We start from the raw sequence: 56,605 nt of genomic DNA, 5'->3' as shown, positions 1-56,605 counted from the left end.
CACTGGCTCTTTGTTGCCGGGATTACAGAACGAGACATCTGATGTGGATTTTGTGGTATATGGAAAATACTGGTTCATAGCAAGGGATGCCATCGCCGAAGAAAAGAAAAGATCCGGACCAATAGAGGATATAAATATGGAGATGTGGCAAAGGATATATAAAAAGCGCATTCCTGAGATATCCTTTGAAGAGTTCGTAGTCCATGAGGAACGGAAAGGTAACAGAGGTATGGTGGAAGGCACATATTTCGATCTGCTTTTCGTGAGGGACTGGGAACAGATAAAAGAGCCTCCGGCAAGAGGAAAGGACACTGGGACCATGAGGATCGAGGCAACAGTGACAAATGCGGACCTTGCCTTTGACAGCCCTGCGGTATACAAAGTGCAGCACCCTGAAATAGACCACGTGTTATCCTATACTCATACTTACGCAGGACAGGCGTTACCCGGAGAGCTTATCGAAGCTCAGGGAGTGGTTGAAATAACAGGCGAGAAAAAAAGGCTCGTGGTAGGCACTTCACGTGAACCAAAGGGAGAATGGATCCGTTCACTTACATTGCTTGAAAAAGAAAATATGCTGTGACAGAAAATGTAACGAAATTAAAGGAGGAGATCATCCTCCGCCTGTCACCTGCCCGATATCAACGACCCTTTCCGGAGTTTGCTGTCTGACAAGGTCATCTTTATCGACTTCTCCTGCTTCACGTTCTTTTTTCACTTTGATGGCGCTTGCATCCGTTATCACAAGAGCCTGTACATTGTAGTACAGTCCGGTGGTGTCCAGCAGGGCCCACGTTGAATCTTCGTCCTGCTTAAGTTCGATAACCTGACCTGCAGTACCTGTATTGATATAGAGCACATATGAACCAATTGTGATAGGAGCCCCGTTTAGATCTTGGGCCATGATATGATCTGAACCTTCATCCATGTTACCACATTCTTTTAACTGATCAGACCGGTGATCGAAACTAACTGAAAAAGATTCAGTTAGTGATCTCTGTACGAAGTTCGCCTATGGTTGCAACCCTTTCAGCAAAGGCATTATGGCGGTGGATACTTTCCTCGTTTATCTGCTTAATGGTCACGATCGCATCATCCGGAAGGTCCCTGAACTCTTTAACAACATTATGAGCCATGGTACGCACACAGTCTTCCACGAACTTCGGATTCTTGTGGGCCGTCTGAACCACCATCGCTTCATCGGAACGCTTCAGCAATTCGAAGACACTTGAGCTCATCGATCTCTCGATGATGGTTATCACTTTTTCAAGGGAGATGAAATCATCACTTGCAACTTCAATGGAAATAATCCCTCTTCCTCTCTGGTTGTGGGTTGCCATGGGCACACGATGGAGGAATTCGGCGATCTTTCTGTTATCCACACCGATCTCTTCAAGCTGTTTGCGGGCATTGTCCGTCATGATCTCCTGTGCACACGGACAAGCGGTCATTCCTACCACTTCTGCACCGATGAGCTTAGTGATATTGATGTTCCCTGCTTCTTCCCTGCTGGCTTTCGCTTCAGCGAAAATCTCCACCACTTCCTGACATTCCATTTTAGTGGAAGGGGATTCCCTTTTGATAACGTATTCACTCTTGAGATGGACTTCTGCCCTTGTAGCATATTCATGCCTCACGAGCAAGTTGAGAGCAACATCACTGCATAGCTGCTCGATCTCATAAACAGGCATATTCACCGCTTTTTCCAGAACTTCATCTACTGCTTCGAAATTGCGGGAGAGGTTGGCCCCTTTCCTGTCAGAAGGCAGGTCAACAAAGATATCGAATGTCGATATAAGCATTACAGGGCGCTTGTCTTTTCTTTTGACGGCTACCAGTTTTTTAACGTTGGTCACACCTACGCGAGTCAGGTTGATAGGTATTTTTGGCTTATTGGCCTGTATATCCGGCAATATGACAGTAGAAAGTTCCATAACATTACCTCTGAGAACAGATCACATTCATGTAAAAGTGAGATGGGTCCGTTTTTATGTGTACTTGGTGAAGGAAATGAATTCATTGCATGTAAATGTTGTGTTACAGCAGGGATAAATTAAAATATTTAAACAGCAATATAATTTAAACAGGATTATGAGTACGCCCGATAATCCAACTGGTATAAACCAGAATCGAAAGGCAACATTAAAAGAAAAATATATATACTATATGTGCAGAATAGGTTTATCGAGTAAAAATCACATGCAAGCAATGAGGTGACATGATGGTTGAAACTAGGAACTTTGTACTGAGAGATAAGAACGGAAACGAACACGGTGTATTTACCGGAAAACAGCCACGTCAGGCAGCATTGAAGGTCGCTAACCGCGGCAAGGGAACAAAAGCAAAGCCAGAAACCATAAAGCTCCGCGAGAGGGGAACCAAGAAGATCCATGTCTTCAAGGGATGGAGAGAGAATGTTGATGCTCCAAAGAACAAGCCAGACTGGATGCCTGATAAGATCAGCAAGCCATTCGTGAAGAAAGTGGGCATTGAGAAGCTCGACAAGATTTAATAAAATCACTTTACATTTTCTGGCTACCAGAACTCTGGTACCATTCTCTTTTAACAGATCTTCTTTTTATGGTCCAATAAAGATAATATATTGGAACCTATATCAATACGGATACTTTTTATTGGTAATCAACTCACCAGTGAGGGTGGACTGTGACACTGAAAAGAGAGAACGTGTTGATAGAGGCTCTTCCATATATAAGGAAGTTCCATAATGCCATAATGGTCATCAAAGTAGGCGGCCATGCCATGGTTGATAAACAGATAATGAGCGATATCATTGAAGATGTAGTGCTGCTGAAGTTCGTGGGCATACATCCGATCATAGTGCATGGAGGGGGACCGGAGATCACCGAGAAGATGAACCGCATGGGAAAGAAACCCAAATTTGTGGGAGGATTACGCATCACAGATGATGAGACCCTTGAAATTGCACGCATGGTACTGGTAGGCAATATCAATACCGACATCGTATCCCTCATAGGCAAACATGGAGGAAAGGGAATTGGCCTTTCCGGCAAAGATGGTAAGCTTATCATTGCAAAGAAAATGGCTGCACAAAAGGTCATGATAGAGAACAAAGAGCAGGAAGTTGATCTGGGCTGGGTGGGGGAGACCGAGATCATCAACACGGAGATCCTGGAAATAGTCACAGAACATGGTTATATTCCTGTGATATCCCCCATTGCCATAGACTCCAGTGGGAGAGGGCTTAACATAAATGCAGATACAGTGGCCGGAGATATCGCTGCAGCTCTGAGGGCCCAGAAACTCATTCTCATGACAGACGTACCGGGCATCCTGAGGGATATCGAAGACAAGTCGTCCCGCATATCCAGAGTGAAACTTGAAGATGTGGAAAAACTGGTGAGGGAAGGGGTCATCTCAGGCGGCATGGTGCCAAAGCTGAGGGGTGCTGTGACCGCTGTTGAAAGTGGTGTGGAAAGAGTGCATATAATAGATGGGAGCGTATCTCACTCGGTCCTGCTGGAACTCTTCACTGATACGGGTATAGGGACAATGGTTTACAGAGGCGAGGATGAGGAGTGAGAAAATCACTCCAGGACAGGAGAGCCAAAAGTAACATCGTCCAGAACCAATACCTTTTCCCACAGATACCTGCAATCACATCCCAGCCCTTCAAGGTCATGCAGGTCCTGGCTCAATGAAAAGGCCCTGATGGCATCTGCAACCTGCCCGCTGCATTCCTTACAGTTGCGGGGCCCTCTTTTGGCTCCTGCACCTACCGGATCGGAAGTGATGACCAGATGTGGGAACTCCTGTTTTGTCCTTTTAAGGATATCCACAATGCTCCATAGCCATGGAGGACGGTATTCCCCACGTTCCCACAGATATTCTATAAGAGTGCCTTTCTGCACATTGCACAGATTGATAGAGATCACGCTGGAATATACTGACGCTTCCCTTACTGAGGCTACAATGTCCTGCAAAGCCTGTTTTTCTGAAATGAAAGGGGGTTTCAGCATAAGATACGTCTTTACTGCGACACCATTGGATTTTGCAACCTCGGCAGCCCTGACAAAATCCCTGAAAGTAAAACCTTTGTTGATAGAGTGTTTTCTGATGAGGTCCGAACTGGTCTCAAGACCTATGGCAACCTCGAACAAAGTATCTTTAAGATGAGCAAGGCAGAACTTCATGGATGCGTCGGTCAGGAACTCTGGCCTGGATTCCACCACTACCTTAAAGACCCGATCATCTTCTTCCAGAAGAGAAAGTATCTTTGAGAGAGCTTCGGCCGGCACTTCCTTTTCATCAAGGAAACTACCTGAGGTGAATATCTTGACCATGAACCTGTCAAACTTTGAAGCTTTAACCATTGCTTTCTGGAACTGGGAAACAAGATCTTCCGCAGAAGGAGAAGTATGCGCACTGTCGTACACGTAACCACACATGGTGCAGCCTCCGACCTTACCCCACCAGCACCCGGAAGTGCGGAAGATCATGGTAAGGGTATTCTCCACATTCCCATCCACATGGTCCTTGCCGGTCCACACTGCAGAGGGCATATCCAGAGGTGTCGGTTTGATCCGCTGCCTCTGACGTATCTCAAGAACTGTAGTATTCAGTGACATTTACTCGAACTCGATGGTTGCCGGGGGTTTCGGAGACAGATCATACACAACTCTTGCAACTGATGGGATCTCGCCTGTGATACGCGACTCAATACGCTTTAGCACATCCCAGGGCAGTTCCATGGCCTCCGCGGTCATACCGTCACGGGAACCGACAGCACGTACTGCAACTATCCAGCCATGCACTCTCTGGTCACCTTTGACACCAGTGCCTTTGCCCACTATGGCAGCGAACGTCTGCCAGGGATGGAACCTTTCCAGAAGTTCTTCCTCTACGATGGCATTGGCTTCCCTCACTGCCTCGACCTTTTCCTCAGTGACCTCGCCTACTATGCGTACAGAAAGTCCAGGCCCGGGGAAGGGCATACGCTCAGAGATCTCATGGGGCAGGCCAAGTGCCCTGGCAACTTCCCTCACCTCATCCTTATAAAGGTCCTCCAGAGGTTCTACAATGGACCTGAAATCCATTACAGAAGGCAGACCACCTACATTGTGATGGGATTTTATACCGCCCTCGGACTCTATCCTGTCGGGATAGATGGTTCCCTGAATGAGGAACTCTGCTTTAAGCAGCCTTGCCTCTTCCTCGAACACCCTGATGAACGTTTCACCGACTGCTTTGCGCTTCAGTTCCGGATCATCTATGCCTTTCAGAGCTTCCAGGAAACGCTCTCTGGCATCTACGATCTGTAAGTTCATGTCAGAGAATATCTCCTTTATTCTCTGAGTTTCTCCTTTACGCATGAGCCCGGTATCGATATAGATAGGGAACAATAACTCTCCTATTGCACGATGCGCAAGTACAGCACACACAGAGCTGTCAACACCACCTGAAAGAGCTATAATGGCAGGACCGGAGATCTGTTCCTTTATCTTCTCTATACTCTGAGGAATGAATCTGTCAACTTTAACCATAGGATTGCTCCATATATCACACATTGATAATCATAAAGAATGGATCAGTGATTGAGCGGATTATTACAGATATATGATTTAATGCTGTCGATGTGATATTTAAATTCTTGGGGAATGATCTTTAATTATAATCATGTCATCAACTATAGTTATATACAGCCAATGTTAACTGTAGAGCGATGCACCGGACATTAAGCAAGTACTTCGGATACGACACGTTCAGGCCCCTGCAGGAAGATATTATAAAAGATGTTCTGGAGGGAAAAGATGTTTTTGTGCTGATGCCCACCGGAGGAGGAAAATCCCTCTGTTATCAGTTACCTGCACTTCTGATGAATGGTGTCACTATAGTAGTGTCGCCCCTCATATCTCTTATGAAGGACCAGGTGGACACGCTCAGGGCCAATGGTGTAGAAGCCGCATACCTGAACAGTACGTTGAGCTATAAGGAAAGCAACCAGATAAAGCAGGATCTTGAAAAGAACCTTATCAAAATGCTGTACGTTGCTCCTGAAAGGCTTACCTTGTCCAGTACATTGGCATTGTTCGACAGAATAAAGGTCAACCTGTTCGCCATAGACGAAAGCCATTGCATCTCTGAGTGGGGACATGATTTCAGGCCCGAGTACAGGAAGCTGAGCATCCTTAAAAGAAAGTATCCGCACATCCCTATCATAGCACTTACAGCAACCGCCACTCCCAGGGTGCGGGAAGACACTATATCCCAGTTGCACATCCAGGGCTGCAAAACATACGTAGCCAGCTTTAACCGTAAAAATCTGCTGTATCAGGTCAGACCAAAGAAAGATACCTATGAACAGATAGTAGAATTCCTGCGGGACAGAAAAGACAAAAGCGGGATAATATACTGCCAGAGCCGCAAGACGGTAGATGAACTAACCGGAAAATTGCGTAAAAGCGGTTTCAATGCCCTGCCGTATCACGCAGGGCTTTCTGATGCTGCAAGGAGCAGGAACCAGGATATATTCATAAAGGATGATGTGGAGATCATCGTTGCTACCATTGCTTTTGGTATGGGGATAGACAAACCCAACGTACGTTTCGTGATACACTACGACCTTCCGCGCAATCTTGAAAGCTATTACCAGGAAACAGGAAGAGGTGGCAGGGATGGCCTTGAATGTGAATGCATACTCTTTTTCAGCCGTGGTGACAAGTACAAGATTGATTATTTCATTGATCAGATAGCGAAAAGCGAAGAGCGTGAAGCAGCCAGATCAAAACTCAAAGAGGTTATGGACTATTGCCAGAGCACAGTATGCCGAAGGAAAATGCTGCTGCGTTATTTTGGCGAAGAGCTGCAAGATGAGAACTGCGGGGGATGTGATGTATGCCTGCAGCCTGTGAAAATAACTGATGCTACGGAAGAAGCAAAGCTGCTCATCAAATGCGTGAAAGAAGTAGGCCAAAGGTATGGTATCACACATGTAACGGAGATACTTACCGGCTCAAACAGCAAAAAGATAAAAGAAAAAGGACATCATCGGCTGAGCAGTTATGAGATGGGCACCTATCTTCCAAAGGACAGGTGGGCAGATATCGCAAGAGAACTGGTCCATCAGGGGATATTAAGGCTCGAAGGTTCCAGATATCCGTTGCTCAAACTCGACAAAGATAGTGAACAGGTCATTGCAGGGAAAAGAACTGTAGAGATGATGCAATTAGCATCAAGCAACGATTCGCTCCTGGCTCCGGGTAAGCAAATAGCGACAGACCAACTGAAAAGATCCAACGTAAGTGATCATCCAAGCGATCTTGTGAGAGTTAAAGAGATAGAAACCGAATATATAACAAAGAAACAAACTGGAACTGTCAATAGAATTGATAATGAGCTGTTCTCAAGGTTAAAGGAACTGCGCAAAAAGATCGCAAGCAAAGAGGGAGTTCCGCCTTACATAGTATTTGCAGATACGAGCCTGAAACAGATGGCAACCCAGATACCCCTGAATGAAAAAGAACTGCTGGAGATCACAGGCGTGGGAGAATACAAGCTGCAGAAATATGGAGATATATTCCTGACCGAGATAAGGGACCATCTGAAAGGCATCTCAAAAGATGCTACTGAAGCAACTACACAGGAAGTTGGAACTGCAGATAATGAAAATGAATATGATAAGAAAGAAAACGTTATGCTGTGCATAATGGGCCTAAGGGAAGAATTCATCCGGCTCACAAAAGAAAAATTGGGAACTGAGATACCTGATAAATATATAGAAGAGATCTGGTCAGACATCCTGCCTTATAAAAAGTGAACTATTGTAAATGGGAAGAACTCATTCACATGTATCCAGAAGATGACGTTTTGCGTGCCCCCTTCTGTCACCAGGATGGATCGGACTGATCCTTGCGACCTCTTCCTTATCCTTGTCTTGCTTTTCCTGCTTGGTGTCATTTTCTCCCATTGATATGCCTCCATAGCAAGATATGTGGAGCCGGTTACTAAACCTTGCCGGTCAGACCAAAGGCATCAGATAATTGAAGGACAGGTAGAATATAAGATCACCGAATATAACGGCAGCTAAGAACCCCGCGGTTATGGGTATCATAAAAGGAAGACCAGGAGTGATCCACACATGTTCTCCTATTGAGCCTTTTCTGTGCAGTCCTTGCAGCTTAAGGATCATATCGCGATCAATGGAAGTGCCTGTGCGTGTAAATCTTGAAACTACGCCATTAGGCGTTTCCTCATGCTTTTCTATCAGTCTGAAATGACCTTCTTCCAGGTTGTCTATATGCTGCCTGTAACCTATGAGGGCATATAAGGGCTTTTTCATAAGTTCTTTAGGAGGAACTGTCAGCAGGTTGTAAAGCAACAGACCGAGGGGCACTATGATGGTCAGAAGCACCGAATTACCAAAAACACTGAATGTGAACAGATCAAGCAGAGGAACTCCCCACAAAGGAAGTTGCAGAGAACCCAGTGACAATTCAGGGAAAACAGGGAGGATGATAGAGATGACCATGAGCACTTTTGCATCTGCTCCCCCGAAAGCATGCAGCATGAAGAGGATGTACACAAAAACGAATATCACGACAAAAGAGATCACAGTCCTGAAAATATACGGTAAGCCGAAAGTGATCATCTCATAAAGTATAAAGGGTGAAGCTGCACCCAGCATGATCGGCCAGACCTTATTGGATACCCGGCGGGTCTTTATATCGGAATAACAGGAATACGCAAGGAAAGGCAGGCACACAAGGACTTTGAGGAGTTCTATCATATCAGCGTTTCTCCCATTTTTTAAGCTGCATCACTTCAGAAAGCGTTGCACCTCTTTTTAGTTCCTCAAAGAGACGCTTCTCGGTCTTTTCCACTTCTTTAGCCCTTCTTGCGATCTCATAGGCGTTCTCCTTTGGTATAACGACAACACCATTGTCATCGCCTACAATGTAATCTCCCGGCTTGACGGTCTGTGACCCGCAGGTGATCTCGGCATTGATCTCACCGAAACCTTTGGGTTCACCGGCATTGGGCACATAGCTGCTTGCGAACACAGGCAGGCTCATGGTGCTGATATCATCGATATCCCTTATAGCCCCGTCTATAACTACCCCGGCAATACCTTTGTTCAGACAACTGAGAGTTGCCAGACCGCCCCAGGGAGCTATATCTCTCCTGCCATTGTAGATAACAATGACATCGCCCTCTTTTGCCATATCTATGGCCTCAACTGGCTTTGCCCAATCGCCACCGAAGGTCTGTACAGTTACAGCAGTACCTACCATTTTTTTACCTTTCAGCATGGGACGGATATCCTTCATGACACCTTTACGGTGCATGGCATCTGAGATATTAGGAGTTGAAACTTCCATTAACAATTTGCGTATCTCAGAATCCTGAGAAAGCTTTGGAACTTGTACCACGGAAGGGGAATCCACACTTTGTCTTATCTTTCTGGCAGAAGCATATACATCTGCAGATCGGATTATGTTGCCACCTACAATGACAATGCTTGCACCTGCCTGCACTGCCCTGGCACAGCCCGCCGCATCGAGACCACCTGCAGCTGCAATGGGAGTGGAGACAACTTTTACGATCTCGGATATAATGTCCAGAGGATCTCTGCCCACCATCTGCTGGTCAATACCTGAATGCACATTGATATAATCCACACCCATTTTTTCAAGTTCCTTTGCCCTTGATGAGGGGTCTGCCACAGATATGAGGTCTGCCATTATCTTGACACCATATTTTTTTGCAGCTTTCACAGATTCAATGATAGTTGAATCATCAGCTCCTGCCAGGACCATTACCACATCTGCACCTGCCTTTGAAGCCATTTCAACCTCAATTGCACCTGTATCGGCCACCTTCATGTCGGCAAGTATTATCTTCTGAGGGAAAGTCTTTTTAAGAGTTCTGACTGCATCCATACCCTCGCTTTTTATCAAAGGGGTCCCGACCTCTATCCAGTCAACACCCCCCTCAATAGCTTCTTTTGCGATCTGTACGGCACGGTCTGTTTCAACCAGGTCAAGGGCTACCTGAATGATAGGTCTGATGTAATCACCTTCTGAATATAATTTATTACTACTAAACATACCTTAACACCTATAAACTTAATCGAGGGATTTAATATAGAATGTAGCCTAACCCAATATGGGGAGGAGCTTTTTGGGAAATGGGGACAGAATCACAGATAATGAAAGGAACAAGTTGCTGAACAGGCTGCGTAGGCCTCTCTTCTGGGTAGGTGAAAATATACCCGGAGAATTAGAGATAGAAGGCAAAAATGTCAAGCTACACGAGATAATCTGGGAGATCATCAATAAGACCCATTTTTCTGCAAAAGAGATTGAGAATATAGAGCTGTTTCTGGCTTTGCTAAAAGAAAAAGAACATGAATATGAAAAGAACCTAGAACAAAACGATATTAGTTATGAAGAAGCAAAAAATTTGTTCACCCAGACGGCAGGTATCATGAGAGCTATAATGGACCTCACTGAAATCGAAGAAGAAAATAAGAGAAAAAAGATCCCGGATACGAAACATATCTGCAAAGATGTTGAAGACAAAGAATGGGAACATTTTGTCAAAGACATCAGAAAGGGAAGAAATACGAAAAGATGAACAGTTGATCGGATCATGGAAGAAGCTGCCAGCAAATATTATATCTGATGTAGCACCTCTTACGATAAATGTACTTTAAAGACATGCATATCCTATCAATGAAAGATTTCTCAAAAGAGATGATAGACCATATACTGGAGACAGCGGAAAAACTTGAACCAATAGCTGTCATGAAGGAGCGGTCTGATATGCTTGCCGGTAAAGTGCTTGCTGTACTGTTCTTTGAACCCAGCACCAGGACACGCATGTCTTTTGAGACCGCTATGTTAAGGCTAGGAGGAGCAGTACTTAGCATGGGGTCCGTGGATGCAAGCTCTATAGCAAAAGGAGAGACATTGGCCGATACCATTCGTGTGGTGCAGAGCTATGCAGATACCATCGTATTACGACATCCGAAGGAAGGAGCTGCACGCATGGCTTCAGAGTTCTCCCAAGTGCCTGTGATCAATGCAGGAGATGGGGCGGGACATCACCCCACTCAGACATTGCTGGACCTTTACACGATCAAGCGTGAAAGTAAGCTGGAAGGGGTAAGGATAGCTCTGGCAGGAGACCTGAAATATGGAAGGACCGTACATTCCCTGTGCTATGCACTTGCTCATTACGGGGCTGACATAACCCTTGTTTCGCCGGATGGACTGCGCATGCCCTATGAGATAATAAAGGATCTGGAAGCCAGGGGTATGAAAGTGAGACAGACAGATTCTATCGATGAGGCCATCACTGAGGTGGATGTATTATATGTGACGAGGATACAGAAGGAACGGTTCCCTGATCCTGCAGAATACCTCCGAGTGGCCAGCAGCCTGCAGATCACACCGGAACTCCTCGAGAATGCTAAAAGCCATCTGAAGATCATGCATCCTCTGCCCAGAGTAAATGAGATTGACCCGCTTGTGGATAACACTTCACATGCCTGTTATTTCAAGCAGGCTTTTTACGGGGTGCCCGTAAGGATGGCACTTCTGGCCCTTGTGATGGGAGGGATGGAATGAATTCCGAGAATACGGACTTTGAACTGGAACCCGGACTAAGGGTCAGGCCGATCGAAAATGGCACGGTCATAGATCATATAAATGCAGGTCAGGCCCTTAATGTCCTGCATATACTAAAACTGCCTGGCCAGTTTGAAAGCGTGGTTAGTGTTCTCATTAATTCGCCCAGCAAGTACGGTAAGAAAGACGTGGTGAAGATCGAGAACAGGGAACTGAAGGTCAAAGAACTGGATAAGATATCTTTGATAGCGCCCAGTGCAACCATCAACATAATACGGGATTTCAAAGTCCTCAAAAAGAACAGGGTCAAGATCCCTGAATACGTGGAAGGGGTGGTGCAATGTGTCAACCCGAACTGCATATCGAATAGTTCTGAACCTATTACGTCTAAATTCCGCGTCTATGAGGAAGATAATATAATAAACCTGCGCTGTATCTACTGCGAGCGCATAATATCAGAGGACATAGCTGACCATCTATTAAGAGAATAGACTTACAGGCCAAGGATATCTTCCATGGTATACATGCCCGGACCGGCATTGCATACCCATGCTGCAGCCTTTACAGCACCTGAAGCAAAAGACTGTCTGGAATGTGCCTGGTGTTTTATCTCGATACGTTCACCGTCACCTGCGAACAGCACCGTATGATCACCTACGATGTCCCCGCCGCGCACTGCGTGGATGCCTATTTCCTTGCTGCGGGGAGCAAGACCCTGGCGACCATAAACATATTCTTTTCCACCCAGTGTGGCACTGATGACATCTGCGGCCTTTATGGCAGTGCCGCTGGGAGCATCTTTCTTCTTGTTATGATGAGCTTCGATGACCTCGATATCAAAGTCTCCCAAATATTTTGAGGCCTCTGCAAGTATCTTAAAAAATACATTTACGCCTACTGAGAAGTTAGGAGAGATGATCCCTGCCACAGCATGTTTAAAAACAGCTGTTTCAATGATATGTTTTTGCTCATCGGAAAGGCCGGTGGTTCCGATGACAAGGTTCACACCCGCTGAAGCTGCCCTGGGGGCATTCACAACTGTTGCATCGGCGATAGTAAAGTCGATCAGGACATCAGTAGCTGACCCCTTAAGGACCTTTTCCATGTCCTTTACATCGGATATAGCAACACCAAGATTACCTACCTGGGCAGTTTCCCCTGCATCTTTACCAATATTCACCAGGTCGAATGCTGCGGAAAGCTGCATTCCATCAAAAGCCACAATATTGGAAATGATGAGCTTGCCCATCCTTCCTGAAGCACCTGTAACTGCTGCTCTGATCATGATATGCACCCCAGATCCCTCATGATATCTTCAAGGACCCTTTCATGCTCTCTGCTTAAAGGAGCAAGAGGAAGCCTTAATCTGCCATTTGCCAGACCTAGCATATCCATTGCTCTCTTTACAGGAATGGGATTCGTTTCCAAAAAGAGAGCGCGTGTCAGCGGTGCAAGCTCATAATGAAGTGCCTGGGCTGTTTTAAGATCGTTGTTCCTAACAGCGGTCACAAGGTCAACCATTTTTTCGGGAACAACATTTGCAACCACTGAAATAACACCCACAGCTCCCATACACATAAGAGGCAATGTAAGGCCATCCTCACCTGAGATGACCACAAAGTCCTCATCCACTGTGTTTTCAATTATACGGGAAACCTTCACCGGATTTCCGCTTGCTTCCTTTATGCCCACGATGTTCTCTATCTTGGAAAGCTCAGTAATAACTTCCAGAGGCATGTCCTGCCCTGTGCGGGAAGGCACATTGTAGAGTATAACAGGGATATCCGCAGACCTGGCAATACTGGAAAAGTGTGCGATCAGACCGGCATTGTTGGGCTTATTGTAATACGGAGATATGATCAGCACCGCATTGGCGCCTGCATCGTATGCATGCCTTGTGAGCTCCACTGCTTCGGTGGTGTTGTTAGAACCGGTGCCTGCGATAACAGTGGTTTTGGCACAATCTACTGTAAGATCGATGAGGTCCATGTGCTCCTGGGTGGACATGGTCGCGGACTCACCGGTGGTTCCGCAAGCCACCATTCCTGCAACACCGCCTTTTTCCACATACTCGACAATGTTCCTGAAAGACGTGACATCTATTCTGTTATCGGCATTGAACGGTGTTATAAGAGCAGGAAATACCCCTTCGAACATGGTACCACTTCGACTGGAACTTATTCCATGCGCACGTGAGTCATCTTGCGTGTGACATAGCCGGCCACACGGTTCCTTATGACCTTGCTTTCAATTGTGGTATACTGTGTCACAAGGTGCTTGTTCGTATCAAAGTCCTTTGTGAAAGCGTCACCGTAAGCGTCTATAAGGCGAAGTGAAATGGTCTTGATATTGTTCTGTCTTATGTTTCCCATATATGATTCTCCATCTATTGCAAGTGTGTTATATTAATATGAATTCTCAAGAGTGGAATTTGTACCGCTTATAACTACTCATGCATTTATAACTTTTGGAATGAAAGATACATCTAACGAAATCCTGAATTCCACAAAAGCGGTGTACTGGACAAGAGTGTAGATCCACAGCATCATATATCTGTCTTTCCAAGCAGTCTTTCAAGAGCATTGGCCTGCCTGAAAACGACCTCCCTTTGGCCCTTGCGGTTGGTATAAAGACCAATGAATACGATCAAAAGACCTATTTCCGGGTTCAGGGTGGTCAGGATCACACCTATGAGCATTACAAAAGAAGATATAATGCCCTTTAAAGCTCCCTTTCTGTATGACACGATCCTTGTGCGCCTGAAGATACGGATGTCCCGCAATGTAAGGAACAACACAACAAAATAGGCCATGATCGAGATGTAGACGTACATTGAGTCCTCCTTCCCTGATAAATAAGCAGATGATGTTATTTCAATACACCGGAAAGATATCATTAGAATAGATTACTTTCACTGTGCATGGATAGGAAATTATAAACCCTGAATTATATATGAAGTTCTAAATGAGCGCAGACCAAAACCGTATAACACTGCACATTGATATGGACAGTTTTTACTCGTCAGTGGAAACAAGGGAAAAACCTGAGATCCGGGGAAAGCCCGTGATAGTGGGCTCTGACCCTAAAAAAGGTACCGGAAGAGGCGTAGTAAGCACCTGCTCCTATGAAGCCCGCAAATATGGCATACATTCAGCAATGCCCATATCCAAAGCATATAAGCTATGCCCTGATGCCGTATATTTACCGGTGGATATGGAACTATACAAAAGTACATCTTCCAGAATAATGGAAATACTTAGAGAGTTCTCTTCCAGATTCCAGCAGGTCAGCGTGGATGAAGCATACATGGAGCTTGACAAAGACATCACTGATTATGATAAAGCTATTGATGTCGCAAAGAACATCAAGGAAAACATACTGCGCAGGGAAGGACTTACATGTTCCGTGGGAATAGCCCCGAACAAAGTGATAGCCAAGATCGCATCCGATTTCAATAAGCCAGACGGCCTTACGGTTGTAAGTCCCGAAGAAGCGAAACAGTTCCTAGACCCTTTGCCCATATCTAAAATACCAGGGATAGGAAAGAAAACTGCTCTGTTGTTACGTGAAATGGGGCTGGGGACCGTTGGGCAGCTCGCAGCATACGACGTGCAGCTGCTCATAGCGAGATTCGGAAAATTCGGACTGACAATGCACCGGATGGCTAACGGGATCGACGAAAGAGAAGTGGAGGAAACAGAAGGAGTAAAATCCATCAGCAAGGAAGATACCTTCGACGAGGACATAGCTGATTCTGATACCATAAAAAAGGTATTCTACGTTCTGTCCGAGAAGGTACATGCATCCCTTCTGAAAAAAAGATACCGTTTTCGTACCGTCACTATCAGAGTCAGATACGGGAACTTCAGCACCTATACGCGGTCCAGGACCTTAAGCTGTGCCAGTACAGACCTCTACGTTATGAGAAGAGAAGCCCTGCATCTCATGAAAGAATTCACAGGGACCGGCAGGTTCAGACTGCTTGGAGTTGGGGTCTCAAATCTTGAAAAGATAGATGAAAGGCAAACATTGATCACAGATTACTAAAACATTTATTCACGGTACTTAATAGAACTACTGAATTTTGAACTACTGAATTCCCAGGGAATTAACATCAATAATCCCAGAGGCGTACAGGACAACAACCAGCAGAGGCTGGTGTATGATATATATTGCCAGTGATCTTCTTCCCATGAACTCAAGAGCAGATATCAATGGATTCTGAGAGAGATCAGGGAGTTCATATTTACGGTGATGATCAGGATACATCATGTTACCTGCAAATATTCCCAACATAGTAACGCCAAACCAGGGCAACAAAGGAAAATAATCAAGTGTCTGGAAACCTGCAGGGGTCAGGCCAACCCATATAAGCCATGGAAGATCAACTGTGAAGTTTTCCACTAATCCTCCCAGAAAAAGAACGATAAACCCTCCGATAAGATTGGGAAGGCGATATTCCAGTAAAGGATATGACAATACGATAGCTACGCCAATGAAATGCAAAACACCGAACACTATGACCTTATCCGGGAAAAGCACCCAGCTTGCCAGAGTGAAGACCATACCCCATAGAAAGATGTGAAAGCCCCTTTTGAAATATTTGTTGAAGCTAACCTGCAATCCTAATACCTTACTTCTGGAATGGCTGAGGCTAAGGGAAACGCCTACAAGGAAAACAAAAAGAATAGCTGCACTCCTGCCGATATAAAATACAGGCCCCGACCAAATATCTACGTGAGATATATCGAAGAACACCAGATCATAAAGGAAATGGAACAGCACCATAAGGAGTATGGCGACCCCCCTCAGTGCATCAATTTCCCAGAACCTTTTGTGAACGCTGCGCATTACACGCTGCCCCGGAAACGATCACTTTTTCTTTTCTTTTCTCTCTGCCTTAAAAACAGAAGGCAGGTGCAGGGCATATGTGCCGTCTTCCTTGATGGCCATGATGATCTCCTTACGCTGCAACAGGGAATCCAGGTTGAGTTCGTAAGACCCGGGACCAAGTATACGAACGGATTCCACCCTGTCACCATCCTCCTCTATGACACTGCGTTCCTGTTTTTCTATACCTATGATCTCATCTATCTCTTTGATCAGCTTCTCTGCAGGAGTCTCTTGCTTGTGGGTTTCGTCAAGGATCTCATGAGCGGCCTTTTCCGGAACTTGATGCTCTTCTTCAGGACCTTTAACGTAGAGGAACTTGTTCCACCCACATGATGGACAGCCACTGAGGATAACTGCGGCTCCATCAACGAATATTTCTCCACATCTGGTGCACTTATGTGACATATTTCACCGTTTTTTAATAAGCGCAGGGATATATTAAAACCCTTCCTACCACAATGCCTTTCATTGCTACACTGCAGAAGACCTTCCAGAAGGATTTTGGTGGCAGAGGAGATAGACCTATTTCAACCTGCAAAGCTGGGCTATCCAAAAAGCAAACGGGCCAGGAGAATGATGCACTCACCATAGGCATTTTATAGCCTGTATGTTCCATATATCCTGTTTCGCTTTTCCCATAAGATTTAAACTTAGCCGGCAATAACATGACCAAGACCTCCCCTACTAACATATTAAATTTTTTATACCCCATATCCCTTGTAATGTATGTTTTCACTGACTCTTCCATCGCAACATTTATCTGTAATGATACCGTTGAATGGGAGTACATCGTCATAAGCAAAATATGAAGCGGGGTAGGGTAGCCAGGAGATCCCGACGGGCTCATAACCCGTAGACCAATGGTTCGAATCCATTCCCCGCTACTGATTTTTTTTAACTAACTATATTTTACTCTGTAACGTAGTCTGCTATAAATGCTGCCTATGTGAATCTTTTTTAGAAGGAAAATGTATTCCATAGAGCCTATATTAAACTTATCCAAAAGCTTTATGGCATTGCGTGGCTTACTCTTTTTGTAATAGAAAAATATGGGAGTGCATAGTATGCAGAGTGAAATGTACAAAAAGATAGTCATTGCAACAGATGGTTCAGAAAATGCTAAGAAGGCAGCATCCTCTGCCATAGAGATGGCAAAGATGACAGGGGCAAAGCTATTTGCACTGAATGTCTTGCCTTATATACCTCATCTTTCATATTTTGGTGTGCCTATCGAGTCTCCAAAAGGAGTTTCCCTTGAAGAAAAGGAATTTGAAAAAAATCTGGAAGCTGATGGGAAAAAAGCACTTGATGTTGTAGTGGAGATGGGAAGAATAGCAGGAGTGAAAGTTGAAACTGTGATGGTCAAAGGGCATCCGGGTTCTGAGATAATTAGCTTTTCAGAGAAGAACGACATTGATCTGATAGTGATGGGAACTTTGGGAAGATCCGGCATCGACAGGATAATTATGGGCAGCGTGGCTGTAGATGTGGTAAGGCACGCAAAGACACGAGTCATGATAGTTAAGTGATCTATTGAAGATACCTTTTAGCATTGAGTGCAAATCGAGGTGAAACACGTGTTTTCACCTTTTTTTTCTCCATTTGGTAAAGGCCAACACAAAGATGCCTTTGACCTGATCCTGAAGTGCATTGCATCATCACGGGACTCAGAAGATGCAATATTTTGGGCATAATGGAAGTCCTGCAATATAATTAAATAAAGGCAACCCTTTAATAATGAAAAAGAACTGAACAGGACGATCCTTAAATGGTAATGGAAAAACTCGGAAACTCCTTGCAGGATGCACTTAAGAAACTCGTCAAATCCGGCAGGATAGACGAACACACGGTAAATGAAGTGGTAAAGGACATCCAAAGAGCAATGCTGCAGGCTGACGTCAATGTCAAGCTTGTCATGACGATGTCGAACCACATCAAGGAGCGTGCTATGAAGGAAGATGTGCCTTCAGGCATGAACCCCCGTGAGCATGTGATAAGGATCGTCTACCAGGAACTTATCAATATCATAGGTAAAGGCACAGATATTCCCCTGAAACCCCAGAAGATCATGATGATAGGGCTTCAGGGTAGCGGTAAGACCACCACCACATCGAAACTTGCAAGATATTTCCAGCGCAAAGGTCTTCGACCGGCAGTGATATGTGCAGATACGTTCAGGCCCGGTGCATACCAGCAGTTGAATACCCTTTGTGGCAAACTTAACGTCACTTTTTACGGAGAGGAAGGCAATCCCGATGCAGTGGGGATCGTAGAAAGAGGTCTTAAGGAAGTGGAAAAATACGATGTGATCATAATAGACACTGCAGGACGCCACTCTCTTGAAAAGGACCTCATCGAGGAAATGGAGCAGATCCATGCAATTGCACATCCGGATTACAAATTGCTTGTACTTGATGGTGCGATAGGTCAGCAGGCAAGCGAACAGGCAAGAGCTTTCAACGATTCTATCGGTATCTCAGGAGTTGTCATCTCTAAGCTGGATGGCACGGCAAAGGGCGGTGGGGCCATATCTGCCGTTTCTGAGACAAATTCCTCCATCGCGTTCATCGGTGTTGGAGAAACACCCGAAGACCTGGAGAAGTTCGAACCTGACAGGTTCATATCTAAACTACTTGGAATGGGCGATATAAAAGGACTTATAGAGAAAGCCCAGGAAAACCTGAAAGAAGAAGAACTTGACATGGAAGCCATGATGAGGGGACGCTTTACCCTCAAGGACATGTACAAGCAACTGGAAACCCTCAACAAAATGGGCCCAATGAAACAGATCATGCAGATGCTGCCACTGGGAGGTATGGGTGTAAAGGTGCCTGAGGAAGCATACCAGGTAACTGGGGAGAAACTTACAAGGTACCGTGTGGTAATGGACTCCATGACTGAGGAAGAAATGCTCAATCCGCGCCTTATAGGAAGTGCCAGGATAAAGCGCATCTCCATAGGATCAGGATGCAGTCCTGAAGATGTGAGAGAATTGTTGAAGTACTATAAGACGATGCAGAATACCATGAAAGGTTTGCGTGGCGGTAAATTCAACATGCAGAAAATGATGAAGAAATTCGGCATGTAAAACCAAAGAGGTATGCGGTCAATGATCCTCACATACCTTAAAGAAATTTAAGAAAAGGTCCGTACCTTTTTCCGTGTGGGCAACTTCCGGGTGCCACTGCACACCATAGAGGGGCCTGTGTTCATGCTTCATGGCCTCTATTTCGCAAATTTCGGACCTTGCCAGCCGGATAAAACCTTCAGGCAGGGTTTTTACTTCATCGGCATGTGAAGCCCAGACAGATGTGCGCGGAGCCATGCCTTGAAGGATATCATCTTGTTCAAGGACCTCGACCTCGACCTCGGCATATCCGCCATATTTACCCGGACCGACCTCTCCGCCAAATGTTCTGGCCATCACCTGATGCCCCAGACAGATCCCAAGAATAGGGAGATCGATCTCCTTTATATACTGTGCACAATTGCCCGCCCTTTCCAAAGTCGGACCGCCACTGAGCACCAGTCCGTCCGGTCCTTTTGACAGGATGTCTTCCACGGAAGATGTATTGGAGATCATGCTCGTATCCATATCCAGGTCCCGGATAGTACGGTGGATGAGATGGCAGAATTGACCATAGTTATTGATAACAAGGATGTTCATTGTTTTCATGATATAGACTCACCCGGGTATTTATCGCAAGTATGGTGAATCAATATAAATACATATGCTATTTTACAATAATACCAAAAATGAAGCTATCTATCAATAATGTATAAATAAATACTTATAGGGTATAAATAATATATTGCGAATAAGTTCAAATCGCGCGAGGATGTTGTTTTGAATATTGTGTCTACCGGAATAGAGGGATTGGACGAAGTTCTCGGGGGAGGGGTCCTTAGTCCCTCGACCACATTCATTGCAGGAACACCTGGGACAGGAAGGACCACGCTTGGAATACAGAGCCTGTGCGCTGCAGCAAGGAAAGGAGAGAAGGTGCTGTACGTAGCTATTTCATCCAAACCTGAAGCAATGATACGACAGATCCTTTCACGGTTCAGTTTCTTTGAAGAGAATATAAACATCCGCACCTTTAATGTCAGTAGTGTGGAAAGAGACCCTCTCACCATGCTTGTAGAACTGGGGAATATCGTAAGTTCACTTAGACCCGACAGGATACTGATAGATCCTGTCACACCTATAGGATTCGGATTCCCGGAAGCCGAAAGGAGAAGGTTCATGTATTCCCTTAACGCTGCACTCAATGAATGGAATGCGGTGGTCTGCTTTACAGGCACTCTGGAACCAGAAGCTGTAAAGAGCAACGTGATCAGCGATATAGTAGACAACATAATCTATCTCTCTCAAGACCTTGACCCACATATCACCAGGCGATACATCGAATTAATGAAAGTGAGTGGTATGTCATCCATTCAGGGAAAGCATACATTTGAGATCGGAACCGATGGCATATCCGTCTATCCGAAAGATATTGCACATGCCAACTATTCCATAACCGCTTCTGAAGAACGTATTTCCATTGGCACACCCATGCTTGATGAGATGCTTGGAGGCGGATTGTTAGAAGGATCCTCGAACCTTATAGCCGGATCTACAGGCACGGGTAAAACAGTACTTGGGCTCAATTTCATAATGGAAGGAGCGAAAAAAGGGGAACCTGGCATCATTATCAATTTTGATGAAACTCCTGAGGAACTGTTCTTACATGCTTCCAACTTTGGATGGGATCTAAAGGGAATGTATAAACAAGATAGTTTAAAGATCATTCACACTTTACCCTCTGAACTGGACCCTAACAAACATATGGTGCAAATTCAGAAAGCCATCCGGGAAATAAAGGCAAAGAGAATGTTCCTGGATGCAGTAGAAGGTTTTGATTATGTCCTTGCGGACCAAATAGAAAGAAAACAGCATATTGCTGCTCTCTCAAGAATGTTCAGGAACGAAGGAGTTACATCACTTCTGACCTGTCTTACCACTGAAAGCAAAGAACGCTCAAAGATATGCAAAATACAGATAACATCAGTTGCAGACACCGTAATATTGCTGCAACAGAGCCTTATATCCTCTGGTTTGCAGAAGTCCTTATCAATAATCAAGATGAGAGGCAGTGATCATGAAAAGGGGCCTGCAAGATATGAGATCAACTCAAACGGTTTTGTGATAGAGGATCTCATGCGTGAGTAAAAAGGCGAACAATAACTTATTCTGCCCCAGAAGGACCTGAAAGTTACTTATTTTGTCTAAATAACTTTATATACCTTAACCATGTTACTATGTAACATACTAGCATGGCACTAGAATGGAGATCATAAATATGTCAGAAATTGGAAAAAGCATACGTATTGAAAGGATCATGGACAGGAACAGCAGGAACATGGTGATAATACCGATGGATCACGGCATATCCGATGGCCCTATAAAAGGTCTCATCAACATTGCAGATTCCATCAATAAAGTAGCTGAAGGCGGAGCAAACGCGGTGCTCATGCAAAAGGGCATGATAAAGCACGGACACCGTGGATACGGTCATGATGTCGGCTTAATAGTGCATATGAGCGCATCCACTTCCCTGGGACCGGACCCTAACAACAAAGTTCAGGTCTGCAGCGTGGAAGAAGTGATGAAAATGGGAGCTGATGCAGTATCCATACATGTGAACGTGGGTTCTGAAACAGAGGCCGACCAGCTCCAGAAATTTGGAAAGGTAGCTGAAGACTGCAATATCTGGGGCATACCATTACTTGCCATGATGTACCCACGGGGTAAAAAGGTAACAAACCCACATGATCCTGTGATGGTGGCCCATGCTGCAAGAGTGGGAGCAGAACTTGGAGCAGATGTGGTCAAGACAGTATACACAGGGGATGTGGATTCGTTTAAGGATGTTGTGGAAGGATGTCCGGTGCCAGTTGTTATTGCTGGCGGACCTAAGACAGAAACCGACGAACAGTTCCTGGAAATGATAAGAGGCGCCATTGATGCGGGCAGCAGAGGAGTGGCCATTGGCAGGAATGTTTTCCAGCACAAGGATCCCACAAAAATTACAAGAGCAATAACAGAGATAGTGCATAAGGACCGTACTGTAGAAGAAGCTCTTGAGATGCTTAAGTGAAACAACGTGAGAACATGAACAGGAAAAGCGTATGGATAAAAGCCGATGAAGGCAGGTGGGATGACAGGAAAGGCAGGATCACCACCGGACTGGAATCTGGTGTCGATTATGTACTCGTAGATGCCAGTGATGTTGAGAAGGTCCGGGAACTGGGGGACATAAAGGTTGCAGCTTTCGCTCATGACGAAAGGTCTGCTGCAGACATCATAGTAATAGGAAAAGGAAGCGAAGGGGATGGAACAAAACCACTGCCCCCTGACTTCAGTGGCTCTTTTGATATAATAACGGCCACCCGCCTGAAAGACAAAGGCCTGAAGGTAGCCGGGTACGTGGTCATCCGCAATAAACAATATGAGGAGTTTGCAGCAGAACTAGCCGGAGCCTGCGACTACATCATCACTGTCGGCACTGACTGGAAAGTAATTCCTCTGGAAAACCTCATTGCAGGACTGCATGACAAAGACGTACAGATCATTTCCGGGGTCAGGACCTCTGAAGAAGCAAAGCTTTCCCTCGAGACCATGGAACATGGATCCGATGGTGTGTTATTGGATACTGACGACCCAAGTGACATAAAGAGAACTGTGGGTATGGCAGAAAGGTCTGGTGTCGAGGATATTGAACTTGCAGCTGCCATCGTCACAAAAGTGGAACAGGTGGGCATGGGTGATCGTGTATGTGTGGACACATGCAACCTTATGACAAGCGGAGAAGGTATGCTTGTAGGCTCACAATCCTGCGGCCTTTTCCTTGTGAACTCGGAGGCTGATGACAGTCCGTATGTTGCATCACGGCCATTTCGAGTGAATGCCGGAGCTGTACATGCTTATGTACTGGTGGGAGAGAAGACGAAATACCTGTGTGAACTGGAAGCTGGTGACGAGGTGGCTATCGTCAATGCGGCCGGCGAGCAAAGAAAAGGCATCGTGGGCAGGGTAAAGATCGAGAGGAGGCCACTTATGCTCATAGAGGCCGACCTTAACGGAAAGATTGTCAAGACCATCGTACAGAACGCAGAGACCATCAAACTGGTGAGCAAAGGCGGAAAGCCCATAGCGGTCACCGACCTGCAACCCGGGGACGAGGTGCTGATAAAGTTCGAGGAAATAGGCCGGCATTTCGGAATGAAGGTAGAGGAAACTATCATCGAGAAATGATCAGAGGGCGCATGGTAAAGATAGGCAGCGTCGACCTGTCAGAGGGAACGGCTGTTGTAGCCGTCATAAGTGATTATCCAGTGGAACAGGCCAAAGCGGCGCTCTTGAGGGGGGCAGACATACTGGAGATCAGGCTGGACCTGCTTGGTATAAAAGATACAAAGTCAGCGCTGGAAATGATCGCAGGCTTAAAGGAAGAGATAAACCTTTCATGTATTGCAACCAATAGATTACCAGTCGATGGGGGCAAATGGGAAGGGCCGGAAGAAAAGAGAATACAGCTTCTTCTGGATATCCTGCCTGTGGTGGATGCGGTGGATGTGGAACTTGCTGCGTTGCCTGATCTGCGGGATAAGCTCATATCCACCGCACATGGACTTGGTAAAACAGTTATAGTCTCGCATCATGATTTTAATGGAACCCCTCCCATAGAAAAGATCAAGGAGATGCTGGAAATGGCATGGCAATGTGGAGGCGACATAGCCAAGTTCGCTGCGAAGGCCAATTCGTCTGCCGATACCATGAACCTTCTGCGGGTAACTCATGAAGCTACCAGACCCGTATGCATGATATCCATGGGCGATCTTGGAAAACATACACGGGTAACAGCACCATTCTATGGGTCAGTGCTCACTTATGGCTCAATTGGAGAGGCTGTGGCGCCGGGACAGCTGAACATAGCAGAACTGAAGAGAACGATGAAGGTGCTGTTATGAAGAAAATATTTGCTGTGTTCGGCGACCCCATAGAGCACTCACTTTCCCCTGTGATGCACAATGCTGCATTCAAAGCTCTGGGAATGGACTGCGCCTACCACGCCTTCAGGGTCAGCAAGGAAAACCTTGAAGATGCTATCAAAGGAGCACATGCCATGGGATTCGGGGGACTGAACCTTACTGTGCCCCTGAAGGAAGAGGCTCTGAAGATAGTGGAGCCGGATACCATTGCAGCAGTCATGGGAGCGGTCAATACCGTAGACCTCAAGGATGGCATAAGGGGATACAATACCGATGGCATTGGGGCAGAAAAGGCCCTTGTTGATGCAGGTGTGAAAATAGAGGGAGCGAAGGTGCTGATAGTCGGTGCTGGAGGCGCTGCCAGGGGAATCGGTTTTCAGCTTGCAAGTGATGGAGCGGATGTGACCATTGCTAACCGTACGGCTGAAAGAGCGATACAGCTCGCAGAAGACGTTGCCCTTGTGGGAAATGTGAGAGGCTGCGGGCTTGGTCAGCTGGACGATCTTATAGCCAGCGCTGACGTGCTGATCAACTGCACCACCTTAGGAATGCATCCGCAGGTGGAAGCTACCATAGCGACAGTAAAGCAGATGCATGCAGGTCTCGTGGTCTTTGATATTGTGTACAATCCACTGAAAACGAAACTGCTTATGGAAGCTGAAAAGGCCGGAGCAAGGACAGTATCAGGAGTGATGATGCTGATATATCAGGGTGCGGAAGCTTTCAGAATATGGACAGGCGTGGAGCCACCTGTGGAAGTGATGAAGGAAGCTGTGATGGGAGCGCTGAGAACTTGAAAATGCTCATTGTGGGTGGTACCGGTGAAATGGGACAGTGGTTCTCCACCTTCTTCAGGGAAAAGGGGTTTGATGTCAGTATCTGGGGCAAGAGCGGAAAGACAGAGATAGCTGCAAGGCTGGGTGTCAGGTTCGCTCATGATCTGCATGCCGAAGTGGCCGAAAGTGACGTGGTGATAATTTCCGTACCAATCGACATTACTGAGCAGGTCATTGAGGAGGTTGCACCCCTGATGAGAACAGGCAGCCTGCTCATGGACCTCACTTCCCTGAAAACCGGACCCACCCGTGCTATGCAAAAATATGCTCCTGCTGATGTGGAGATCCTGGGGACCCACCCCATGTTCGGACCCACTATATCAAACCTGCACGGACAGAGGTTCATCCTGACACCCATAGCTGACAGATGTCAGAAATGGTTCCCTGTTATCAAAGAGATGTTGGAAGGGAGCGGGGCGCACATAGTGATCGTCAGCCCAGAGGAACATGACAGGTTCGTTTCTGTAGTTCAGGGGCTTACTCATTTTGCATACATAACCATAGGTACGACATTGGAAAGGCTTGATTTCAATGTGAAGGAATCCCGCAGGTTCATGAGCCCTGTGTATGACATAATGCTGGATTTCGTGGGCAGGATACTGGGACAGAACCCTTACCTCTATGCGATGATACAGATGGAGAACCCGGAAGTGACCAGAGTGCATGATGCCTTCCTTCAGGAATGCCACAGCACTTCGGAAATGGTAAAGAAGCATGACCTGGAAGGTTTCATCACGAAGATGAAGGATGCAGCCATTCACTTTGGGGATACTTCACCTGCTCTCAGACGTTCTGACAAGCTGATCAATTACAAAATTGCTGAATATGAACACCTTCTGGCATCATTGGGAGAAGAATGCGGGCTGTTGCATGTGTACTCTGGAAAGATACATGTGGGTAATCTCTGGAAGGTCACACCCACAGAGGTCATGCTTGCAGAAGGGAATAAAATGGTATCCCTGAAAATAGAGAACATACAGCTGCTTTCACCACCGGAGCTGAAAGAGTGGAAGATAAAAAATCTCACACATCATAGAAGGGACATATCTGTTACAGTTCCTGAGAATGCAGACCCAGGGACCATATTGGAGATCATATCAGTCAATGAGAACATAGTAGGGTCTGAGATCATTGACACGTACCTCCTTGATGGGGTAAAAAGTGTTACCTACCGCATCAGCATATTAGCAGATCAGGAGCCTGACAAAGTGCAAACCGACGTAGAAAGGGTCCTGTGTGGCATAGGATGCCAGTTTAGATTATGAGCACAAAAGTAATTTGATAATGGCATTGTTATATTCACATGGCTTACTGTTATATGCAGGCGCGTTCAATCACCATGGGAAGTATCCGGTGAAAATATGAAAACAAATGGTTTTGTTGAAAAAATGCAAATGGCTCCTGACCAGCGCCTGAGATTCCAGAAAGGTGGTTTGTTCTTCTTATCTGCCTTTGGCATATATCTTGGACTGCAGGGCCTATACCTTATACTTGTATCAAGGAACCTGCTTGCAGGTATTCCCTTGTTCCTTGCGGCACTTATGATCGCTCCGCCACCTGTGGGCATATCTGAGATGTTGCGCAGCAGTTTCGGGATCAACATACCCATGTACAAGCGCATAGGCATAACTATTATCATGCTGTTCATCAGCTGGGTTTTCCTGCCCTGAGAATGAAAAAAAGGTCAAAACAAGATCAGAATAACATCATACCTTGCTTACTAGATCTTCAAGAGCTGCCTTCGGATCTGCGGCTTTCACTATGCCTGAAGCCAGCAGCACACCCACTGAACCAAGTTCAAGGGCTGCCGCAAGGTCCTCACCTTTGGAAATGCCGGCTCCGCAGAGCACTTTTACCGCAGGGTTGACTTTCAGGATAGCTTCTACCGAGCCTGTGACCACCGCGGGATCTGCCTTAGATACCGGGATGCCTGAACCTATAAGCTCCGGGGGTTCCACAGCAACGTAATCCGGAAACAGGGCTGCTGCGGCAGCGGATGTGGGCACGTTGTTCGTGCAGACAATGGTAGCAAGACCTGTTTTCTTTGCGGCCTGCACGGAAGCATCGATCTCAGCAAGCGTAAGCCTTCTTTCAGAGTGGTTTATGAGAGTGCCGACCGCTCCGGCATCCTTGATACATCTGGAAAAGGCATGGCCTGTAAAACTGCCTGCACCTACGCTGTCAAGGTGTTGCGAATATACAGGTATGTCCACCTGGGAAGCAACGCGATAGATATCGCAGAACTGCGGGGCAACTGCAATGTCAATGCCCGAATCGTCTGCAACATCCTTACATGCCTGTGCGATCTTTACTGAGTTCTCTCCTGTGCCTTCAAGATATGTCTTCAGGTTCAACACTATCATAATTGAGCTGATCTTAACCCCTCCTGAAAAAAGCGTGTGCATTGCACACGCTCAGAAATCTGTCATGACCCTGAACTGGTCGATCTCTGATTTGTTCATGCCTTCTATGAATTTCTCTGCCACCTGCCTTACATCCTTGGCATTGGTGATGGCACGGCCTACCACAAGGATATCGGCTCCTGCTTCCAGAGCTACTGGCATGGTGTCTATGCGTATACCGCCTGCCACTGCCACCAGCACCTTATGGGATTCAGTGGAGAAAGCCTTAATATCTGCAATGTTACCCCATGCGTGTTCCGTTTCCTCGATATCGATACCACGGTGCAGTTCCACAACATCAGGCAAGCTGCCCATTTTCTTGAGCTCGCTGAGCACTGCGACAGGATCTTCGCAGTTGAGGGTGTCCATTACGGCATAAATGCCTGTCTTGTGTGCCTCTTCGATGGCTTTTTGAAGAGTTGAGACCGGTGCCAGGGCTGAGATCACAATGGCGTCTGCGGTTGCATCTGCAACCATGCGGGCTTCGAGGTTGCCTGTATCCAAGGTCTTGAGGTCTGCTACGATGAAGGCGTCAGGCCTGACCTCACGCAGCTGGGAAATGACATCCACGCCGTAGCGTTTTATGAGCGGTGTACCGGCTTCCAGTATCACGTGGTCGCTCTTGGGGATCTGGGCGACGATACTGCGGATGGCTGCGATGTTGGGGTTGTCAAGGGCAACCTGCAGGTATGGAGCATCCCAAAGTCTTGTGACCTTGAATCCCATGATGCCGTGAGCAGCCCTGTCCTTCTCTTTCATAACTGTTTCCACGCTTGGGAAGCCTTCCATGGCCCTCTTTAGAGCCAGCTTGGTGGCACCGTAGTTATACCTGTAGATCCTGTTGTAGTCCGTTGCTTCAGGGTGTATGAACACGCTGGCTACGATCACAAGGTCTTCCACGTCCTTCTTGTCGATGACGCCTTCTTCCACGGCATCTGCAACAGCCTTTGCCACGGCCGCCTGTGCAGGACCGAAGATCTGGGCTGCCTGTCCCATGTTCTTTACAGTAACTTTGGGGACGATGAGCGTGGAGGGTTTGGCTGGCAGGTTGGGACGGATGACTGACAAAAGAGGAGTGTGCCCGGCAGACAGCTGAGTAAGGCCGTTTGCAAAGGCAAGTCCTACAGGACCGTTCTTGTCACCAATGATAAGGTCTACGTGTGCGAGTTCTGGTTCCTCGCCGATGAGTGCTTCTCCGACTAGTAACATACTTCACCTACAAAATTGCATCAATAAAGACTATATATACTCTTCATATGCGACTTTATATAAGTCAGTGATGGAAACTGACCCATTTTATATTATGTTTGCGATGCAACCTTTTTTAATATTTTAGTTTTCTGATGGCTATAGTATATTTCAAAGTACCTTTTCGGTTTTGTTCTGCAATATCAGCATTCAGGCAATATTACAAAAAAGAGATATGAAACGCGAAGACGCAGAGACGATCATCCTTTGAGCCTTAGTGCCACTGCGTCCTTGCGTTGATCAGATGTTCCTTCGACTGTTTTTTAATAGAATGTTCAGGAAAAAATAACGCAGTCAGAAGACCGGCTATAAATTTATAAATGAAAGATGACTGTGAGCCTCCTTCGGACTTTTCTGTTCAACTTTTACGGAATAAATAAATACACACGTGAATAATATTTAATATAGGGGAGATTAGTATGGGGAAAATGGATGACACTTGGCTTCAGAAAGAAGTTCTGGAGTGGAAGGAAGAAGGTATCATTGATGATGCCCAGGTACAGAAGATCTTAGCCCGCCTGAAACTGGCTGAGAGATCATCAGCCGAACTAAAACCAAGGTCAGGGTCTTCAAAAGTAACGACCGTGATTTCCATTTTAGGTGCTGTGCTTGTGGGAATGGGAGCCATCCTGTTCGTGGCTTCTAATTGGGGAAGGATCCCTGATGCACTGAAAATGATACTTCTGGCAGGTACGACAGTTAGCACTTATTATGCTGGCTGGAAGCTGAAATATGAAAGAAAAGACAGACCAGCACTGGGCGATGCCCTGCTTTTGCTGGCATCTATTTTCGTAGGTGTTACGATCTTTTTAACTGCCCAGATATTGAATGTTAATGCAGATACACATTGGCTGGTGTTCCTGTGGTTTTTATCCATACTGCCTTTAGGATATGCCTTTAATTCTAAAAGCATCCTTTCACTGAACATATTCACTTTTATACTGTGGACTTTCTTTTTTGTTGGTTCAGGCGATCTATACCTGAGCATTTTTGAGATATTCATGTCGTATTTACTTGTTGGAGTAAACCTTTACGGGCTGGGGCAGCTACACACAAGATATGAGAAGTATGCTCGGTTCAGAACAATATATCAAGGATTTGGCCTGTTCTTTATCCTCTTATCGTACTTCTTTTTCAGTACAGAAACACTTTACTTCAACATATTGACAAATATGGAGCCAACAACATGGCAGGTTCAGGCATTTTCAATTTTGTTTGCGGTCACAGCATTGGTGTTCATAATCTCAAGCCTGAGGATATACAAACAACATGAAGAGGTAAAATATGAGTTCTTTATCCTCTTAATGGCTTTCCTGGGCTGGGCTGGTACGAACGCGTTGAGATTATTCAGCGATAATCTGACCACAACGATCACAGATGAATTCTATTCCTACAGAGAGGTGGATCCGCACATTGCCACAGCATTGTTCGTGGCTTTCAATCTCATACTGCTCATACTGGCCATTGCCAGCATCCTTATAGGATACCACAGGTCCACTGTGCCTTTCATTAATATAGGCATGTTCTTTTTTGTACTTGGGGTCCTGAATCTGTATTTCACAACGCTCTATGGGCTATTGCCCAGATCTATTGCCTTCATCATAGGAGGGCTGGTACTCATAGCGCTCAGCTGGTACCTGGAGAAAAAAAGACAATCCCTCATCATGGAGATAAAAGGAGGTGAGACCACTGAATAAAAAAGAACTTGTGCTTACCATATTATTTCCATTGATAGTGATAACGATATTCTTTGCTCCGAAATTGTTCACCCTAAGCCAAGGAGAGAACATTGTGCTAAAGGTGGAACCGGTGGACCCAAGAGACATGTTCAGAGGTGACTATGTTGCTCTGAGCTATGAAATATCACGATTGGACCTGGATCAAATACCTTCAGATAGTAATTATTCAACAGGTGACACAATATATGCCACTCTTTCCAAAAAAGAAAAGTACTGGAGCATTGATTCAGTAAGCCATACAAAACCATTGTCAAAGAGCGGTGAAGTGAGGATGAAAGGAACAGTTACCTCTGCTTATGATAATATGGTGATAGTTGAATGGGGGATCGAAAGTTACTTTGTACCTGAAGGCAAAGGGAAAATCATCGAAAGCCAGATCAACTCCGGAAATGTTTCTGCGATAGTAGCAGTTGACTCAAAAGGTTCCTCCGTGTTGAAAGAGCTTAGAATAAACGATGGGCCATTGGGTTTTTGAATCGAGTGATAACTGCTTTGTGATTAGTCAGTTACCCTCCGCCAGATAATTGCTCATGATACTGATAGCACAATATTTTCCACACATTGTACACGGACCCGGGTTATCCGGGCACATGGTCCTGGGTTTATCGGGGTCAAGCGCATGTTCCATCTGGCCTTCCCAGTCAAATCTCACACGCTTCCTGGCAAGTTCCAGATCCTTGCCGCTTATACCGTATTTTATGGAATCTCCGATATGAGATGCGATCTTGAAGGCGACCAGACCCTCGCGTACCTGCTCCGGTGACGGAAGGGACAGATGTTCAGCCGGAGTGATATAACACAGATAATCAGCACCTGCACCGCTTGCCATGCTTGCTCCCACAGCTCCTGCAATGTGATCATAGCCTACAGCAATATCTGTGGGCAGCGGGCCTGCAACGAACAAGGGATAATTTGAAAGGGACCTATAGAACTGAACTCTTGCAGCAATGTCATTTGCCTGTATATGACCGCCCATGCCTTCTATGATGACCTGCACTCCATGTTCATGCGCCTTATGTGCAAGCTGCGCATTGCTCTCAGCCTCCATTTTATGGGCTTCGTCCCACAGATCATGGATACAGCCACTGCGCATGGTGTTACCCAGAGAGAGCACAACATCTTTTTTCCTAAGGATCTCCATGACCTCATCAAAATGCTCAATGAAGGGGTTCTCACACTTGTTAGACAGCATGAATACGCTTGTGAACGATCCGCCCTTAGAGACCATACCCATGACCCTGCCTGCACCTTTTATCCTTTCAAGCATCTTTTTCTGCACGCAGTGCAGCACAACAGAACTCACACCTTCATCCACTTGAATCTTCAGGTAAGAAAGAATGTCATCTGCAGTCATATCCATCAGACCCTTTTCCACAACAGCCTGATAGACAGGGACGGTAGTTATCGGCAGGGACGTGTGTCCAAAGATGGACCGGCGGATGGCAGATATATCGCCGCCCATGGAAAGATCGGTTATGGTGTCCGCACCATATTTTTCTGCAATATGCGCCTTTTCTATCTCTTCACCCGGATGGATGGTGTCAGAAGAAGTCCCAAGGTTCACATTTACCTTAGTTGTTGCTCCCCTGCCTATGGCAACGCACCGGCCATTGTCCCTCTTCATGATAACAAGGCTCCCATCTTCAACGCGAGAAATGACAGTTTCTTCATCCATTTTCTCGATTCTGGAGATCAACTCCATTTCAGGGGTCAGCGTGCCGTCAAGTGCATGATCGATCTGAGTAGCTTTCATGAATAACTCCTGTAAGTGGAAAAAAGGCTTGTAGATTTGTTCCTGCCCGCAGGAAGTATAGAGTATTTGTGCTTTATAGATTATGAGATGCAAACACAGTAAAGAAGTTGTTATTTTATTTAGTGACCCGTATCACTCTGGACGGACAAAGGTCTGCCAGCACACAAACATCACATTTCGGGGAAATCGGCCTGCATACATCCTGGCCGAACCTCACCAGCAGTTCATTGACGTATTGCCACAGTTCCCTGGGGACCACATGTTCGAGCTCGGTTTCCGTTTCCTCAGGAGTGTGCGTGGTGACCAGACCAAGCCGATTGGATATCCTGTGCACATGGGTATCCACTGCAATGGCATCCTTACGAAAGGCGTATGTAAGCACACAGTTAGCGGTTTTTCTGCCCACTCCCGGCAGCTTGAGAAGCTCATCGATATTATCCGGCACTTTACCCTCATATTCCTCAAGCAATATCCTTGAGATCTCTATGATACGCCCGGACTTGACCCTGTAGAACCCCACGTCCTTTATCAGTTTCTCGATATCCTCAGGATCTGCGCCTGCCATAACCTGCGGGGAACCATAGACCCTGAACAATTTCTCTGTGGTGGGAATGGTAACATCGTCCCTGGTGCGCTGTGACAGCACTGTGGAGATCAGCACATAGAAGGGGTCATTCATCCTGTCGAAAAAACCCGGATTATATATGCCCCGCAAACGTGATAGGACTTCAGACGCAAGCATGGGAACAGATTGTACCTGTGCCGACTTAAGCCTTTTTGAACATGAACAACGTGAACTTGACCTGAGATCATTATGAGAACTGGTATTCTTTTTAGTTACATCCATTAATATTTCTGTGGCCCGTGAGAATTGCAGAGATGCGCCTGATATTTATGCTAAATGGTCCAATTGGATGCAATGACCGGAGTTCTGGATCTTGCTGTTTACGGATATGCGGGCCTTTTCCTGGCAAGTTTTCTTGCTTCCACAGTGCTACCATTCGGTTCTGAAGCGCTGCTGTTGTTACTCATTAACAAAGGGTTTGATCCTATCTCAGTGGTCATGGTCGCATCTGTGGGAAATTATTGCGGCGCATGTACCACATATTACATCGGCCTTGTGGGGCGCAAAGACCTGGTTGAAAAATACCTGTCTATCCCGCAGCAGCGTCTGGATAATGCCGAGAAGTGGTTCACTAAGTACGGCGTGTATTCCCTGCTTTTCACCTGGGTGCCGGTAATAGGCGATGCCATCACGGCCATGGGCGGCGTTATGAAACTTGACTTTAAGACCTTCTCTGTTCTTGTGTTCCTGGGGAAGCTCATGAGATATGCTGCAGTGGCCTGCATGGCTCTAGGACTGTTGTCCTGAAGGAATTGCATTGCATCCAAACGCTATATGAAATTATATTGAGAAAAATATATATAATTGGATGTTGCTTATATATTACTAAAGGAATGTGAACTGATGACAGACCCAAAAGAGCAACAGATCAGAAAACACTCACTTTTGATCCCTGTGGCCGTGGCCACTGGTACATTGATAGCTGTAGGTTTGTATGCAATTATGCCCAGTGACCTGGCACTTTTCACAATAATAGCCGGAGCCATACTGGCAGGATCTTTCACCTACAGATACGTCAGGTCCCAGAAAACCTGATATAATGTTGCAGCGATAGGCTTATAGAGAAGGAATACTATTCTACCCTGCTCAAAGGGCCTGTGGTCTAGCTGGTCATGACGTCGCCTTCACACGGCGGAGGTCGGGAGTTCGAATCTCCCCGGGCCCATTACTGCTCTTGCTCTGATCGTGGTTTTTGACAACTTGTTTTTGTGACATTGAAAAAGGTGAAATGTCCGGGCTGCAATATATAAAATAGAAGGTAGAAGGGGCAAAAAATAAAATGCCCCTACAATGGAACGATCAATTTTTCCTTATGACCATTGCAGCAAGCACGGCTGCTATCAATGTTATCAAAAAGAACGCATATCCTGCGCCTTTAGATTCTGCAACAGTGAATGCCCCATTACTGATAGTGGTCTGCTGCTCCACCAGTTCAAGATCAAAAACCGAAGCTTCTACCAGTGACAGAGGACTGGATGCCCCTGTTTCACCCAGCACAGAGAAGGAGATGGTAGCTATCTCACCTTCTCCATTGATACCGGAAGCATCCACAAGTGCAATGTTTACCTGGCCCGGGTTTGCGAGATTCGATTCCATAATGGCATTCTTACCTAGATCGGAAGTTTCCACACTGACAGCCTTAAGCACCGAGGCATCATATTTCAGCATTATGTCCACACTTCCGACATCTGTGGCGCCTTCGACCATAATGGGCACCTGGACAGTACTACCCGGTGAACCTTGAATGTCCCCTATGCTTACAACCAAAGATGCACCTGATGCTACGGATATAAGACTTATCAAGAGCAGAGCACATATTATTATTCTCATATTATTCCCTCCATTAATGGTTCGTTCATTTTACTGCCAGCTGCAAGATCATCCTTGCATCAAGTGAAGTTATCTCTCCATCCTTATTCATATCCATAAAGGATTGCTTATCCATCTTACCCACTGACATCTGCAATGCTGCCAGGGCATCCATTGCTGAATAGGTGCCATCACCATCAGCGTCCCCTGAACCTTCTGTTGCACTGATAACCTTGAAAAGTCCGTCTTTAGCAGAGATCGTAACTGACTGCAGATCGTCTGCATTGTTTGCCGAAACTCTGGAGATCTTCAGCGGAGAAGATGAACCCACAGCTCCGATCACATTGAACTTTACATAAGCTATTACACCATCGCCACCAAAACCCTGATTTGAAGCGAGGCTCACTTTAATGTTCCCTGCTACGATATTAGAATCAAAGATGGCACTCTGGGTAAGTGGGCCGTTCATGACTTCCTTTGCCTCCAGAACAGCCGGGTCGTATTGCAACGTAAGGTCCATGTTTCCAATGTTACCGGTAACTCCTTGCAATGTAATGGGGATCTGCACAGTACTTCCCATAGGAGTCGTGCGCGATTCGAATGTTATGGTCGCAACCGAAGATGGCGAAGATGGAACTGATGCACCGGTCCCTCCAGCGCCCTCACCCAGCAGTTCGACTGCATCGATCTCCTCCCAGCCTGCTATCTTAGTGTACAGGATAACATTGCTTACAGAATACTCGGTTTGGGGGAAAGTGATCTCGAACCAGCCAGGACAAGCAGTGCTGTCTGTTCCCGTCCATACTGTATGGCTCTGACCCGAAGTATCCACAAGGTCCACCTGGTACATGGATCCCGCATTATAGGTCTCGTGGACACGTACACCTGTGGCCTGGACAGGCTTTTCGAAAGACAGCTTCAACCATTCTGGGTCCGAACCTGATGAGCTGGGAGCCCAGGCAGTATTGATATCTCCGCACTTATCGGTATTGGCGCACCTGCAGCCTGGTTTGCCGACCAGCCAGAAGCAGAGTACTCACTGCTTGCTGTGGCACCTGAAGCCCACTGTCTTGGAGAAACACCCACATTAGTGGGGGATGCAGTACCAGTGGATGTGCCAGAAGTTGAAGACGGCACTGTGGTGGTATCAGTGTCCCCAATAAGCTCGACTGTATCGATCTCCTCCCAGCCTGCTATCTTAGTATGCAGGATAACACCATTCACTGCATATTCGGTTTTAGGGAAAGTGATCTCGAACCAGCCGGGACAAGCAGTGCTGTCTGTTCCGGTCCATACTGTATGGCTCTGACCCGAAGTATCCACAAGGTCCACCTGGTATATGGATCCCGCATTATAGGTCTCATGGACACGAATGCCTGTAGCCAGAACAGGTGTTGTGAACGACAACTTCAACCACTCTGGGTCCGAACCCGATGAGCTGGGAGCCCAGGCAGTATTGACATCTCCGCACTTAGCGGTATCCGGCGCACCTGTAGCTTTGTTTGCTGACCAACCAGAAGCAGAGTACTCGCTGCTTGCAGTGGCACCTGAAGCCCATTGACTTAGGTCGGCAGCTGAAGATAGTCCTACGGTCATTATCACAAAGGACAACACTATCAGAACATTAATAGAACTAGTTGATTTGAGTTGCATTTGTACCTCCTCAATTAGAGACTATATAAGATCTTGAGTGCACATCACATTTTGATTCAAGCATATGCAAATGATACAAAGTGTAGAATATTTGTAGTCAATAGCTGAATTTTCAAGTAGTGTACCCCCGTTTTATAGTCTTTAATAAAATATTTGCCGTATCAATATATAAAGATTCCTTTGGTCGAAAATAGGGAATCAGAAGTTATTGAAGTGTTTCTTAATTTGTTAACAGCCAATTGGGAAACAGAACAACAAGAGATCCATAGAAATTTAAATTCGATCCAGGATACAGAAAAGGAAAAAGCAAAATAGAAATAAAAAATAAAATAAATATTTTAATTTTTTAGTAAATTCACTCATCTCCGGGTACAAACTCACAGTACCCCAGATCACCTGTTTTTGCCACGGCCTGGACCTCGGCAAGAACCACCGGATCATAACGTGGGATATCGGCAGTTCTGTACTTTGGGAAAACAAGGGAATACTCCTTCATGTAAGTCTTTCCATCGGGGCTGAGAGTGATCCTAAAAACGACCTCAGGCCTGTTGCCTTCCTTTACAAGATATGTGCTGTTCATCATGCATCTCCTTTACTATTCTATCTATGACACGACATAGCACCTGCAGAGGTCAGAGATGAACTGACCTTTATTGCAGGTATACTATCCCACGTCCATATATTAGTACAAATTTAATGTATTTAAGTTAAGTGGTTACTTAAATAAGTATTATTGATAAGATAATGTTTGCTTTTCAATAATATCCGATATTCTAATAACCTAGTACACCAATTCTGCCTCATGACCCTTCTATCCAGGAAAGAACTAAGAGAGAGAATACTTGCAAAACCCCCACTACTGCCACTAATGGAAAACATGATAGACATGGAAATGCAGCTCCAGCCCAATAGTGTTGAGATGACATTGCAACGTGTCGAACTGATGGAAGGGGCTGGAGCTATTGATTTTGATAACTCCTGCAGAAAGCTGCCTCTGAGCAGACCCCTTGAATTCGATGACGAAGGATGGGTGTATCTTCTTCCCGGAACTTACAAAGTGGTTTTTAATGAGATAGTCAACATACCGAAAGACCTGGCCGCCATAGCACGACCCAGATCTACAATGTTAAGATGCGGGGTGAACATAGGTACAGCCGTATGGGACTCCGGCTATAGGGGAAGAAGTGAATCTATGTTGCTGGTGCATAACCCTGAAGGTTTCAACGTGCGCAAGAATGCGCGTATCATACAGCTGCTGTTCTACGAGCTGCATGCGGAAGTGGAAGAAGGATATAAAGGCCAATACCAGCATGAGAACATCTGAGCACATAGTTGCTACGTAAAGAATATGTATGTTCAATCAATTATAACAAGTCATGAGCGAGATTGGTAAATCCGTACGGATGGAAAGGATCTTCAACCGTAACACCGGGAAGACTATAATCATACCCATGGACCACGGCGTGGGTGCAGGACCTATCAGGGGCATAATAGACCTCCCAGCCACAGTAAATAAAGTTGCAGAGGGAGGGGCTAATGCAGTGCTTGGACATATGGGACTGCCCAGATATGGCCACAGAGGATATGGAAGAGATGTAGGACTTATAATTCACCTTTCTGCCTCTACATCCCTGGGACCGGACCCGAACCATAAGGTTTTGGTGACCACTGTGGAAGAAGCAATAAAGATCGGTGCAGATGCAGTTTCAGTTCACATCAATGTCGGTGCTGATGACGAAGCACAGATGCTCAAAGACCTTGGTTTTGTTGCAAGGGCATGCGATGAATGGGGTATGCCGCTCATTGCCATGATGTACCCCCGAGGACCGAAGGTCACTTCTGAACATGATGTCATGTTCGTGAAGCATGCCGCACGCATTGGAGCTGAACTGGGAGCCGATATTGTCAAGACAAATTATACAGGAAGTATAGAAACATTCAAGGAAGTTGTTGAAGGGTGTCCGGTGCCTATTGTTATAGCTGGCGGGCCACAGATGGACACGGAGAGACAGCTGCTTCAGATGGTATATGACTCCCTGCAGGCGGGAGGCAGTGGTGTTGCCATCGGAAGGAATGTATTCCAGTCCGAAGACCCGGTAAAACTTGTATCCCATATCTCCAAAATCGTTCATGATGGAATGACAGTAAAGGAAGTACTGGGAGAATAAGAACCCCTTCACTTTTACTTTTTTACAATACATATACCAGATAGAGTTAACTCTATTCTCCAGTGGAAACAAAGGGGTTTTCTGCCAATGTGCACAGTATAGAGATTTAACATATCCACATGATAAAGTAAATAGTAATAAGAAAATAAGCTTCTTCAGAGGAGTAAAGCAAGGCCATTGATTTTTAAAAGACTCATTGAAATGATTGTTGGTGGTGGTACGATATGAAAATGCTTCTTTCGGCCTTGCTTATTCCTTTGTATATATGATCACGCATATAAGCTTTATGGACTTGTGTTCCTGTTTTATGAACATGTTTGGACAAGAAAAGTGATTATGACAACCTCGATAATGTTAAATCCAATGGGAATATCGATGTCCTATCATAGAATAACATTCATACGATTAATAATCACTGTTGAGGATCATTATGGATAGATATGAGCAGGTAATAGAACTGGCCAAACGCCGTGGATTCTTGTGGAACTCCTTCGAGCTGTATGGAGGAACAGCCGGATTCTATGATTACGGGCCTCTGGGAAGCACTTTAAAACGCAGGATAGAACAGATATGGAGAGAAATATACGTTATCCAGGAAGGGTTCATGGAGATCGAGTGCCCTACCATAGGAATTGAAGAAGTGTTTGTAGCATCAGGTCACGTTGGAGGGTTCTCAGATCCCCTTTGCGAGTGTAAACAGTGTGGAGAAGCTTTCAGAGCAGACCATCTGATAAAGCACATCGTTGAAGAAGCAGATGGCCTTACAGATGAAGAGCTGGACAGGACCATTGCGCAGAACGGCGTTAAGTGCCCTGAATGCGGGGGAGATCTGGGGAATACCTACGAATTCAATCTCATGTTCAAGACCCAGATAGGCCCTGGAAACGGCAGGAAAGGATACCTCAGGCCTGAAACTGCTCAGGGAATGTTCGTGGATTTCCTTAGACTTGCAAGATATTACCGTGATAAACTGCCCTTCGGTGCAACCCAGATAGGAAAATCATATCGCAACGAAATTTCACCAAGGCAGGGAGTAATAAGGCTTCGGGAGTTCACTCAGGCCGAAGCCGAGATCTTCATTGACCCAAGGGTCAAGACCCATCCCAACATACAAAGATTTGGAAATACGGCCCTGAACCTCTATTCTGATGCCGCACAGGACAAAGGCTCATCTGAGATCATGACGGTCAGGGAAGCAGTAGACAAAGGGATCATTGCACATGAGTTCCTTGCCTATCAGGTGGCACTTGTCGATCATTTCCTGCAGCGTGTTGGCATCTCCCCGGAAAAACTGAGGTTCAGGCAGCACAGGAAAGATGAAATGGCCCACTATGCCATCGATTGCTGGGATGCGGAGATCCTTACAGAAAGGTTCGGCTGGGTGGAAGTTGTGGGTATCGCTGACAGGACAGATTACGATCTTTCAGCCCATGCTAACATGAGCAAAACGGAGCTTTCCATCTACATTGAATATGAACAGCCGCGTATGGTTGAGAAGTTCGTGGTCAAGCCCAATATGGGAAAAATGGGACCTATGTTCAAAGGCAAGGCAAAGGTTGTTGCTGAAGCCCTCAAAGCCCTGCCGCAGGAAGCACTCGAAAAAGAAGAGATCAAAGTCTCAGTGGACGGAGAAGAATTCACAGTGCCCAGAGAACTGGTTGAGTTCACACAAGAGACCATCAAGGTCAGCGGAGAGAACATAGTGCCACATGTGATAGAGCCTTCTTTCGGTATCGACAGGATACTCTATTCAGTGATGGAACATGCCTATGATGAAGAGATCGTCCCTGCCAAAGCTTCTGAAGGAGATAACGAAGATGAGGCAAGGATAGTGCTGAGGTTCAAGAAAGAAGTATCTCCCATAAAGGTGGCAGTGTTGCCTTTATTAACCAGGCGGGAACTCATAGAGCCTGCAAAGGAGATCGCTTCCAGACTCAGAGACAAGGGCCTTCTGGCTGCGTATGATGATTCTGGAACCATTGGTCGCCGCTATAGGCGTAATGACGAGATAGGCACTCCCTATTGCATTACTATTGACTACGACACACTGGAAGATAATACAGTGACAATAAGGGATAGAGATAGTATGCAGCAGGTCAGGGCTTCTGTTGATACAATAGATGATGTGCTTTATGAACTCGTATATAGAGCTAAAAAAATTGAAACTGCAGGAAAGCCCTTGTAATACTTTCACTGTGCTTGCACATATTTAAAAATATAGGGGTCGTATACTGTTACACTCGACGAAAAGAATGTGACATGACAAACTATATCAAACATCCCCTTATACGATCGGATATGGTTGAGCAAAGGCTTTATCAGCTTGACCTTGCGGGCCGGGCCCTTTCATCACCCACATTAATAGTGCTTCCCACCGGCCTTGGAAAAACCATAGTGTCTTTACTTGTCATTGCGGCCAGGATGGAAAAATTCGGGGGTAAAGCCCTTATACTGTCGCCCACGAAACCTCTTGTAGAACAGCACGCAGCTTTTTTTAAAAAAGTAATGAACATATCTGAAGAGCAGATCATTACTTTTACCGGAAGTGTGGCTCCCGAAAAAAGAGCAGATCTCTGGAAGAACGGAAAATTGATCGTTTCCACACCCCAGGTCATTGAGAACGACATAATTACAAAACGCATCGGTCTTGATGATATCTGTCATATAACATTCGATGAAGCGCATAGAGCAGTGGGCAACTACGCTTACACATACATAGCAGAGAAGTATTTTGAAAATGCAAGGAACCCTCATTGCCTCGGGATAACCGCAAGTCCCGGAAGCACTGATGAGAAAATAAGCGAGGTATGTGAAGCCCTGCACATAAGATCAGTTGCCGTGAAGACAGAATCTGATAGCGATGTGAGACCCTATATCCATAAGAAGGAGATAGAATGGATAAAGATCGATCTTCCGAAAGATATGGCTGAGATCAAAGGATTGCTCGAAAAGGTGATGGAGGAAAGGTTCACAAAACTCACAGAACTTGGGTTCCCTGTACATAATCCTAAGTTCGTTACTAAGAAAGACCTGTTGGGTATGCAGAAAAAACTCCAGGAAGAGCTGAGAGGTCTGCCTGACCCATCGGTCTATGCAGCAATATCTGTCGTTGCCGAAATAATGAAGGTGAACCATGCCGTAGAGATAATTGAGACGCAGGGGATGGAATCCTTGCGCAAGTACATGGAAAGGCTGGAACACGAAGCATATTCAAAGAGCGGGAGCAAGGCTTCAAAAAGACTGGCCGAGGACCTCTACATGCGCCAGGCCATTCACCGGATAAAGGATACTGACACCGAACATCCGAAACTTGAGATGGTGAGGAACATCGTATCCAGACAGATAGCCGGGAGACCGGAGTCAAGAGTAATAGTTTTCACGAACTACAGAGATACTGCAGATATGGTCACAGCTTCCCTGGAAGCAATGGAAGATATCCACCCTGTGCGGTTTGTAGGACAAAGCTCGAAATACAAAGATAAAGGTCTTACTCAGAAACAACAGGTTCAGATCATCGAGGACTTCAAAAAAGGCGTATATAATGTACTGGTGGCAACTTCTGTGGCAGAGGAAGGATTGGACATACCCTCGACAGACCTTGTTGTATTTTATGAACCGATCCCTTCTGAAATAAGGAGCATACAGCGTAAGGGCAGAACAGCAAGGAAACATGCAGGTAGGGTCGTGGTACTCGTCACCAAAGGTACCAGGGATGAAGGTTATTATTGGAGCAGCCTGTCCAAGGAACGCCGGATGCAGAGCAATATGAAGGAGTTGCAGGAGATCATGCCTGCAAATGCCACCACTTTGGAACAATATGCCCCACAGCAGATCGAAAAGGACCAGAAGCAATTGTCTGAATTCCATGATAAAGGCATAAGAGTAGTTATAGATCACCGGGAAGTGCGCAGCCAGGTTGCCAGAGAGCTTGAAAAGCTTGGGGTGGACATCGATGTCAAGACCCTGGAAATAGGAGATTATGTTATCAGCGAAAGGATAGCTATTGAAAGAAAGAGCGCAGAGGATTTTGTAAGTTCTCTCCTGAACAACACTTTGTTCGAGCAGATCTCCAATATCTCACGCTGCTATCAAAAGCCTGTCCTGTTGATAGAGGGTGGGGGCTTGTTCTCAGCACGTCAGATAAACCCTAGATCGATACATGGAACTCTTGCCTCCATAGGAATAGACTTTGGGGTATCTATATTCTACACAAGGGATGCTGAAGATAGTGCTATGCTCATCCAGACCCTTGCAAAAAGGGAACAATCTGATGAACAGAGGGAAATAAAGATCCATGGAAAAAAGGCCTCTCAGATGTTATCAGAACAGCAGGAATACATAGTTTCTGCCATAAACGATATCGGACCGAAAGCTGCAAAAAGCCTTCTTAAGCATTTTGGAAGCGTGGAGAATGTGATGAAGGCACAATATAAAGAATTGATAAAGGTCCAGAACATTGGACCCAAGACCGCCGCCAGGATAAGGGAAGTAGTGTCAGGGGACTATAAAGGATAAGCTGCAGCTTGATATTTATCCCCTTTACCAGGACTACTTCTTCAGCCTGTCTATTAGGTCCAGGCTCTGTTCAATAAGTTCGAGGAACTCTTTTATCCTGCGAGGGTCCTGTTCCTGCTGCATGGACTGCGCAAGTATAATGGTTTTTTTGATAATCATATCTTCCAGTTCCTGTAAAGAACTTGCAGGTATAGACTTTGATGGTCCTGGAACTTCTGGGCCCATAGGAGTTGTGTCATTGACCCCGGCTGGCAGACCACCCGAAGAAGCGACCACATTTACTGAGGAAGCAACTTGCTGTTTATCCTCTGTATTGGCAGGGAACTCAGAAGATAGGCCCTTCTTTTTTTCCGGGGATCTATCCTGTGCCTGAGCAGAAGGTCTTTGTCCTGTATCACATAGCGGGCAGATCACATTACCTTTATACCTGAACAATGGAGCCCCGCATTCTGCACAGTGCTGTGCCAGCATGGTACCACCGATCTCAAGCATCCGTGAGATCTTGCTTATTGATTCTTCATCCTTTTGACTCATGTATTCCTCTGTTACGTTAATGATATATTACCAATGAAAGTCTTTTTATACCATATAATGGTTTAGTTGTAATTTGATTATCTTATTTTAGTGATAAGTCATCTGAAGGTGATTTGTATGGCAAATGATTTTAAAGATGTTATAAACCAGTGTATACAGATATTAGAGCAGATCGCAAATGACAGTTCTGTTCCAAGGAATATAAGGCGTTCTGCAAGTGATGTGCTGACCACACTGAAAAATGAGGGAGAGCCTCTGTTCATGAGGACAACAGCAAGCATTTCTATCTTGGAAGATATCAGCAATGATCCAAACATCCCATTACACACCCGTACTCTGATATGGAATGTTGCAAGTCAGCTTGAAACCATTCCTGTAGATGATTAATACTTCCTTTTAAAGGAATATGGATGTTATCCTGTAAGGAATACATCCTCTTAAAACCATTTCTAAATTAATGTTTTGAAGGCTTCGGATGATAGGAGGCCTTTAATAAGGAATGTTTACTGAAATAACACCCTTATAGTTGCAAATATGACAAATGTATGATCGGATGTGGATCCGAAAGAAGGGACCATGATAAAGAATATCATTGAACATATCAGAGAAGAGCTGGAAGAAAAAGATAAAGCCCGAGAACAGGGTATAATGCTGTCAAGGGAAGTAGTGCGGAATTGCAGAGTAGCGATGCAGCATGTCCATAAGATGGAACTTGAACGGGCATATTCCACGATCCAGACTGCAAGAGAAAACATAGAAAAAATGAACTTGGTCCTTAAAGATCAGCCTGATCTACATTATGGGGGTTTTGTGGAACATGCCCAGCAGGAATTTACAGAATGCAGCGTCATATATGCACTTGTTTCTGGAAAAGACGTCCCTGAGCCTGAAGAATTGAAAGTTGAACCTGTGGCATATCTCAATGGGTTGGGAGATGTAGGAGGAGAGATAAAGAGACATATACTCGATCTGATACGCAATGGGATGCTGGATGAAGGAGAGAGATATCTGAACATCATGGAAGAATTATACACAGGCTTGATGTTATTCGATTACCCGGATGCTATGACACATGGACTTCGGGCAAAGACAGACAGATCGCGTCTGCTACTGGAGATAGCACGAGGAGAACTCACAGCAGCGGTCAGACAACAAAAACTTGAAATGGCTATGCAAGCACTTGAAAATCAATTCTTATCCCGTAAATAAACAAATAAATAATATCGCACCGAATTAACCATCATCTTAGAGGACATCACTATGAGATTCAACCCTGAAGAGATCAAAACAGCCGCTAAAGAAGACTTTGATGCTGCGTGGAACAATGGCAGACAATATGTGAAAAGAGCAAACATCAACCAGGGATACCCCCACATGGAGCTTAACTATGGTAAAGTGCATCCCGTCTACGAGACCATATCCCGTCTGAGAGAAGCGTACCTGCGGATGGGCTTTCACGAGATGATGAATCCTCTTATAGTCGATGAGAAAGAAGTACACAAACAATTCGGACATGAAGCACTTGCAGTCCTTGACAGATGTTTCTATATAGGAGGACTGCCCAGGCCCAACGTAGGCATATCCGATGAACGGATCGCCATGATCAAAGGAATGATCGGGGATATTGGAGAGGAAGGCATTGAAAGGATCAGGAAGATACTTCATTCCTACAAGAAAGGCGATATCGAAGGAGATGACCTGGTACCCGAAATGTCAATAGAATTAGCTGTTTCTGACTCGCTTATAGTGGAAATGATAGATCAGGTCTTCCCTGAGTTCAAGGAATTGGCACCTGTATGTGGCCGTAAGACATTGCGCAGCCATATGACCTCCGGATGGTTCATAAGTCTGTCAGGCATACTGGAACGTGCTGAGCCTCCTTTTAACTTCTTCTCCATAGACCGCTGTTTCAGAAGAGAACAGGCCGAAGACGCTGCCCGTCTCATGACATATTATTCTGCTTCATGTGTCATCATGGACGAGGATGTAACGGTAGATCATGGAAAAGCGGTTGCTCAAGGTCTTCTGGCACAGTTCGGTTTTGAAAAGTTCAGGTTCAGACCTGATGAAAAGAGAAGCAAGTACTATGTACCTGATACGCAGATAGAGGTATTTGCATATCACCCGAAGCTGGTGGGTTCCAAGACAAAATATTCGGATGGCTGGGTCGAAATTGCTACCTTCGGAATATATTCACCTACCGCACTTGCAGAGTATGAGATACCCTATCCGGTAATGAACCTGGGACTGGGAGTGGAAAGACTTGCAATGATCCTGTATGGTGCTATGGATGTACGTTCCCTTACATATCCGCAGATACCACAGTACTCTCCATGGAACATGCAGGACAGTGAACTTGCAAAGATGGTCTATGTGGAAAAAACACCTGCTACCCCTGAAGGAGAGCAGATACTTGCTGCTATAGTCAAACAATGTGACTTGCATGGTTCTGAGCCCAGTCCCTGTGAGTTCTCTGCATGGGAAGGTACGGTCTATGGCAGAAAAGTGAAAGTATCGGTCGTGGAGCCCGAAGAGAACACTAAGCTATGTGGTCCTGCTGCTTTCAATGAAGTGCTGGCATTTAAGAGCGACATTCTGGGATTGCCCAATAATAAGAAGTGGGAAGAGGCTTTTGAAAATGATTCCGCAAGGACTGGCATAAGGTTCATAGATGCCTTTGCCGCCCAATCAGCGTGGGAGATCGAAGAAGCTGCAAAGAATGGTGAAAAACTGGTGGAAACAAGAGTTAGGATAGTAAAAGTGCCTTCGGAGATAAATATAAGGATCAAGCCCCTGGCTCAGCGCTATATAACCAGCAATAACAAGAAGATAGATATTCGTGGACCGGTTTTCACAACTGTAAGGGCAGAGATCGAATGATCCTGCCTGTTGACCCTTGATCCAAAAGAAAACTATGAAGCCAAAAATATAAAAGAGGCTTAAGAGAATGCCCCAAAATACAAACTTAATTTATCTGGCATCAAAGAAGGGCATTTCCTCAGCATCTACCTTAGCAGCTTTACACATCTGATTGCAGGTAACACGGCGCACCCTTGCTATGAACCTGGGTTCAAGCTGTATACGCAACATGGTCATTTCGCGTTCCTCATAATAGAGATCATTGCTTTGGACCATTCTGTGAGTGATCACCTGATGCCTGAGCACTTTTGCTACGATACCCATAGTGCCTCCGCGCAGATCGTCCGGACTTACATGAGTGACGAATATGAAGTCGCCTATATTGGCTTTGTAAGCTGCGAAGAAATTGTTAGGACTGCGCACTTCAATGGTAAGGGGATGGCGATCCCGTAGCTCGGAAATCACACGCTCGGACATACCTGTTAATGCAATGTACTCCATGCTATCACCCATACATGGGGAACTCTTTCCTCGGTGCAGGCTGCTGCTCGGTTGATTTTACATCCTCTGCAAGCCTCTGCATTTCGATCTCTATCTTCTCCGCCTGTTCGATCAGGCTTTCTGTATTCACTGAGAGATCGTAGAGCAGATTTAAGACATCTATCACCACTGCTGCTGCTCGTGGATCCGGATTTTGGCTTTGGGTGGCTCCCAAAAGGCTGATGGCCGGTATTTCCCTGACCAGGCACTCTGCCATAATGCTCCCTGATATACCGGAAATGGTACCCATCTGGAACACTTCCACTTTATCCTTTATCCGTTCAAGCATTTCTGGTGTTGTAGCCGCACCAAACACTTTGCGCTCTTCGGACATCGTAGCTATGCCTGCGATGGAAACAATTTCCTTTACGTTGATCCCCTTGGCCCAGTCCAGCAATGCTCTGCTGATATCATAAGATACTACCGGATTTATGGGTATATCTGAAACGACCATCACAAGATTGCGCTCCTCACTTTCGTATATCCTGACTGGCATGTTGATGAGACCTTCGTAAAGCACAGCTATCGGAGGGAAATGTCTTGAATCAATGGAACCTACATAGGTCATCTTGAGTTCATCTATGATCTGCTGGCTTGCGATATTTCCCACCAGACCTATTCCCGGAAAACCCTCTATAAGCACTGGATTTTCTGATATGATGGGTTTTGTTACTATTTTCACGTTCTTGTCATCGTAATCTGTTTCTGCCAAAAGATCACCTGTTTCTACCTAACACTTATTTAATCGCTGATATTTTATACTGATCATGATAGATAAGAGCATCGTTCATAAAAATTAAGGAAGGGTAACATGGAAAAACCAATAATGTACCTTGAAAGCACAGGCAAGGAGAATACACAGCTGGTCATTGATGCTGCTATCAAAAGGGCTGAAGAGCTGGGGATCAGGCAGATAGTAGTGTCAAGCACCACCGGATACACAGCACTGGAAATGGCAAAAGCTGCAAAAGGAAAAATGCTGAAGATAGTTTGTGTGAGCTACCAGTATGGGGTCAAAGAAGATGGAAAATGGGAAATGGAAACCGATGCTTTAAAGGAATTACAGGATATGGGAGTAGAGGTTGTTACGCAGTCCCACCTGTTCTCAGGCATAGAGAGAGCGATCTCTAACAAACTGGGAGGAACAAGCAGAATAGACGTGATATCGAACACTTTGAGGTCATTGTTCGGCCAAGGGTTCAAAGTGGTCGTGGAAATAACAATGATGGCAGCTGACTCCGGTAAGATCCCTGTGACCCCTGGAACAGAGGTTATTGCTATTGCAGGTACAGGCCACGGTGCAGATGTAGCTGTTGTTATGAAGCCGGCACATTCACAAAGATTCTTCGATGCTCAGATAAGAGAGATCATTGCCATGCCAAGAGTGAGACAATAAGCCAGAATATCTTTACTGGCTTTTTTCTTCTATTTCGTTATCTTCTGACTTTAGATCATCCTGATGCTTTGCATTATGAGATGCCACTGCATCCATGGTTCTTTTGTGAAGGTCCAGCGCAGACTTGAGAAAAAATGCTGTGATCGCAACAAAGACTACAAAAATAATGATAGCAGCCAAAAAAACGATTATAAGGTCCATAAGATCTGTTAGAAAAAGAAAAGGAAGTACCTGTGAGTACTTCACTGGGGTTTTTCATACAGCTTTGTCTTCTGGAACTGCTTGCCTCCCTTCTTGGAGTGAGGCTGTCTGAAAACGCTGTCGTTAGCTTTCTCTATTTCACGTGCCTCTATGGCAAGCTGTGCTGCTGCCCTCATCATTTCGTGACCAGCTGCAGTTGTAAGAGCTACCTGTTCAAGTTCCTTCATCATGAAGCATGCAGGGAAGTTGATCTTTGCGACCATGTCAGCCATGTGGAGTGCTGCAAGACCCTTTGCCTTTGCATAAGGGTTGTTGAAATGAGCTCTTTCGATACATACCTCTGGCTTTGCAAGAATGTGAGGCAACTGGATAGGTTCTCCTGCATCTACCTGGGCTGCGACCTTGTCCAGTTCTTCCTGAATGAGCCTTACAACACCGCATGTTGAAAGGACTTTCATTGCATCGGAGTTGAAGGAGGCCATTTCCACAGGATCAAGGAACTCAGTCTTTGCACCGATGAGCGGGTCTACGGTCATAATGATGTAACCGAAACCTGCCTGTTGAAGAGCCTCACGGTCCTCTTTCTTTGTCGGGCCATCTGAAATGATTATGCATGGAACATCTTTGTAAAGTTCACGTGCTGCAGTTGGGCCGGGTGCACTGGAGTTGGGGCTGATCATAACATAGAAATCTGCTTCCATTTTCTTGAGATCAGCTGTTGCAGCTGCTTCATCTTTCCCCATCTTGGGACCTGTACCAAATACACGAACAGTGATCCCTTCTCTTGCTGCGATCTCATCCTGGACCAGGTCCACTACCTGGCTCATACCTAAGTTACCTAGCTTAATGATTCCAATCTTGGCCATGTAAAATCACAGTACAGCAATAGTGCAGTGTAGCATATATTACTTTTGGAAAGCAAAATACCCCTAAGCAGGGTTATCAGGAGCTTATAGCAGCTTACAGGGATCTATCCGAAAAGGTTAAAAGCAATGTCATTTATTTCACATCAGCCTGTTCCATAAGCCCCATTTACAATCTTTAATCCTAGGTTGATCAAGTGAGTTATATAAGTGATCTTTCTGAGAGAAGTAATAGTAGTAAGAAACTGATAGTTTTTGATATGGACAGCACGTTGATCGATGCTGAAACTATCGATGAGCTTGCTAAGGCGGCGGGAGTTGGCCAAGAGGTATCAGCAATAACCGAAAGAGCAATGAGAGGAGAAATAAATTTCTTCCAGGCACTTACTGAAAGGGTAAGACTTCTAAATGGATTGAAGTTAGAAGATGCAATAAAGGCTCTGGAAAAGATGCCTCTGATGCCAGGTGCCAAAGAACTGGTCAGTTTCGTGAGATCCAGAGGATATACAACTGCAATGGTATCCGGGGGATTCACACTATCTTCGGAAAGAGTGGGAAAACTACTTGGTATCGACCACGTAGTATCCAATGAACTGATCGTAAAAGATGGCATCATCACGGGTGAAGTGATAGGATCTCTTACTGCACAGAACTCAAAGGAACTGGTGCTTGAAGAAATTGCAGCTCAGCACGGGATCGCACCTGAAGATTGCATAGTCGTGGGTGACGGAGCGAATGATATATGTATCTTCAAAAGAGCAAGATATGCTATAGCATTCAATTCTAAACCAATACTACGACAACATGCAGATGTTGTGATAATAGAGAAGAACCTCAAAGCTGTGATTCCAGTTATCGAATCTTTCGATCTGGATCAGCGGTGTGTATCGTGCATTAGAAATGCATGAAATGCCGGCTTCAATGCCGGAGAGGGAGGATTAACAAGCGATGTTGAAAGAACTGAACGAGAAGAAGACAGAACTGAAAAGACTGTCCGAGGAATACAAGACACAGCGCAACGAACTCAATGCCGAGGCAAGCAAGCTTGCTGCAAAACGCAATGAGCTCAACAAGAAGACAAAAGACCTTATCAATGAGGCTCAGAACTATAAAAACCTTCGTGATGAGAACAATGTGAAGGTTAAAGAGCACAAGGACCTTAGGGATGAGATCAACAACAAGGCCAATGAGATCTATGCCCAGATAGACACTATACGCGGAGAGAATAACCTTACAGGCCCATCCATCAAGGACATCCGTAAAGATATCGATCGTCTGGAATTTGCACAGCAGACAGAAGTCCTGAGCACAAGTAAGGAAAGAGAACTTGTAAACAAGATCACTGAGCTACGCAAGATGTATAATGCAAAAAAGCAGCAGCTTGAAAGCAATCAGGAACTAAAGGAACTGCTCACAAAAGCACAGGATATAAGGGACGAGGCTTCAAAGGAGCACACATTGCTGTCCGAGTATGCACAGAAGGCGCAGGAATATCATGATCTTATGATAGCCACCTTTAAAGAAGCTGATAAGATACGTGCAGAATCCGATGCCGCTCACAAGGAATTCGTAAAGTTCCAGGAAAGTGCAGATGAGAAACACAAGAAGTTCATCGCTGCCCAGAAAGAGATAAGGGACATTGATAAAGAGGTCCGCAAGCTCAAGAAGGGAGAAACCGAGGGCAGAAGAGAAGTATCCAAGGCCGATATGCGTAAGGATGCCGAAGACATCTTTGATAAGTTCAAGGCCGGAGAAAAGCTCACTACAGAAAATCTCATGGCGCTTCAGAGATCTGGACTGTTATAAAAAAGAAGCTAATAAGGGTGTTCTCACCCTTAACTTTCAATTTTGTTCTTTTTGATCATTTAAACCCAGACGGATACGTCTGAATTCGGAATTGCGCATCAAGCATTTACCACCTGTGAAGGTGGGGTCTTCAGTGATATTTTTCCATATGGTTTTAAGGCTATCATTATGTATATTGCCATAACTTAAAGGCAGGCAGGAACATGGCCATACGTTCCCTTCGGGTGTTATATGCAGCCATTTTCGCCCGGCAAAACAACCCATTTTTCCTACAACATGTGGTATTGGAAATATACGTGGGCCCTCACTCACAGATGCACGGGATATAAACTCATCGAATTTTTTACGGTCTGCGGCAGAGAGCACTTCATTCGTATGATCAAGCCATCTGCCAGTGGGAACTATCTCAAAGAAGGAGATCTCATGTACACCTGTTTCGCGAGCCAATTGATAGAAATCGTCCAGTTCATGTATGTTCCTCGGAGAGATGACCACATAGATATTCACAAACAGACCAGCCTCTACTCCGTTACGTATTGCTGACATGGCATCTCTGAAGACACCGGAACGGCCACGCATAAGGTCATGACCATCTTCATGTGCACTGTCCAGGCTCACACTAAGCATGTACAGGCCAGCCTCTTTAAGGCTTTGTGCCCTTTCTACAGTTAGCCCAACTCCAGAAGTGAACAGACCGGGAATAGCACGCTCCTGGTCTACATGAGATATCAGCTCTTCCAGACCTGCATAAAGTAAGGGTTCTCCTCCATCAAATATAATTAAAGTAGTACCCATCCCCTGTGCCTGATCGATGATCGATCTCACAACATTTGGTTCCAGCTTTGCACGATTCTTTGTATCAGGCAATGCACAGTGAAGGCATTTATTGGGACAATCCTCGGTAATGGAAATGGTCAGCTGCTCTGGTATATACTTACCTCTCATATTACCCATCTGGCTGGATACCAGCCTATCAAAGGGTTTGCTGGGTATTGGAGGCATCCACGTGGAATAAATGAGCCTATCAGCCTCCACTAAAGAAGGTTTCGTACCTTCGAACATCTGCATCAGGTCTTTTACCATCGAGTTTAAAATAGGAGATACTAAACCTTCGGTGTCCATCTTAACAAGACCATTCTGGACCGTTGCATAGACCTTGAAAAGGGGATTCCTGTAAAAATAATACTTATCCATAACCACTGTTCACTTCCTTCTCAATGCTGCCCTGTAGGCAAGCAATGAAGATGGCTTTTTCCTGAGCATGAACATAGCTGCATGTATTGCCTTATTTAAGGGCGTACCTTGAATGAAAGAAAGGTCCTCACCTTCAAATACCTGCATCATAGCATCTATTTCCTTATCTGTCATCTTACGCAGGGTCTCAAGGGCGATACGACCCATATAGTACTCATTTCTATATTCCTGGTTCCAGCGTTTTCTGTACTCTGACAGGAACCTGGCAGAAACATCATTCTTTGCAATGGCATCTGCTGCCACGTCACCGCACATTTGACCAGCATGCATCCCATATCCTATGCCTGACTGGGCAGCAGAGCCTCCAGTGACCATAACTCCTTCACCTACTATATCTCCGGGAATGGCAGCTATGGGATCTCCACCCACTGACTTTTTAATAAAGGACAGTTCTTCCAAGCCCTTGATCTTCTTGAAACGCTCCACCCATGTATCAAAGAAAGATGAGACATCTGTACCATGCCTGCGTACATATACTCCCAGAGTTGCGCGATCACCGCCACATGGTGAATATGTTGATTTCCATCCAGGAGCATGGTTTCCTACATAATATTCGAACATGTCAGGTTCTCCCAGACCCGGAGCCTCCACCTCGGCTTCCATAGACCATGCTATATCACGAGGATATTTGATGGGTTTCATACCCAGAAGCCCTGCAATTCTGGAATTTATACCATCTGAGATTATGACAATCTTAGACTTCAGCATTCCTTCATTGGTACTTATGGAAAAGATGCCTTCATTACGGATAACATTTAAAGATTCTACTCCTGTGCGAATGTCAACTCCTGCCTTAAGCACCTGCTGTGCATAGTATTCATCGAACTTCCTGCGATCTAGGAAATACGCCGGGCTTTCTACAGCAACCTCACCACCGGAAGGAGCTACTATATGTGCACCTTTGAGATTCTTTATCACATAGCTCTGGTCAACGGTTTCACCCGTCTTGTCGAACATCCCTTTAAAGAAAGTGTTTGCAGGATGAGTAGGATTGCCGATTGCCTCTTTCCTGTCGATCAGAATTACATTTGTACCCTTTAATGCGGCATTGCGGGCAGCCATGAGACCTGCCGGAGATGCACCGATTACTACAATATCTGCATCCATGATCATTACCTTACCATATTATTGAAGCGTAAGTGGCTGATAATACCAGTAGTAGTACATCAACTATAAGTGAACCGAACATGATGCCTCTGTAACGTGAACCCTGAAGGAAGAGACGTCCACCTCTTTGAGGAGTGGGGTTCTTGATGAAATCAAATGATTGTGACAACATCCATATACCCGCAAGAATGGCACCAGTAAAAAACACTGGCCCAAGATGGGCAGTGATGCCTATTGCAATGGAGGCAAAAACCCCTACGATCCACATGACCGTCACGAATCTGGATGTAGCAGGCACACCGAATGTTACAGGAAAAGTTGGTGCACCACGGGCACGGTCTCCTTCTACATCCCTTGCCACACCAGAGAGCGTGAAGCCCCAGTCAGTGAAACACATCATGAGACCCAGGAAAATAGCAGGAAGAGGTAAAATAGCACCATTATCAGGATGTTTAAGTATCCCTGCGGGATCAAAGGCCAGCCATACACCAATAGGTACAAGTCCATAAGCTATGCCTACGGGAATGAAACTTAGGAAAGTGGTCCTTTTGGCCACACTTGAATATATGCTGATTGTTAGCACTGCTACAATGAGCACAACGAATGATTCTGGATTGAGGATCAATGCAGCTGCTGATGCTATCACTCCCAGAAATATGGCGTATTTCAGAGCCTTTTGTTTACTGAGTTGTCTGGATGGAAGGGGCCTATTTGGAAGGTTTATAGAATCAATATCCACATCACAGCAGTCATTATACACGTAGGAGCTCGTAATGGCTGCGTAGCCTCCTATTACTGCAATGATAAATGGGAAAAGGGGAGGCAGAGAACCTGTTGCCAGATAGGAAGCCAGTAATGCACTTGCTGCCGGCAAGGCAAGGTCCATATCTGCAATTTCCGGTCTTAGTAATTCAATGAAAGGATGGGTAGTCTTTGAATCTGAGATTGAAACCAATTAAATCACCGCAACAAGAACTTTTTTGGAAATCCTTACTATTTTTAGTTAATGAGAATATTAGATAATAGTTGCTACCTGTTTCAATTCCTCTACGAGGGGATGATCAAACCTTTCTGCGATCATGAAAGTGAATTCTACATGAGGATTTAGTCCAATAAGTTCAAGGACATTCATATATGCTTCTTCAAGGGATTCATAGTCAGGAATGTGAACTGATTCGGTATTGAACGGGTAGATCTCAGAGAGCTCCTGAGGAAATGCACCAAATGGCGGTCTGAATATGAGCACATGATCGAACTCAGAGTCGATACGTGTAGGTGAAGCTCTGATCAAAGCTTTACCTTTAAGTGAGAAACGGCCTAACCTGCGGGAGAATCTCAGAACTTCAGGACGCTTGGATGATTCAGGTCCACAGTAAAAAAATGTGGATTTGGATGCAGGATCGTGCATTTCCAGCCAATCGGAATACTTATACATCTGCTTCAAGGCTGAAAGCAATCTTGGATGCGCACGGCATCTTTGTTCAACAAGTTCCAGCAAGTTACCTTCTTTAATGGATTGTTTCACATAGCGCATTTCTTCAAAAGTTACATAAAGATTATGCCGGGCTAGAAGGTCCTGACAATTAGATGCTTTTTTGAGTTGTTCTGCCGTATGAGAGACACATACAGGACAGGAACATGGAAGATATTGAAGCTGGTCCAGATGATATGTGCCTGTAGTAGTGATATATCTCCTGTCCTTAGCATAAAGGGCATAAGCTGCTGAATCGAACAGATCGCATCCAAGAGATACTGCAAGTGCGAACATCATGGGATGACCTGCGCCAAACAGATGAACGGGAGCAGAAGGGTCCAATCCTTTTTTGGCAGCAATGATGACATCAACCAAATCTGCATAGCGGTATGTTTCCATGAGAGGTACGACCGCTCCAAATGGATATAAGTCAAAGCCCACTTCTGAGAGAGTATGTGCACATTGTTCACGCAGGTCCAGATAACTTGAACCTTGGACAGGGCCAGCGATTAACATGTCACCATTGGCCAGCTCTCTAGCTGCCTTAAGGCGTTGGATGGTAGTTTCAAGTTCAGCTTCTGCCTGCTCTCTTGTTACATTAGGAGGGGTGGGAATATCCAGAGGAACAACTATATCCGAGCCAATCTTCTGCTGGAACTCCACAATTTGAGCGTTGCTCACCTCTACCTCACCATACACTGATAATTGGAAGGAGCCCGAATCTGTCATAATAGGACCATCGAAATCCAGCAGGGAATGCAGGCCATCCTTAAGAGCTTTCTCGCGCAGCTCTTCCTTGCGATAGATGATATAAGAATTAGTGATGAGCATTTGAGCCCCGAAATCTCGCATTTCTGAAGGCTTAATGGTCTGGATATTGGGATTGATAACAGGCATAACAGTAGGAGTTTCCACTACACCATGGGCAGTGGTGAGTCTACCTATGCGCCCTGCAGCATCCTTATGTAATATCTCGAATCTGGATGTCATGAGGGGGTAGATAAAAGTAAAGATATATGTATGTTGCCTCAGCAAAAACTTTGACAATAGACCAATAATTGCCGCAGAAATAAAACAGCAAATTATAGTTAGTTTACTATCATAAAAAAAAGAAACATAGATCCATCACTGCTATCGAAGAACAGGATCAGATAAAAAATACAGTGGCCACTAGTAGAGAATAAGTAGCTGTAAGAATGAGTATTTAAATCATAGAGTGAGCATAGCAGCGATCCGAAGTTCCCAAAGGCTCGCGCACTTAAGTACAGTACGGAACGTGGACAG

The 56,605-nt window shown here is 45.5% G+C and carries 63 protein-coding genes and 2 tRNA genes (1 of these 65 cut by a window edge); 33 read left to right on the top strand and 32 right to left on the bottom strand.

Features of this window, described 5'->3' with window-relative positions; genetic code table 11:
* Positions 1-583, top strand: the 3' portion of a protein-coding gene (locus A4E24_RS09580) for a nucleotidyltransferase domain-containing protein (protein WP_292353090.1). 359 nt of this gene lie to the left of the window's left edge; 583 of the gene's 942 nt are visible here — the last part of the coding sequence; the start codon falls outside the window, past its left edge; the stop codon is at positions 581-583.
* Between the two features lie 30 nt (positions 584-613).
* Here A4E24_RS09580 and A4E24_RS09575 read toward each other — a convergent pair whose 3' ends face one another.
* A complete protein-coding gene (locus tag A4E24_RS09575; RefSeq protein ID WP_292353088.1) occupies positions 614-928 on the bottom strand; it encodes a DUF2098 domain-containing protein in 315 nt (104 codons plus the stop codon).
* Positions 929-983: 55 nt separating this feature from the next.
* Complete coding sequence (mptA, locus tag A4E24_RS09570; protein ID WP_292353086.1) at positions 984-1,934, bottom strand: GTP cyclohydrolase MptA; 951 nt, start codon at positions 1,932-1,934, stop codon at positions 984-986.
* A 287-nt stretch (positions 1,935-2,221) separates the two neighbouring features.
* Here mptA and A4E24_RS09565 point away from each other — a divergent pair, with 287 nt between their 5' ends.
* Positions 2,222-2,512 (top strand): non-histone chromosomal MC1 family protein, encoded by a 291-nt coding sequence (locus A4E24_RS09565; protein WP_292353141.1) that lies wholly within the window; start codon positions 2,222-2,224, stop codon positions 2,510-2,512.
* Between the two features lie 152 nt (positions 2,513-2,664).
* Entirely contained in the window at positions 2,665-3,561 is an 897-nt protein-coding gene (gene argB / locus A4E24_RS09560; protein WP_292353084.1) for an acetylglutamate kinase, read from the top strand.
* 5 nt (positions 3,562-3,566) lie between these two features.
* Here argB and A4E24_RS09555 read toward each other — a convergent pair whose 3' ends face one another.
* Both A4E24_RS09555 and guaA read right to left on the bottom strand, forming a co-directional pair.
* Positions 3,567-4,607 carry an archaeosine biosynthesis radical SAM protein RaSEA gene (locus A4E24_RS09555; protein WP_292353083.1) on the bottom strand — a complete coding sequence of 347 codons (1,041 nt, stop codon included), beginning with the start codon at positions 4,605-4,607 and terminating at the stop codon, positions 3,567-3,569.
* Complete coding sequence (gene guaA / locus A4E24_RS09550) at positions 4,608-5,522, bottom strand: glutamine-hydrolyzing GMP synthase (RefSeq protein WP_292353081.1); 915 nt, start codon at positions 5,520-5,522, stop codon at positions 4,608-4,610.
* A 179-nt stretch (positions 5,523-5,701) separates the two neighbouring features.
* Between guaA and recQ the strand changes: the two genes are divergently transcribed.
* A complete protein-coding gene (gene recQ / locus A4E24_RS09545) occupies positions 5,702-7,795 on the top strand; it encodes a DNA helicase RecQ (protein WP_292353080.1) in 2,094 nt (697 codons plus the stop codon).
* A gap of 21 nt (positions 7,796-7,816) precedes the next feature.
* On the opposite strand, the gene A4E24_RS09540 is transcribed toward recQ, so the two are convergent.
* Genes A4E24_RS09540 through hxlA form a run of 3 tightly spaced genes read right to left on the bottom strand, consistent with a single transcriptional unit; the run spans position 7,817 to position 10,085 of the window.
* Positions 7,817-7,945: a hypothetical protein gene (locus A4E24_RS09540; protein ID WP_292353078.1), complete on the bottom strand. Its 129-nt coding sequence runs from the start codon at positions 7,943-7,945 to the stop codon at positions 7,817-7,819.
* A 51-nt stretch (positions 7,946-7,996) separates the two neighbouring features.
* On the bottom strand, positions 7,997-8,764 hold the full coding sequence (locus A4E24_RS09535) for an A24 family peptidase C-terminal domain-containing protein (RefSeq protein WP_292353077.1): 768 nt from the start codon (positions 8,762-8,764) through the stop codon (positions 7,997-7,999).
* 1 nt (position 8,765) lies between these two features.
* Positions 8,766-10,085, bottom strand: coding sequence for a 3-hexulose-6-phosphate synthase (hxlA, locus tag A4E24_RS09530; protein WP_292353075.1), 1,320 nt, complete (start codon positions 10,083-10,085; stop codon positions 8,766-8,768).
* 73 nt (positions 10,086-10,158) lie between these two features.
* On the opposite strand from hxlA, the gene A4E24_RS09525 reads away from it, so the two are divergent.
* The 3 genes from A4E24_RS09525 to pyrI all read left to right on the top strand — a co-directional run bounded on the left by A4E24_RS09525 (position 10,159) and on the right by pyrI (position 12,100).
* Complete coding sequence (locus A4E24_RS09525) at positions 10,159-10,614, top strand: DUF5788 family protein (protein WP_292353074.1); 456 nt, start codon at positions 10,159-10,161, stop codon at positions 10,612-10,614.
* A gap of 68 nt (positions 10,615-10,682) precedes the next feature.
* Positions 10,683-11,609 (top strand): aspartate carbamoyltransferase, encoded by a 927-nt coding sequence (pyrB, locus tag A4E24_RS09520; protein ID WP_292353073.1) that lies wholly within the window; start codon positions 10,683-10,685, stop codon positions 11,607-11,609.
* Positions 11,606-12,100: an aspartate carbamoyltransferase regulatory subunit gene (gene pyrI, locus A4E24_RS09515; protein ID WP_292353072.1), complete on the top strand. Its 495-nt coding sequence runs from the start codon at positions 11,606-11,608 to the stop codon at positions 12,098-12,100. The genes pyrB and pyrI overlap by 4 nt, the downstream gene beginning before the upstream one ends.
* 2 nt (positions 12,101-12,102) lie before the next feature.
* Here the strand turns inward: pyrI and dapB are convergent, their stop codons facing one another.
* The 4 genes from dapB to A4E24_RS09495 all read right to left on the bottom strand — a co-directional run bounded on the left by dapB (position 12,103) and on the right by A4E24_RS09495 (position 14,442).
* Complete coding sequence (gene dapB, locus A4E24_RS09510; RefSeq protein ID WP_292353071.1) at positions 12,103-12,894, bottom strand: 4-hydroxy-tetrahydrodipicolinate reductase; 792 nt, start codon at positions 12,892-12,894, stop codon at positions 12,103-12,105.
* Positions 12,891-13,766 (bottom strand): 4-hydroxy-tetrahydrodipicolinate synthase, encoded by an 876-nt coding sequence (dapA, locus tag A4E24_RS09505; RefSeq protein ID WP_292353070.1) that lies wholly within the window; start codon positions 13,764-13,766, stop codon positions 12,891-12,893. The genes dapB and dapA overlap by 4 nt, the downstream gene beginning before the upstream one ends.
* A gap of 20 nt (positions 13,767-13,786) precedes the next feature.
* Entirely contained in the window at positions 13,787-13,981 is a 195-nt protein-coding gene (locus tag A4E24_RS09500; RefSeq protein ID WP_292353069.1) for a 30S ribosomal protein S17e, read from the bottom strand.
* Positions 13,982-14,154: 173 nt separating this feature from the next.
* Positions 14,155-14,442 (bottom strand): hypothetical protein, encoded by a 288-nt coding sequence (locus A4E24_RS09495; protein WP_292353068.1) that lies wholly within the window; start codon positions 14,440-14,442, stop codon positions 14,155-14,157.
* Between the two features lie 131 nt (positions 14,443-14,573).
* Here A4E24_RS09495 and dinB point away from each other — a divergent pair, with 131 nt between their 5' ends.
* Entirely contained in the window at positions 14,574-15,656 is a 1,083-nt protein-coding gene (gene dinB / locus A4E24_RS09490; RefSeq protein WP_292353067.1) for a DNA polymerase IV, read from the top strand.
* A gap of 42 nt (positions 15,657-15,698) precedes the next feature.
* Here dinB and A4E24_RS09485 read toward each other — a convergent pair whose 3' ends face one another.
* The 3 genes from A4E24_RS09485 to A4E24_RS09475 are packed head-to-tail and all read right to left on the bottom strand — an operon-like array spanning position 15,699 to position 17,250.
* Positions 15,699-16,460: a heparan-alpha-glucosaminide N-acetyltransferase gene (locus A4E24_RS09485; RefSeq protein WP_292353066.1), complete on the bottom strand. Its 762-nt coding sequence runs from the start codon at positions 16,458-16,460 to the stop codon at positions 15,699-15,701.
* Positions 16,461-16,481: 21 nt separating this feature from the next.
* Entirely contained in the window at positions 16,482-16,907 is a 426-nt protein-coding gene (locus tag A4E24_RS09480; protein WP_292353065.1) for a Zn-ribbon domain-containing protein, read from the bottom strand.
* A gap of 13 nt (positions 16,908-16,920) precedes the next feature.
* Complete coding sequence (locus A4E24_RS09475; protein ID WP_292353064.1) at positions 16,921-17,250, bottom strand: hypothetical protein; 330 nt, start codon at positions 17,248-17,250, stop codon at positions 16,921-16,923.
* A 61-nt stretch (positions 17,251-17,311) separates the two neighbouring features.
* Here A4E24_RS09475 and A4E24_RS09470 point away from each other — a divergent pair.
* The 3 genes from A4E24_RS09470 (at position 17,312) to A4E24_RS09460 (ending at position 19,590) form a co-directional block, all read left to right on the top strand.
* Positions 17,312-17,386 (top strand) — tRNA-Met (locus A4E24_RS09470).
* Between the two features lie 180 nt (positions 17,387-17,566).
* Positions 17,567-18,031, top strand: a complete 465-nt coding sequence (locus A4E24_RS09465; protein WP_292353062.1) for a universal stress protein — start codon at positions 17,567-17,569, stop codon at positions 18,029-18,031.
* Between the two features lie 239 nt (positions 18,032-18,270).
* Positions 18,271-19,590 (top strand): signal recognition particle protein Srp54, encoded by a 1,320-nt coding sequence (locus tag A4E24_RS09460; protein WP_292353061.1) that lies wholly within the window; start codon positions 18,271-18,273, stop codon positions 19,588-19,590.
* 18 nt (positions 19,591-19,608) lie between these two features.
* Here A4E24_RS09460 and A4E24_RS09455 read toward each other — a convergent pair whose 3' ends face one another.
* The gene (locus tag A4E24_RS09455) at positions 19,609-20,178 is read right to left on the bottom strand and encodes a GMP synthase subunit A (RefSeq protein WP_292353059.1); all 570 of its coding nucleotides are present in this window, start codon (positions 20,176-20,178) and stop codon (positions 19,609-19,611) included.
* Between the two features lie 180 nt (positions 20,179-20,358).
* Between A4E24_RS09455 and A4E24_RS09450 the strand changes: the two genes are divergently transcribed.
* The 7 genes from A4E24_RS09450 (at position 20,359) to A4E24_RS09420 (ending at position 27,045) form a co-directional block, all read left to right on the top strand.
* Complete coding sequence (locus tag A4E24_RS09450; protein WP_292353139.1) at positions 20,359-21,717, top strand: ATPase domain-containing protein; 1,359 nt, start codon at positions 20,359-20,361, stop codon at positions 21,715-21,717.
* Positions 21,718-21,847: 130 nt separating this feature from the next.
* Entirely contained in the window at positions 21,848-22,645 is a 798-nt protein-coding gene (locus A4E24_RS09445; RefSeq protein WP_292353058.1) for a 2-amino-3,7-dideoxy-D-threo-hept-6-ulosonate synthase, read from the top strand.
* 14 nt (positions 22,646-22,659) lie between these two features.
* Positions 22,660-23,802 carry a 3-dehydroquinate synthase II gene (locus tag A4E24_RS09440; protein WP_292353137.1) on the top strand — a complete coding sequence of 381 codons (1,143 nt, stop codon included), beginning with the start codon at positions 22,660-22,662 and terminating at the stop codon, positions 23,800-23,802.
* A gap of 11 nt (positions 23,803-23,813) precedes the next feature.
* The gene (gene aroD, locus A4E24_RS09435; RefSeq protein WP_292353056.1) at positions 23,814-24,518 is read left to right on the top strand and encodes a type I 3-dehydroquinate dehydratase; all 705 of its coding nucleotides are present in this window, start codon (positions 23,814-23,816) and stop codon (positions 24,516-24,518) included.
* Positions 24,515-25,336, top strand: a complete 822-nt coding sequence (gene aroE / locus A4E24_RS09430) for a shikimate dehydrogenase (RefSeq protein WP_292353055.1) — start codon at positions 24,515-24,517, stop codon at positions 25,334-25,336. The genes aroD and aroE overlap by 4 nt, the downstream gene beginning before the upstream one ends.
* A gap of 2 nt (positions 25,337-25,338) precedes the next feature.
* Positions 25,339-26,640 (top strand): prephenate dehydrogenase, encoded by a 1,302-nt coding sequence (locus A4E24_RS09425; RefSeq protein WP_292353136.1) that lies wholly within the window; start codon positions 25,339-25,341, stop codon positions 26,638-26,640.
* A 96-nt stretch (positions 26,641-26,736) separates the two neighbouring features.
* Positions 26,737-27,045 (top strand): hypothetical protein, encoded by a 309-nt coding sequence (locus A4E24_RS09420; RefSeq protein WP_292353054.1) that lies wholly within the window; start codon positions 26,737-26,739, stop codon positions 27,043-27,045.
* Positions 27,046-27,081: 36 nt separating this feature from the next.
* Here the strand turns inward: A4E24_RS09420 and tpiA are convergent, their stop codons facing one another.
* The gene (tpiA, locus tag A4E24_RS09415) at positions 27,082-27,738 is read right to left on the bottom strand and encodes a triose-phosphate isomerase (RefSeq protein ID WP_394334460.1); all 657 of its coding nucleotides are present in this window, start codon (positions 27,736-27,738) and stop codon (positions 27,082-27,084) included.
* A 51-nt stretch (positions 27,739-27,789) separates the two neighbouring features.
* Complete coding sequence (locus A4E24_RS09410) at positions 27,790-28,986, bottom strand: bifunctional 5,6,7,8-tetrahydromethanopterin hydro-lyase/3-hexulose-6-phosphate synthase (RefSeq protein WP_292353053.1); 1,197 nt, start codon at positions 28,984-28,986, stop codon at positions 27,790-27,792.
* A 458-nt stretch (positions 28,987-29,444) separates the two neighbouring features.
* Here A4E24_RS09410 and A4E24_RS09405 point away from each other — a divergent pair, with 458 nt between their 5' ends.
* Together A4E24_RS09405 and A4E24_RS09400 are read left to right on the top strand one after the other, a co-directional pair.
* Entirely contained in the window at positions 29,445-30,722 is a 1,278-nt protein-coding gene (locus A4E24_RS09405; RefSeq protein WP_292353051.1) for a DUF2157 domain-containing protein, read from the top strand.
* Positions 30,706-31,239, top strand: a complete 534-nt coding sequence (locus tag A4E24_RS09400) for a GDYXXLXY domain-containing protein (protein WP_292353050.1) — start codon at positions 30,706-30,708, stop codon at positions 31,237-31,239. Before A4E24_RS09405 ends, A4E24_RS09400 begins: the two co-directional genes overlap by 17 nt.
* Positions 31,240-31,266: 27 nt before the next feature.
* On the opposite strand, the gene thiC is transcribed toward A4E24_RS09400, so the two are convergent.
* Positions 31,267-32,517, bottom strand: a complete 1,251-nt coding sequence (gene thiC / locus A4E24_RS09395; protein WP_292353048.1) for a phosphomethylpyrimidine synthase ThiC — start codon at positions 32,515-32,517, stop codon at positions 31,267-31,269.
* A 115-nt stretch (positions 32,518-32,632) separates the two neighbouring features.
* Positions 32,633-33,259 carry an endonuclease III gene (nth, locus tag A4E24_RS09390; protein ID WP_292353047.1) on the bottom strand — a complete coding sequence of 209 codons (627 nt, stop codon included), beginning with the start codon at positions 33,257-33,259 and terminating at the stop codon, positions 32,633-32,635.
* Between the two features lie 159 nt (positions 33,260-33,418).
* Here nth and A4E24_RS09385 point away from each other — a divergent pair, with 159 nt between their 5' ends.
* From A4E24_RS09385 to A4E24_RS09375, 3 genes are all read left to right on the top strand, one after another.
* On the top strand, positions 33,419-33,889 hold the full coding sequence (locus tag A4E24_RS09385) for a YqaA family protein (RefSeq protein WP_292353046.1): 471 nt from the start codon (positions 33,419-33,421) through the stop codon (positions 33,887-33,889).
* A 96-nt stretch (positions 33,890-33,985) separates the two neighbouring features.
* A complete protein-coding gene (locus tag A4E24_RS09380) occupies positions 33,986-34,177 on the top strand; it encodes a hypothetical protein (RefSeq protein WP_292353045.1) in 192 nt (63 codons plus the stop codon).
* A 56-nt stretch (positions 34,178-34,233) separates the two neighbouring features.
* Positions 34,234-34,307: transfer RNA gene (locus A4E24_RS09375), tRNA-Val, on the top strand.
* Between the two features lie 134 nt (positions 34,308-34,441).
* Here A4E24_RS09375 and A4E24_RS09370 read toward each other — a convergent pair.
* The 4 genes from A4E24_RS09370 to A4E24_RS09355 form a co-directional block, all read right to left on the bottom strand.
* The gene (locus A4E24_RS09370; RefSeq protein ID WP_292353044.1) at positions 34,442-34,972 is read right to left on the bottom strand and encodes a cohesin domain-containing protein; all 531 of its coding nucleotides are present in this window, start codon (positions 34,970-34,972) and stop codon (positions 34,442-34,444) included.
* A gap of 25 nt (positions 34,973-34,997) precedes the next feature.
* Positions 34,998-35,873 carry a cohesin domain-containing protein gene (locus A4E24_RS09365; RefSeq protein ID WP_292353043.1) on the bottom strand — a complete coding sequence of 292 codons (876 nt, stop codon included), beginning with the start codon at positions 35,871-35,873 and terminating at the stop codon, positions 34,998-35,000.
* On the bottom strand, positions 35,870-36,604 hold the full coding sequence (locus A4E24_RS09360) for a hypothetical protein (RefSeq protein WP_292353042.1): 735 nt from the start codon (positions 36,602-36,604) through the stop codon (positions 35,870-35,872). Before A4E24_RS09360 ends, A4E24_RS09365 begins: the two co-directional genes overlap by 4 nt.
* Positions 36,605-36,959: 355 nt before the next feature.
* Positions 36,960-37,187, bottom strand: coding sequence for a hypothetical protein (locus A4E24_RS09355; protein WP_292353041.1), 228 nt, complete (start codon positions 37,185-37,187; stop codon positions 36,960-36,962).
* A gap of 219 nt (positions 37,188-37,406) precedes the next feature.
* Between A4E24_RS09355 and A4E24_RS09350 the strand changes: the two genes are divergently transcribed.
* The 4 genes from A4E24_RS09350 (at position 37,407) to A4E24_RS09335 (ending at position 43,287) form a co-directional block, all read left to right on the top strand.
* Positions 37,407-37,928, top strand: coding sequence for a deoxyuridine 5'-triphosphate nucleotidohydrolase (locus A4E24_RS09350; RefSeq protein ID WP_292353039.1), 522 nt, complete (start codon positions 37,407-37,409; stop codon positions 37,926-37,928).
* 52 nt (positions 37,929-37,980) lie between these two features.
* A complete protein-coding gene (locus A4E24_RS09345; protein WP_292353037.1) occupies positions 37,981-38,772 on the top strand; it encodes a 2-amino-3,7-dideoxy-D-threo-hept-6-ulosonate synthase in 792 nt (263 codons plus the stop codon).
* Between the two features lie 430 nt (positions 38,773-39,202).
* On the top strand, positions 39,203-40,957 hold the full coding sequence (gene glyS / locus A4E24_RS09340; protein ID WP_292353035.1) for a glycine--tRNA ligase: 1,755 nt from the start codon (positions 39,203-39,205) through the stop codon (positions 40,955-40,957).
* A gap of 74 nt (positions 40,958-41,031) precedes the next feature.
* Entirely contained in the window at positions 41,032-43,287 is a 2,256-nt protein-coding gene (locus tag A4E24_RS09335; protein ID WP_292353034.1) for a DEAD/DEAH box helicase, read from the top strand.
* A 33-nt stretch (positions 43,288-43,320) separates the two neighbouring features.
* On the opposite strand, the gene A4E24_RS09330 is transcribed toward A4E24_RS09335, so the two are convergent.
* Positions 43,321-43,821 carry an Sjogren's syndrome/scleroderma autoantigen 1 family protein gene (locus A4E24_RS09330; protein ID WP_292353033.1) on the bottom strand — a complete coding sequence of 167 codons (501 nt, stop codon included), beginning with the start codon at positions 43,819-43,821 and terminating at the stop codon, positions 43,321-43,323.
* Between the two features lie 117 nt (positions 43,822-43,938).
* On the opposite strand from A4E24_RS09330, the gene A4E24_RS09325 reads away from it, so the two are divergent.
* The 3 genes from A4E24_RS09325 to sepS all read left to right on the top strand — a co-directional run bounded on the left by A4E24_RS09325 (position 43,939) and on the right by sepS (position 46,701).
* On the top strand, positions 43,939-44,208 hold the full coding sequence (locus tag A4E24_RS09325; protein WP_292353032.1) for a UPF0147 family protein: 270 nt from the start codon (positions 43,939-43,941) through the stop codon (positions 44,206-44,208).
* 189 nt (positions 44,209-44,397) lie between these two features.
* Complete coding sequence (locus A4E24_RS09320) at positions 44,398-45,030, top strand: haloacid dehalogenase (RefSeq protein ID WP_292353031.1); 633 nt, start codon at positions 44,398-44,400, stop codon at positions 45,028-45,030.
* Positions 45,031-45,081: 51 nt separating this feature from the next.
* Entirely contained in the window at positions 45,082-46,701 is a 1,620-nt protein-coding gene (sepS, locus tag A4E24_RS09315; protein WP_292353030.1) for an O-phosphoserine--tRNA ligase, read from the top strand.
* A gap of 90 nt (positions 46,702-46,791) precedes the next feature.
* Here sepS and A4E24_RS09310 read toward each other — a convergent pair whose 3' ends face one another.
* Positions 46,792-47,181: a DUF473 domain-containing protein gene (locus A4E24_RS09310; RefSeq protein ID WP_292353028.1), complete on the bottom strand. Its 390-nt coding sequence runs from the start codon at positions 47,179-47,181 to the stop codon at positions 46,792-46,794.
* 4 nt (positions 47,182-47,185) lie between these two features.
* A complete protein-coding gene (locus A4E24_RS09305) occupies positions 47,186-47,932 on the bottom strand; it encodes a proteasome assembly chaperone family protein (protein WP_292353027.1) in 747 nt (248 codons plus the stop codon).
* A gap of 99 nt (positions 47,933-48,031) precedes the next feature.
* Here A4E24_RS09305 and A4E24_RS09300 point away from each other — a divergent pair, with 99 nt between their 5' ends.
* Entirely contained in the window at positions 48,032-48,616 is a 585-nt protein-coding gene (locus A4E24_RS09300; RefSeq protein WP_292353026.1) for a pyruvate kinase alpha/beta domain-containing protein, read from the top strand.
* A 12-nt stretch (positions 48,617-48,628) separates the two neighbouring features.
* Here A4E24_RS09300 and A4E24_RS09295 read toward each other — a convergent pair whose 3' ends face one another.
* Complete coding sequence (locus A4E24_RS09295; protein ID WP_292353025.1) at positions 48,629-48,817, bottom strand: hypothetical protein; 189 nt, start codon at positions 48,815-48,817, stop codon at positions 48,629-48,631.
* A 41-nt stretch (positions 48,818-48,858) separates the two neighbouring features.
* Positions 48,859-49,683: a F420-dependent methylenetetrahydromethanopterin dehydrogenase gene (locus A4E24_RS09290; protein ID WP_292353023.1), complete on the bottom strand. Its 825-nt coding sequence runs from the start codon at positions 49,681-49,683 to the stop codon at positions 48,859-48,861.
* A gap of 194 nt (positions 49,684-49,877) precedes the next feature.
* Between A4E24_RS09290 and serB the strand changes: the two genes are divergently transcribed.
* Complete coding sequence (serB, locus tag A4E24_RS09285) at positions 49,878-50,588, top strand: phosphoserine phosphatase SerB (RefSeq protein ID WP_292353022.1); 711 nt, start codon at positions 49,878-49,880, stop codon at positions 50,586-50,588.
* A gap of 40 nt (positions 50,589-50,628) precedes the next feature.
* Complete coding sequence (locus A4E24_RS09280) at positions 50,629-51,486, top strand: coiled-coil protein (protein ID WP_292353020.1); 858 nt, start codon at positions 50,629-50,631, stop codon at positions 51,484-51,486.
* A 36-nt stretch (positions 51,487-51,522) separates the two neighbouring features.
* Here the strand turns inward: A4E24_RS09280 and A4E24_RS09275 are convergent, their stop codons facing one another.
* From A4E24_RS09275 to tgtA, 4 genes are read right to left on the bottom strand one after another with little or no spacing between them, the layout of a single operon-like run.
* The gene (locus tag A4E24_RS09275) at positions 51,523-52,680 is read right to left on the bottom strand and encodes a radical SAM/SPASM domain-containing protein (RefSeq protein WP_292353018.1); all 1,158 of its coding nucleotides are present in this window, start codon (positions 52,678-52,680) and stop codon (positions 51,523-51,525) included.
* A gap of 9 nt (positions 52,681-52,689) precedes the next feature.
* Entirely contained in the window at positions 52,690-53,847 is a 1,158-nt protein-coding gene (locus A4E24_RS09270) for an NAD(P)/FAD-dependent oxidoreductase (RefSeq protein ID WP_292353017.1), read from the bottom strand.
* 10 nt (positions 53,848-53,857) lie between these two features.
* Entirely contained in the window at positions 53,858-54,802 is a 945-nt protein-coding gene (locus A4E24_RS09265; protein ID WP_292353016.1) for a UbiA family prenyltransferase, read from the bottom strand.
* Between the two features lie 60 nt (positions 54,803-54,862).
* Complete coding sequence (gene tgtA, locus A4E24_RS09260) at positions 54,863-56,311, bottom strand: tRNA guanosine(15) transglycosylase TgtA (RefSeq protein ID WP_292353015.1); 1,449 nt, start codon at positions 56,309-56,311, stop codon at positions 54,863-54,865.
* Positions 56,312-56,605 lie beyond the last annotated feature (294 nt).

The sequence above is a fragment of the Methanomethylovorans sp. PtaU1.Bin093 genome, from assembly GCF_002067275.1.
Classification (GTDB): Archaea; Halobacteriota; Methanosarcinia; order Methanosarcinales; family Methanosarcinaceae; genus Methanomethylovorans.
Note: the sequence above shows the minus strand (reverse complement) of the source record. Positions and strands in the feature narration are given on the sequence as shown.

Bases quoted from the DNA above. Each gene is read 5' to 3' on its own strand.
- A4E24_RS09500 (WP_292353069.1), bottom strand. From the start codon at position 13,981: ATGGGAAACATAAGACAGAACAATATCAAGACCATTTCACTTCGCCTT.
- A4E24_RS09555 (WP_292353083.1), bottom strand. From the start codon at position 4,607: ATGTCACTGAATACTACAGTTCTTGAGATACGTCAGAGGCAGCGGATC.
- A4E24_RS09275 (WP_292353018.1), bottom strand. From the start codon at position 52,680: ATGGATAAGTATTATTTTTACAGGAATCCCCTTTTCAAGGTCTATGCA.
- tpiA (WP_394334460.1), bottom strand. From the start codon at position 27,738: ATGATAGTGTTGAACCTGAAGACATATCTTGAAGGCACAGGAGAGAAC.
- A4E24_RS09465 (WP_292353062.1), top strand. From the start codon at position 17,567: ATGCAGAGTGAAATGTACAAAAAGATAGTCATTGCAACAGATGGTTCA.
- A4E24_RS09575 (WP_292353088.1), bottom strand. From the start codon at position 928: ATGGATGAAGGTTCAGATCATATCATGGCCCAAGATCTAAACGGGGCT.
- recQ (WP_292353080.1), top strand. From the start codon at position 5,702: ATGCACCGGACATTAAGCAAGTACTTCGGATACGACACGTTCAGGCCC.
- tgtA (WP_292353015.1), bottom strand. From the start codon at position 56,311: ATGACATCCAGATTCGAGATATTACATAAGGATGCTGCAGGGCGCATA.
- thiC (WP_292353048.1), bottom strand. From the start codon at position 32,517: ATGAAAGCTACTCAGATCGATCATGCACTTGACGGCACGCTGACCCCT.
- A4E24_RS09280 (WP_292353020.1), top strand. From the start codon at position 50,629: ATGTTGAAAGAACTGAACGAGAAGAAGACAGAACTGAAAAGACTGTCC.
- pyrI (WP_292353072.1), top strand. From the start codon at position 11,606: ATGAATTCCGAGAATACGGACTTTGAACTGGAACCCGGACTAAGGGTC.
- A4E24_RS09405 (WP_292353051.1), top strand. From the start codon at position 29,445: ATGGGGAAAATGGATGACACTTGGCTTCAGAAAGAAGTTCTGGAGTGG.
- A4E24_RS09360 (WP_292353042.1), bottom strand. From the start codon at position 36,604: ATGCAACTCAAATCAACTAGTTCTATTAATGTTCTGATAGTGTTGTCC.
- A4E24_RS09295 (WP_292353025.1), bottom strand. From the start codon at position 48,817: ATGGACCTTATAATCGTTTTTTTGGCTGCTATCATTATTTTTGTAGTC.
- A4E24_RS09325 (WP_292353032.1), top strand. From the start codon at position 43,939: ATGGCAAATGATTTTAAAGATGTTATAAACCAGTGTATACAGATATTA.
- A4E24_RS09290 (WP_292353023.1), bottom strand. From the start codon at position 49,683: ATGGCCAAGATTGGAATCATTAAGCTAGGTAACTTAGGTATGAGCCAG.
- A4E24_RS09535 (WP_292353077.1), bottom strand. From the start codon at position 8,764: ATGATAGAACTCCTCAAAGTCCTTGTGTGCCTGCCTTTCCTTGCGTAT.
- A4E24_RS09445 (WP_292353058.1), top strand. From the start codon at position 21,848: ATGTCAGAAATTGGAAAAAGCATACGTATTGAAAGGATCATGGACAGG.
- A4E24_RS09480 (WP_292353065.1), bottom strand. From the start codon at position 16,907: ATGTCACATAAGTGCACCAGATGTGGAGAAATATTCGTTGATGGAGCC.
- A4E24_RS09455 (WP_292353059.1), bottom strand. From the start codon at position 20,178: ATGAAAACAATGAACATCCTTGTTATCAATAACTATGGTCAATTCTGC.
- A4E24_RS09425 (WP_292353136.1), top strand. From the start codon at position 25,339: ATGCTCATTGTGGGTGGTACCGGTGAAATGGGACAGTGGTTCTCCACC.
- A4E24_RS09385 (WP_292353046.1), top strand. From the start codon at position 33,419: ATGGTCCAATTGGATGCAATGACCGGAGTTCTGGATCTTGCTGTTTAC.
- A4E24_RS09540 (WP_292353078.1), bottom strand. From the start codon at position 7,945: ATGGGAGAAAATGACACCAAGCAGGAAAAGCAAGACAAGGATAAGGAA.
- A4E24_RS09310 (WP_292353028.1), bottom strand. From the start codon at position 47,181: ATGGAGTACATTGCATTAACAGGTATGTCCGAGCGTGTGATTTCCGAG.
- A4E24_RS09485 (WP_292353066.1), bottom strand. From the start codon at position 16,460: ATGCGCAGCGTTCACAAAAGGTTCTGGGAAATTGATGCACTGAGGGGG.
- mptA (WP_292353086.1), bottom strand. From the start codon at position 1,934: ATGGAACTTTCTACTGTCATATTGCCGGATATACAGGCCAATAAGCCA.
- A4E24_RS09475 (WP_292353064.1), bottom strand. From the start codon at position 17,250: ATGGAAGAGTCAGTGAAAACATACATTACAAGGGATATGGGGTATAAA.
- A4E24_RS09370 (WP_292353044.1), bottom strand. From the start codon at position 34,972: ATGAGAATAATAATATGTGCTCTGCTCTTGATAAGTCTTATATCCGTA.
- A4E24_RS09460 (WP_292353061.1), top strand. From the start codon at position 18,271: ATGGTAATGGAAAAACTCGGAAACTCCTTGCAGGATGCACTTAAGAAA.
- aroD (WP_292353056.1), top strand. From the start codon at position 23,814: ATGGTAAAGATAGGCAGCGTCGACCTGTCAGAGGGAACGGCTGTTGTA.
- nth (WP_292353047.1), bottom strand. From the start codon at position 33,259: ATGCTTGCGTCTGAAGTCCTATCACGTTTGCGGGGCATATATAATCCG.
- A4E24_RS09440 (WP_292353137.1), top strand. From the start codon at position 22,660: ATGAACAGGAAAAGCGTATGGATAAAAGCCGATGAAGGCAGGTGGGAT.
- A4E24_RS09410 (WP_292353053.1), bottom strand. From the start codon at position 28,986: ATGTTACTAGTCGGAGAAGCACTCATCGGCGAGGAACCAGAACTCGCA.
- A4E24_RS09335 (WP_292353034.1), top strand. From the start codon at position 41,032: ATGACAAACTATATCAAACATCCCCTTATACGATCGGATATGGTTGAG.
- A4E24_RS09300 (WP_292353026.1), top strand. From the start codon at position 48,032: ATGGAAAAACCAATAATGTACCTTGAAAGCACAGGCAAGGAGAATACA.
- A4E24_RS09565 (WP_292353141.1), top strand. From the start codon at position 2,222: ATGGTTGAAACTAGGAACTTTGTACTGAGAGATAAGAACGGAAACGAA.
- dinB (WP_292353067.1), top strand. From the start codon at position 14,574: ATGAGCGCAGACCAAAACCGTATAACACTGCACATTGATATGGACAGT.
- guaA (WP_292353081.1), bottom strand. From the start codon at position 5,522: ATGGTTAAAGTTGACAGATTCATTCCTCAGAGTATAGAGAAGATAAAG.
- dapB (WP_292353071.1), bottom strand. From the start codon at position 12,894: ATGATCAGAGCAGCAGTTACAGGTGCTTCAGGAAGGATGGGCAAGCTC.
- A4E24_RS09270 (WP_292353017.1), bottom strand. From the start codon at position 53,847: ATGGATGCAGATATTGTAGTAATCGGTGCATCTCCGGCAGGTCTCATG.
- A4E24_RS09495 (WP_292353068.1), bottom strand. From the start codon at position 14,442: ATGTACGTCTACATCTCGATCATGGCCTATTTTGTTGTGTTGTTCCTT.
- A4E24_RS09355 (WP_292353041.1), bottom strand. From the start codon at position 37,187: ATGATGAACAGCACATATCTTGTAAAGGAAGGCAACAGGCCTGAGGTC.
- pyrB (WP_292353073.1), top strand. From the start codon at position 10,683: ATGTACTTTAAAGACATGCATATCCTATCAATGAAAGATTTCTCAAAA.
- A4E24_RS09330 (WP_292353033.1), bottom strand. From the start codon at position 43,821: ATGAGTCAAAAGGATGAAGAATCAATAAGCAAGATCTCACGGATGCTT.
- hxlA (WP_292353075.1), bottom strand. From the start codon at position 10,085: ATGTTTAGTAGTAATAAATTATATTCAGAAGGTGATTACATCAGACCT.
- glyS (WP_292353035.1), top strand. From the start codon at position 39,203: ATGGATAGATATGAGCAGGTAATAGAACTGGCCAAACGCCGTGGATTC.
- A4E24_RS09345 (WP_292353037.1), top strand. From the start codon at position 37,981: ATGAGCGAGATTGGTAAATCCGTACGGATGGAAAGGATCTTCAACCGT.
- dapA (WP_292353070.1), bottom strand. From the start codon at position 13,766: ATGTTCGAAGGGGTATTTCCTGCTCTTATAACACCGTTCAATGCCGAT.
- A4E24_RS09350 (WP_292353039.1), top strand. From the start codon at position 37,407: ATGACCCTTCTATCCAGGAAAGAACTAAGAGAGAGAATACTTGCAAAA.
- A4E24_RS09420 (WP_292353054.1), top strand. From the start codon at position 26,737: ATGAAAACAAATGGTTTTGTTGAAAAAATGCAAATGGCTCCTGACCAG.
- sepS (WP_292353030.1), top strand. From the start codon at position 45,082: ATGAGATTCAACCCTGAAGAGATCAAAACAGCCGCTAAAGAAGACTTT.
- A4E24_RS09320 (WP_292353031.1), top strand. From the start codon at position 44,398: ATGATAAAGAATATCATTGAACATATCAGAGAAGAGCTGGAAGAAAAA.
- aroE (WP_292353055.1), top strand. From the start codon at position 24,515: ATGAAGAAAATATTTGCTGTGTTCGGCGACCCCATAGAGCACTCACTT.
- A4E24_RS09380 (WP_292353045.1), top strand. From the start codon at position 33,986: ATGACAGACCCAAAAGAGCAACAGATCAGAAAACACTCACTTTTGATC.